Origin of the sequence: Gellertiella hungarica (assembly GCF_014197145.1) — a bacterium.
Lineage (GTDB): Bacteria > Pseudomonadota > Alphaproteobacteria > Rhizobiales > Rhizobiaceae > Gellertiella > Gellertiella hungarica.
This window is the reverse complement of sequence record NZ_JACIEZ010000013.1, coordinates 1-56,017: the sequence shown is the minus strand read 5'-3', so window position 1 is coordinate 56,017 and position 56,017 is coordinate 1. Positions and strand designations below refer to the sequence as shown.

The 56,017-nt window shown below is 63.8% G+C and carries 53 protein-coding genes and 1 riboswitch (1 of these 54 cut by a window edge); of the genes, 24 read left to right on the top strand and 29 right to left on the bottom strand.

Going from position 1 to position 56,017, the window contains the following annotated elements; translation table 11 throughout:
- From GGR23_RS20625 to hemN, 6 genes are all read right to left on the bottom strand, one after another.
- On the bottom strand, window positions 1-959 hold the 5' portion of the coding sequence (locus GGR23_RS20625; RefSeq protein WP_183368239.1) for a zinc-binding dehydrogenase. 70 nt of this gene lie to the left of the window's left edge; only the first 959 of its 1,029 coding nucleotides appear in the window; its start codon is at window positions 957-959; its stop codon lies off the left edge, out of view.
- Window positions 960-1,018: 59 nt separating this feature from the next.
- Window positions 1,019-2,305 carry a beta-ketoacyl-ACP synthase gene (locus tag GGR23_RS20620; RefSeq protein WP_183368238.1) on the bottom strand — a complete coding sequence of 429 codons (1,287 nt, stop codon included), beginning with the start codon at window positions 2,303-2,305 and terminating at the stop codon, window positions 1,019-1,021.
- A gap of 11 nt (window positions 2,306-2,316) precedes the next feature.
- On the bottom strand, window positions 2,317-3,522 hold the full coding sequence (locus tag GGR23_RS20615; protein WP_183368237.1) for a beta-ketoacyl-ACP synthase: 1,206 nt from the start codon (window positions 3,520-3,522) through the stop codon (window positions 2,317-2,319).
- Between the two features lie 9 nt (window positions 3,523-3,531).
- Window positions 3,532-4,020, bottom strand: coding sequence for a 3-hydroxyacyl-ACP dehydratase FabZ family protein (locus tag GGR23_RS20610; RefSeq protein WP_183368236.1), 489 nt, complete (start codon window positions 4,018-4,020; stop codon window positions 3,532-3,534).
- A 24-nt stretch (window positions 4,021-4,044) separates the two neighbouring features.
- On the bottom strand, window positions 4,045-4,323 hold the full coding sequence (locus GGR23_RS20605; protein ID WP_046797252.1) for an acyl carrier protein: 279 nt from the start codon (window positions 4,321-4,323) through the stop codon (window positions 4,045-4,047).
- A 127-nt stretch (window positions 4,324-4,450) separates the two neighbouring features.
- Window positions 4,451-5,800, bottom strand: a complete 1,350-nt coding sequence (gene hemN / locus GGR23_RS20600) for an oxygen-independent coproporphyrinogen III oxidase (protein ID WP_183368235.1) — start codon at window positions 5,798-5,800, stop codon at window positions 4,451-4,453.
- Between the two features lie 255 nt (window positions 5,801-6,055).
- Here hemN and GGR23_RS20595 point away from each other — a divergent pair, with 255 nt between their 5' ends.
- Entirely contained in the window at window positions 6,056-6,781 is a 726-nt protein-coding gene (locus tag GGR23_RS20595; RefSeq protein ID WP_183368234.1) for a Crp/Fnr family transcriptional regulator, read from the top strand.
- Between the two features lie 24 nt (window positions 6,782-6,805).
- Here GGR23_RS20595 and GGR23_RS20590 read toward each other — a convergent pair whose 3' ends face one another.
- The 6 genes from GGR23_RS20590 to GGR23_RS20565 form a co-directional block, all read right to left on the bottom strand.
- Window positions 6,806-7,234, bottom strand: coding sequence for a L,D-transpeptidase (locus GGR23_RS20590; RefSeq protein WP_183368233.1), 429 nt, complete (start codon window positions 7,232-7,234; stop codon window positions 6,806-6,808).
- A 215-nt stretch (window positions 7,235-7,449) separates the two neighbouring features.
- Window positions 7,450-8,430 carry an adenosylcobinamide-phosphate synthase CbiB gene (cbiB, locus tag GGR23_RS20585; RefSeq protein ID WP_183368232.1) on the bottom strand — a complete coding sequence of 327 codons (981 nt, stop codon included), beginning with the start codon at window positions 8,428-8,430 and terminating at the stop codon, window positions 7,450-7,452.
- Window positions 8,427-9,464, bottom strand: a complete 1,038-nt coding sequence (cobD, locus tag GGR23_RS20580; protein WP_343066710.1) for a threonine-phosphate decarboxylase CobD — start codon at window positions 9,462-9,464, stop codon at window positions 8,427-8,429. Before cobD ends, cbiB begins: the two co-directional genes overlap by 4 nt.
- A complete protein-coding gene (locus tag GGR23_RS20575) occupies window positions 9,449-10,771 on the bottom strand; it encodes a cobyrinic acid a,c-diamide synthase CobB (protein ID WP_183368231.1) in 1,323 nt (440 codons plus the stop codon). Before GGR23_RS20575 ends, cobD begins: the two co-directional genes overlap by 16 nt.
- On the bottom strand, window positions 10,768-11,610 hold the full coding sequence (gene cobA / locus GGR23_RS20570) for a uroporphyrinogen-III C-methyltransferase (RefSeq protein ID WP_183368230.1): 843 nt from the start codon (window positions 11,608-11,610) through the stop codon (window positions 10,768-10,770). The genes GGR23_RS20575 and cobA overlap by 4 nt, the downstream gene beginning before the upstream one ends.
- A gap of 78 nt (window positions 11,611-11,688) precedes the next feature.
- Window positions 11,689-12,135, bottom strand: coding sequence for a GNAT family N-acetyltransferase (locus tag GGR23_RS20565; RefSeq protein WP_183368284.1), 447 nt, complete (start codon window positions 12,133-12,135; stop codon window positions 11,689-11,691).
- 321 nt (window positions 12,136-12,456) lie between these two features.
- On the opposite strand from GGR23_RS20565, the gene GGR23_RS20560 reads away from it, so the two are divergent.
- The 4 genes from GGR23_RS20560 to GGR23_RS20545 are packed head-to-tail and all read left to right on the top strand — an operon-like array spanning window position 12,457 to window position 17,705.
- On the top strand, window positions 12,457-14,409 hold the full coding sequence (locus tag GGR23_RS20560; protein ID WP_210297039.1) for an O-linked N-acetylglucosamine transferase, SPINDLY family protein: 1,953 nt from the start codon (window positions 12,457-12,459) through the stop codon (window positions 14,407-14,409).
- Complete coding sequence (gene gmd / locus GGR23_RS20555; RefSeq protein WP_210297038.1) at window positions 14,409-15,611, top strand: GDP-mannose 4,6-dehydratase; 1,203 nt, start codon at window positions 14,409-14,411, stop codon at window positions 15,609-15,611. Before GGR23_RS20560 ends, gmd begins: the two co-directional genes overlap by 1 nt.
- Window positions 15,608-16,552, top strand: coding sequence for an NAD-dependent epimerase/dehydratase family protein (locus tag GGR23_RS20550; RefSeq protein WP_210297037.1), 945 nt, complete (start codon window positions 15,608-15,610; stop codon window positions 16,550-16,552). Before gmd ends, GGR23_RS20550 begins: the two co-directional genes overlap by 4 nt.
- Window positions 16,533-17,705: a DegT/DnrJ/EryC1/StrS family aminotransferase gene (locus tag GGR23_RS20545; protein WP_183368228.1), complete on the top strand. Its 1,173-nt coding sequence runs from the start codon at window positions 16,533-16,535 to the stop codon at window positions 17,703-17,705. Before GGR23_RS20550 ends, GGR23_RS20545 begins: the two co-directional genes overlap by 20 nt.
- On the opposite strand, the gene GGR23_RS20540 is transcribed toward GGR23_RS20545, so the two are convergent.
- Window positions 17,695-18,645, bottom strand: coding sequence for a nucleoside hydrolase (locus GGR23_RS20540; protein WP_183368227.1), 951 nt, complete (start codon window positions 18,643-18,645; stop codon window positions 17,695-17,697). The genes GGR23_RS20545 and GGR23_RS20540 overlap by 11 nt on opposite strands.
- Before the next feature lie 54 nt (window positions 18,646-18,699).
- Between GGR23_RS20540 and GGR23_RS20535 the strand changes: the two genes are divergently transcribed.
- Window positions 18,700-19,011 carry a hypothetical protein gene (locus GGR23_RS20535; RefSeq protein WP_183368226.1) on the top strand — a complete coding sequence of 104 codons (312 nt, stop codon included), beginning with the start codon at window positions 18,700-18,702 and terminating at the stop codon, window positions 19,009-19,011.
- Window positions 19,012-19,160: 149 nt separating this feature from the next.
- Here GGR23_RS20535 and GGR23_RS20530 read toward each other — a convergent pair whose 3' ends face one another.
- Window positions 19,161-19,562: a cobalamin biosynthesis protein gene (locus tag GGR23_RS20530; RefSeq protein WP_183368225.1), complete on the bottom strand. Its 402-nt coding sequence runs from the start codon at window positions 19,560-19,562 to the stop codon at window positions 19,161-19,163.
- A 143-nt stretch (window positions 19,563-19,705) separates the two neighbouring features.
- Here GGR23_RS20530 and GGR23_RS20525 point away from each other — a divergent pair, with 143 nt between their 5' ends.
- From GGR23_RS20525 to GGR23_RS20515, 3 genes are read left to right on the top strand one after another with little or no spacing between them, the layout of a single operon-like run.
- Window positions 19,706-20,491: a TSUP family transporter gene (locus tag GGR23_RS20525; RefSeq protein WP_183368224.1), complete on the top strand. Its 786-nt coding sequence runs from the start codon at window positions 19,706-19,708 to the stop codon at window positions 20,489-20,491.
- 58 nt (window positions 20,492-20,549) lie between these two features.
- Entirely contained in the window at window positions 20,550-20,714 is a 165-nt protein-coding gene (locus GGR23_RS20520; protein WP_183368223.1) for a hypothetical protein, read from the top strand.
- Window positions 20,711-21,016 (top strand): type II toxin-antitoxin system RelE/ParE family toxin, encoded by a 306-nt coding sequence (locus GGR23_RS20515; protein WP_183368222.1) that lies wholly within the window; start codon window positions 20,711-20,713, stop codon window positions 21,014-21,016. The genes GGR23_RS20520 and GGR23_RS20515 overlap by 4 nt, the downstream gene beginning before the upstream one ends.
- 3 nt (window positions 21,017-21,019) lie before the next feature.
- On the opposite strand, the gene cobO is transcribed toward GGR23_RS20515, so the two are convergent.
- The 7 genes from cobO to GGR23_RS20480 all read right to left on the bottom strand — a co-directional run bounded on the left by cobO (window position 21,020) and on the right by GGR23_RS20480 (window position 30,413).
- On the bottom strand, window positions 21,020-21,661 hold the full coding sequence (gene cobO, locus GGR23_RS20510) for a cob(I)yrinic acid a,c-diamide adenosyltransferase (protein ID WP_183368221.1): 642 nt from the start codon (window positions 21,659-21,661) through the stop codon (window positions 21,020-21,022).
- Between the two features lie 90 nt (window positions 21,662-21,751).
- Window positions 21,752-25,903 (bottom strand): cobaltochelatase subunit CobN, encoded by a 4,152-nt coding sequence (gene cobN, locus GGR23_RS20505; protein ID WP_183368220.1) that lies wholly within the window; start codon window positions 25,901-25,903, stop codon window positions 21,752-21,754.
- A 4-nt stretch (window positions 25,904-25,907) separates the two neighbouring features.
- Window positions 25,908-26,981 (bottom strand): cobalamin biosynthesis protein CobW, encoded by a 1,074-nt coding sequence (gene cobW, locus GGR23_RS20500; RefSeq protein ID WP_183368219.1) that lies wholly within the window; start codon window positions 26,979-26,981, stop codon window positions 25,908-25,910.
- Window positions 26,982-26,985: 4 nt separating this feature from the next.
- On the bottom strand, window positions 26,986-27,513 hold the full coding sequence (gene cobU / locus GGR23_RS20495; RefSeq protein WP_183368218.1) for a bifunctional adenosylcobinamide kinase/adenosylcobinamide-phosphate guanylyltransferase: 528 nt from the start codon (window positions 27,511-27,513) through the stop codon (window positions 26,986-26,988).
- Window positions 27,513-28,268 carry a CbtA family protein gene (locus GGR23_RS20490; protein WP_183368217.1) on the bottom strand — a complete coding sequence of 252 codons (756 nt, stop codon included), beginning with the start codon at window positions 28,266-28,268 and terminating at the stop codon, window positions 27,513-27,515. The genes cobU and GGR23_RS20490 overlap by 1 nt, the downstream gene beginning before the upstream one ends.
- 19 nt (window positions 28,269-28,287) lie before the next feature.
- Window positions 28,288-28,464: a CbtB domain-containing protein gene (locus tag GGR23_RS20485; RefSeq protein ID WP_183368216.1), complete on the bottom strand. Its 177-nt coding sequence runs from the start codon at window positions 28,462-28,464 to the stop codon at window positions 28,288-28,290.
- A 49-nt stretch (window positions 28,465-28,513) separates the two neighbouring features.
- A riboswitch (cobalamin riboswitch) is annotated at window positions 28,514-28,878 on the bottom strand.
- 77 nt (window positions 28,879-28,955) lie between these two features.
- Complete coding sequence (locus GGR23_RS20480) at window positions 28,956-30,413, bottom strand: cobyric acid synthase (protein ID WP_183368215.1); 1,458 nt, start codon at window positions 30,411-30,413, stop codon at window positions 28,956-28,958.
- A gap of 1,010 nt (window positions 30,414-31,423) precedes the next feature.
- On the opposite strand from GGR23_RS20480, the gene GGR23_RS20475 reads away from it, so the two are divergent.
- From GGR23_RS20475 to bmt, 5 genes are all read left to right on the top strand, one after another.
- Complete coding sequence (locus GGR23_RS20475; protein ID WP_183368214.1) at window positions 31,424-33,019, top strand: ABC transporter substrate-binding protein; 1,596 nt, start codon at window positions 31,424-31,426, stop codon at window positions 33,017-33,019.
- 148 nt (window positions 33,020-33,167) lie between these two features.
- Window positions 33,168-34,124 carry an ABC transporter permease gene (locus GGR23_RS20470; protein WP_183368213.1) on the top strand — a complete coding sequence of 319 codons (957 nt, stop codon included), beginning with the start codon at window positions 33,168-33,170 and terminating at the stop codon, window positions 34,122-34,124.
- Window positions 34,125-34,126: 2 nt separating this feature from the next.
- Window positions 34,127-34,960: an ABC transporter permease gene (locus tag GGR23_RS20465; RefSeq protein WP_183368212.1), complete on the top strand. Its 834-nt coding sequence runs from the start codon at window positions 34,127-34,129 to the stop codon at window positions 34,958-34,960.
- 3 nt (window positions 34,961-34,963) lie between these two features.
- Window positions 34,964-36,577, top strand: coding sequence for an ABC transporter ATP-binding protein (locus GGR23_RS20460; RefSeq protein ID WP_183368211.1), 1,614 nt, complete (start codon window positions 34,964-34,966; stop codon window positions 36,575-36,577).
- A gap of 146 nt (window positions 36,578-36,723) precedes the next feature.
- A complete protein-coding gene (gene bmt, locus GGR23_RS20455; RefSeq protein WP_183368210.1) occupies window positions 36,724-37,743 on the top strand; it encodes a betaine--homocysteine S-methyltransferase in 1,020 nt (339 codons plus the stop codon).
- Window positions 37,744-37,811: 68 nt separating this feature from the next.
- Here bmt and GGR23_RS20450 read toward each other — a convergent pair whose 3' ends face one another.
- Window positions 37,812-38,834: a glycosyltransferase family protein gene (locus tag GGR23_RS20450; RefSeq protein WP_183368209.1), complete on the bottom strand. Its 1,023-nt coding sequence runs from the start codon at window positions 38,832-38,834 to the stop codon at window positions 37,812-37,814.
- Window positions 38,835-39,111: 277 nt separating this feature from the next.
- On the opposite strand from GGR23_RS20450, the gene GGR23_RS20445 reads away from it, so the two are divergent.
- Both GGR23_RS20445 and GGR23_RS20440 read left to right on the top strand, forming a co-directional pair.
- A complete protein-coding gene (locus GGR23_RS20445) occupies window positions 39,112-40,833 on the top strand; it encodes an O-linked N-acetylglucosamine transferase, SPINDLY family protein (protein WP_183368208.1) in 1,722 nt (573 codons plus the stop codon).
- Between the two features lie 59 nt (window positions 40,834-40,892).
- Window positions 40,893-41,240 carry a hypothetical protein gene (locus GGR23_RS20440; protein WP_183368281.1) on the top strand — a complete coding sequence of 116 codons (348 nt, stop codon included), beginning with the start codon at window positions 40,893-40,895 and terminating at the stop codon, window positions 41,238-41,240.
- A 12-nt stretch (window positions 41,241-41,252) separates the two neighbouring features.
- On the opposite strand, the gene GGR23_RS20435 is transcribed toward GGR23_RS20440, so the two are convergent.
- The 4 genes from GGR23_RS20435 to GGR23_RS20420 all read right to left on the bottom strand — a co-directional run bounded on the left by GGR23_RS20435 (window position 41,253) and on the right by GGR23_RS20420 (window position 45,968).
- The gene (locus tag GGR23_RS20435) at window positions 41,253-42,554 is read right to left on the bottom strand and encodes a TadE/TadG family type IV pilus assembly protein (protein WP_183368207.1); all 1,302 of its coding nucleotides are present in this window, start codon (window positions 42,552-42,554) and stop codon (window positions 41,253-41,255) included.
- A gap of 264 nt (window positions 42,555-42,818) precedes the next feature.
- On the bottom strand, window positions 42,819-43,586 hold the full coding sequence (locus GGR23_RS20430; protein ID WP_183368206.1) for a phosphodiester glycosidase family protein: 768 nt from the start codon (window positions 43,584-43,586) through the stop codon (window positions 42,819-42,821).
- 10 nt (window positions 43,587-43,596) lie between these two features.
- Complete coding sequence (locus GGR23_RS20425; protein ID WP_183368205.1) at window positions 43,597-44,286, bottom strand: ferredoxin; 690 nt, start codon at window positions 44,284-44,286, stop codon at window positions 43,597-43,599.
- Between the two features lie 101 nt (window positions 44,287-44,387).
- Window positions 44,388-45,968, bottom strand: a complete 1,581-nt coding sequence (locus tag GGR23_RS20420; protein ID WP_183368204.1) for a trimethylamine methyltransferase family protein — start codon at window positions 45,966-45,968, stop codon at window positions 44,388-44,390.
- A 465-nt stretch (window positions 45,969-46,433) separates the two neighbouring features.
- Here GGR23_RS20420 and GGR23_RS20415 point away from each other — a divergent pair, with 465 nt between their 5' ends.
- Window positions 46,434-47,129: a corrinoid protein gene (locus GGR23_RS20415; RefSeq protein ID WP_183368203.1), complete on the top strand. Its 696-nt coding sequence runs from the start codon at window positions 46,434-46,436 to the stop codon at window positions 47,127-47,129.
- Window positions 47,130-47,216: 87 nt separating this feature from the next.
- Here the strand turns inward: GGR23_RS20415 and GGR23_RS20410 are convergent, their stop codons facing one another.
- Entirely contained in the window at window positions 47,217-47,357 is a 141-nt protein-coding gene (locus GGR23_RS20410) for an entericidin domain-containing protein (RefSeq protein WP_246365955.1), read from the bottom strand.
- A 65-nt stretch (window positions 47,358-47,422) separates the two neighbouring features.
- On the opposite strand from GGR23_RS20410, the gene GGR23_RS20405 reads away from it, so the two are divergent.
- The 7 genes from GGR23_RS20405 to GGR23_RS20375 all read left to right on the top strand — a co-directional run bounded on the left by GGR23_RS20405 (window position 47,423) and on the right by GGR23_RS20375 (window position 54,300).
- Window positions 47,423-48,046, top strand: coding sequence for a DUF1638 domain-containing protein (locus GGR23_RS20405; RefSeq protein WP_183368280.1), 624 nt, complete (start codon window positions 47,423-47,425; stop codon window positions 48,044-48,046).
- 132 nt (window positions 48,047-48,178) lie between these two features.
- On the top strand, window positions 48,179-48,829 hold the full coding sequence (locus GGR23_RS20400; protein WP_183368201.1) for an exopolysaccharide biosynthesis protein: 651 nt from the start codon (window positions 48,179-48,181) through the stop codon (window positions 48,827-48,829).
- A 9-nt stretch (window positions 48,830-48,838) separates the two neighbouring features.
- The gene (locus tag GGR23_RS20395) at window positions 48,839-49,621 is read left to right on the top strand and encodes a formyl transferase (protein WP_183368200.1); all 783 of its coding nucleotides are present in this window, start codon (window positions 48,839-48,841) and stop codon (window positions 49,619-49,621) included.
- Between the two features lie 153 nt (window positions 49,622-49,774).
- Complete coding sequence (locus GGR23_RS20390) at window positions 49,775-50,077, top strand: virulence factor (RefSeq protein ID WP_183368199.1); 303 nt, start codon at window positions 49,775-49,777, stop codon at window positions 50,075-50,077.
- 20 nt (window positions 50,078-50,097) lie between these two features.
- Window positions 50,098-50,967, top strand: coding sequence for a methylenetetrahydrofolate reductase (locus GGR23_RS20385; protein ID WP_183368198.1), 870 nt, complete (start codon window positions 50,098-50,100; stop codon window positions 50,965-50,967).
- Window positions 50,968-50,981: 14 nt separating this feature from the next.
- Window positions 50,982-51,947, top strand: a complete 966-nt coding sequence (locus tag GGR23_RS20380; RefSeq protein ID WP_183368197.1) for a methyltetrahydrofolate cobalamin methyltransferase — start codon at window positions 50,982-50,984, stop codon at window positions 51,945-51,947.
- A 313-nt stretch (window positions 51,948-52,260) separates the two neighbouring features.
- Window positions 52,261-54,300 (top strand): ASKHA domain-containing protein, encoded by a 2,040-nt coding sequence (locus GGR23_RS20375; protein ID WP_183368196.1) that lies wholly within the window; start codon window positions 52,261-52,263, stop codon window positions 54,298-54,300.
- Between the two features lie 54 nt (window positions 54,301-54,354).
- Here GGR23_RS20375 and GGR23_RS20370 read toward each other — a convergent pair whose 3' ends face one another.
- Entirely contained in the window at window positions 54,355-55,251 is an 897-nt protein-coding gene (locus GGR23_RS20370) for a LysR family transcriptional regulator (RefSeq protein WP_183368195.1), read from the bottom strand.
- Between the two features lie 128 nt (window positions 55,252-55,379).
- Window positions 55,380-55,997, bottom strand: coding sequence for a hypothetical protein (locus GGR23_RS20365; protein ID WP_183368194.1), 618 nt, complete (start codon window positions 55,995-55,997; stop codon window positions 55,380-55,382).
- Window positions 55,998-56,017 lie beyond the last annotated feature (20 nt).

Genomic DNA, 56,017 nt, shown 5'->3' with positions numbered 1-56,017 from the left:
TCGTCGAAGCTGACCTGGGTGTCGATGACGGGATGCACGAGCCCGCGCGCCATCTTCTGCATGGCATTGGCCATGTTTTCCATGCGGCAGCCGAAGGAGCCGATCAGGCGCAGCTGCTGCTGGAAGAGCATCATCAGGTTCACTTCGGTGGAGACGCCCGAGGTCGAGCCGCAGGTGACGAGACGCCCGCCGCGCTTCAGCGAGAACATGGAGCCGGCCCAGGTGTCCTTGCCCACATGTTCGAAGACCACGTCGACGCCCTTCTTCTTCGTGATCTTGCGCACGGCGCCCTCGAAGCGGTCGGTGCGGTAGTTGATCACGTGATCGGCGCCGAGCGCCTTCGCCTTCTCGATCTTGTCGTCGGAGCCGACTGTCGTGATGACGGTGCAGCCGATCTTCTTCGCGAGCTGGATCGCGGCGGTGCCGATGCCGGAACCGCCGGCATGGACGAGGATGGTCTCGCCCGGCTCGAGCTTCGCATTGTCGAAGAGCATGTGCTCGACGGTGCCGAAGGTGACCGGTGCCAGCGCCGCGCCGATGGCATCGACGCCGGGCGGTGCCGGAACCAGCTGACGGGCGGGAATGTTGATCTTTTCCTGCGCGAAGCCATCCAGGTGGAAGCCGTGCACGCCGGCGACGTTTTCGCACAGGTTGTCGCGGCCTTCCCGGCAGGGGCGGCACAGCCCGCAGGTGCGGGCCCCGTAGACCGAGACCAGCTGGCCGGGCAGCACGTTCGACACGCCGGGGCCGATGGCATCGACCACGCCGGAGGCTTCCGCCCCGATGACAAGCGGCATCTTGCGCTTGGCGAAGGCCATGCCGCGCCAGCCCCAGACGTCGATATGGTTGAGCGCGACCGCCTTTACCCGGAGCGTGACCTCGCCCGGGCCGGGCGCTTCCGGTTCCGGCAGGTCGACGGCTTCGAGACGGCGGTCTTCGATGAGTTGCAGCGCGCGCATGAGATGATCCCTCGCCCGCGAAGGGCGTGCTTATGGTTCGAACTTGTTTCGGGCCTGAATTATGCCGGTTCCGCCGTCATGACAAGGCTTGCGTTCTGCCCGCCGAAGCCGAAGGAATTCGACAGCACGGCGGAGACCTGCGCATCCCGCTTGACGTTGGGCACCACATCGAGATCGATGGCCGGGTCCGGGTTCACGTAGTTGATGGTCGGCGGCAGCGTGCCGGTCAGCATGGTCTGCAGGGAGAACACCGCCTCCACCGCCCCGGCCGCCGTCAGCGTGTGCCCGATCATCGACTTGTTGGACGACACCGGAATGCTCGACAGCGCCTCGCCGAAGACCGCGCGCATGGAGTTGTACTCCATCTTGTCGTTCTCGGGCGTCGAGGTGCCATGGGCATTGATGTAGCCGATGCCGGCTTCCGAAAGACCCGCATCCTCCAGCGCCGCGCGGATGGTGGCGATGGCCGGACCGCCGTCGGGCGAGGAGCGGGTGCGGTGGAAATGATCGGCCTTTTCGCCGCAGCCCTTGATGATGCCGAGAACGGTTGCGCCGCGGGCGACGGCGGCTTCCAGCGATTCCAGCACCAGCGTGGCGGCACCTTCGGCGATGACAAAGCCGTCGCGATCCTTGCTGAAGGGCTTGGATGCCTTCTCCGGCGGATCGTTCTGGGTGGAAAGCGCCGAGAGCAGCGAGAAGCGGATGAGCGCCTCGGCACTCACCGAGCCATCGGTCGCCACCGTGAGCGCGCGCGTCGCGCGGCCCTGGCGGATCGCCTCGACGCCGAGCTGGATCGCGGTCGCGCCCGACGCGCAGGCGGTCGACAGCGTCACCGGCAGGCCACGGGTGCCGAAACGGTCGGCCAGCCGCTCGGAGATCGCGCCGAAGAGGGCGGCCTCGTGGAAGACCGGATCGGCCCGCTCGCGGAGAACGGCCAGAAAGCGGTCATAGGCATCGTTCGGCTTTTCGGAGGGTCCTGCCCGGTCGGCCAGATCGAAGCGGGCGCTCCATTCCGGCTCGATGGGGGGAGCGGCGAGGAACAGCGGGCCGCCGAACTCGCCGGAAAGACCGGCCTGCGCCAGGGCCTCCTCGGTGGTCTCGCGGGCAAAGGCATAGGAGCGCTCGACCGCATTGGGCGCGGGAATGTCGATGAAGTCGATCATGCCGGAAATCCGCGTCGACAGCCCGTCCGTCGGAAAGCGGGTGATCCTGCGGATGCCGGAGGTGCCGGAAGTCAGGGCGGCCCAGTTGTCCTTGAGCCCCTGGCCGAGCGAGGTGACCACGCCCATGCCGGTGACGGCGACGATGGGACGGCCGAGATGATCGGTGAAAGCGGAAGACGTCATGGTGCTTCTCCTCACGCGTCGGCGGAGAGAAGGGCTACCCCCTCCCCGCGCACATGACCGACAGTGGTGACGATGGCATGGCGGGCCGGCTTGGCGGCGGGAGCCTCATGCGCCGGGTCGAAAGGCGGAACCTTGGCCTGCTCGCCGAGCGCGAGCGCCGCAAAGGCGAGCCCCAGCGGGAACTGCGCTTCCACCCCATGGCCCGAAAGACCGCCATAGGCGCGCACCGGCACGCCGGGAACTGCCGTGTCCAGCGTCGCCTTCTCGCGCGCCGCCAGATCGTGGAAGCCGGTCGAGCCGGAAAAGACCACGGTTTCGTCAGCAGGAAGCGCCTTCGCCCCCTCCAGCAGACGGCCGAGACGGGCTTCGAGGCGGCCCTCGTCGCGGCTGCCGCGATCGCCCTCGATGGCGTCGATGACCGCATAGATCTTCGCACCGCGCGCTTGCGCATGGGCGCGGCTTTCCAGCATCAGGAATGCGCCGACGGAGCCGAGCATCATGCCGCCGCCATCGGCGGGATCGCGCGACCAGAAGGGTTTCCAGCCGCCACGGGAATGGCCCTGGATCGCCTCGATGAGCAGGAGGATGTCGATACGTTCGGCCGAAAAGGCGCCGCCCACCAGCGTATGCGTGGACTGGCCGGCCTTGATGCGGGCAAAGGCGGTCTCGACGGCGGAAATGCCGGCACCTTCCTCGCCCATGAAGGTGCGGGACGACCCGGTGACCTTGTGCACGATGGAGATGTTGCCGGCCATCAGGTTGGAAAGCTGGGCGAGAAACAGCGTCGGGCGCAGCTCCGTCGTCAGCTTCTCGTTGAGGAGCTGCTCGCGGTCATTGCGCTTGAGGCCCTCGTCGACGATGAGGGAATCCACCGCAACGTCGCGCTCGCCACCGCCGGCGGCGACGATCATGTCCATGGAGCCGACCGCCTCGGCATTGTCCTTGAAGCCGGAATCGTCAAGCGCCAGTCCGGCGGCGAAGACGCCCAGCCGCTGCCAGTTTTCCATCTGGCGCTGGTCGCCCTTCTTGGCGATCTGCTGCGACCAGTCGATCTCGGGAAGCGGGTGCACCGGATAGGGCGCGAATTTTTCCGCCTCGATGCGGGGCTGCGGCGCTTCGGCGCCCGTCAGGGCCGCCACATGTGCCTCTTTGCCGACGCCGAGGCAGGTAACGATGCCGACGCCGGTGATGACCACGTCCTGATCGGATCTCTTCATGATCTTTCCTCAATTGCCAGTCGGCGGATCTCCCGCACGGATGGCATCCATGAGGCCCACTTCGCGGGCCCGGTTCTTGACGATGTCGGCGAGCGGCACCTGGTCGAAAGGCATGGTTCGCAGCTTCAGCTGCGCATCGCACACCTTCTTGCCGCCCGCGGTGATGCGCGCCCTGGTAACGGCGAAGCCCGATCCGTCATGCTCCAGCTCCGCCTCGATGTCGAGCACGGCCGACGGCTCCACGAAGGTGCGCATCTTGGCGCCGTCGACGCTCATCAGGAAGGGCATGGCCGCGAAATCCGTGACCGCCAGCACCAGAAAGCCGCTGGCCTGCGCCATGGTTTCAATGAGCAAAACCCCGGGCACCAGCGGCATCCCGGGGAAATGTCCTTCGAAGACGGGGCTTTTTTCGGGCACGACCGAGCGCGCCTTCAGGACGCGCTTCCGGAGGTCGACGGCCTCCACATGATCGATCATCTGGAAATATTCCAGGAGCATGGAGGCCTCCGTTCCGTCGGGCTGTCAGGCCTTGGCGGCGCGCAGTTCGTCGATCTTGGCGCAGAGGTTCTTCAGCACGAAGTATTCTTCGGTGGAAACCTTGCCTTCGTTGACTTCCTGAGTCCACTGCTCCAGCGGAATCTTGATGCCGAATTCCTTGTCGATCGCGAATACGATGTCGAGGAAGTCGAGGCTGTCGATGCCGAGATCGTCGATCGTGTGGCTTTCGGGCGTAATCGTCTCGCGATCGATTTCGCTCGTTTCCGCGATGATGTCGGCAACCTTGTCGAATGTAGCAGTCACGCCATTACCTCATGTCATGTCAATTTGAGGTATCGTCATAGGGAAAGATCACCCAAAAGCCAATGCTTTCGTCCCGCATTGCGGAAATTTTGACCCTTCCCTGTGACAGAAACAGCATGCCAAACGCCTAGACGGCGACCGAATGGCGGCCCTTCCCGTTGCCGAGATAGGTATCGAAGCGGGCTGCTGCAACCCGGGCAAAGGGCTTGCCCGTTTCGGTCAGCCAGAAGCCGTCCGATTCGATCCGGCAGAGGCCGTCGCGGCCGGCGGCGGCGAAGGCCTTCGCCTCGGCGATGACCGCTTCCGCAAGCGCGCCGTGGCGGTTGCGGATATCGGAAAAGCGGAAGCCGAAACTGCACATGATCCGCTCGATCACATCCGCGCGCAGCCGGTCGTCATCCGAAAGCGCAATCCCGCGCACCGCGGCAAGCCCGCCCTCATCGACCATCCGCTCGTATTCGCCGGTGGCCGGAATGTTCTGCACGTAACCCTGCGGCAGCTGGCCGATGGAGGATGCCCCCATGCCGATCAGCGCATCGGCGGCATCATCCGTATAGCCCTGGAAGTTGCGCCTGAGCGTGCCTTCCCGCGCGGCGATCGCCAGCGTATCGGCAGGCTTGGCGAAATGATCGATGCCGATGGGTTCGTAGCCCGCGGCGATCAGCATGTCGGCAGCGCGGCTCATCTGGCGGAAGCGCTCCATGGCGTCCGGAAGAGCCGCCTCGGGGATCATGGTCTGGTGCTTCTTCATCCACGGCACATGGGCGTAGCCGAACAGCGCGACGCGGTCGGGATCGAGCGAAAGGATCTGCGCCACGGTGGCCTCGACCGATTCGATGGTCTGGTAGGGCAGCCCGTAGAGAATGTCGCAATTGACCGAATGGACACCCCGTGCCCGCACCGCATCCACCACGGATTTGGTGTGTTCGAAGGTCTGGATGCGGTTGATCGCCTTCTGCACGACGGGATTGAAATCCTGCACGCCGAGGCTCGCGCGCGTCATGCCGATGTCGGCCAGCGCGTCGTAGCGGGCGTCGTCGAGATCGTTCGGATCCATCTCCACGGAAATCTCCGCCTTCGGATCGAGCGTGAAATGGGTGCGGATATGCGCCATCAGGTCGCGCAGGTCGTCGGGCTTGACCATGGTGGGCGAGCCGCCGCCGAAGTGGATCGCGGTGACGCGCGCACCGCGGGTGACCTTGCCGCCGATGGTTTCGATCTCGCGGCGCAGGGATGCCAGATACTTGGCAATCGGCTCGTAGCGCAGCGTGTGCTTGGTGTGGCAGGCACAGAACCAGCACAGCCGGTCGCAATAGGGAATGTGGAAATAGAGCGAGAGCGTCTGCCCGTCGCTGAGCGCGGAAAGCCAGTCGCCATAGGTTCCGGCATCGATCTGCGTGCCGAAATGCGGCGCGGTCGGATAACTCGTGTAGCGGGGAACGGCGGCGGAATATTTCGTCAAAAGCTCTTCGGTCACGGCAAGGTGCCTTTCTGTCCAGCTGCCCGATGCGGCATAAGGACGTCACTACCTTGGTCGGACGCCATGCTCTTTGACTTCAATCAAATTGCATCGTACCACCTTTATGCAGCAATGCTCGATATGCGGCGAATTGCCGGGGGCGCAAATCCCGCGTGACGATTGAATTGCCTCGGTTAATTGACTAGGCAACCGGTGGTAAGCGTGGGGACGTGGCCGGCTCGCGAAGCTGGCTTGACGACGCAGGGGACTGACATGGACATGATGCGCAAGGACATACACAACTCGGAGGTTCCGGTGGTATGCCGCTCCTGCGAAGCCCGCCACGGCGGGGTCTGCGGTGTCCTGACGCCCCAGCAGCTGGTGGAGCTTTCCAAGCATTCGACCCGCAAGGTGGTTCATGCCGGCAACGAGGTCGTCGGCCAGGGCGAGCGCGTCGCCTCCTACTCCAACATCCTCAAGGGTGTGATCAAGCTTTCCAAGATGATGGCCGATGGCCGCCAGCAGATCGTCGGGCTGCAGTTCGCGCCCGATTTCATCGGCCGGCCCTTCCATCACGAAAGCACGCTGACGGCAGAAGCCGCGACCGATACCGAGGTCTGCGTCTTCCCCAAGCCGATCATCGAGCGGCTCGTTTCCGAATCGTCCAACCTGGAGCACCAGCTGCACAACCAGGCGCTGAAGGAGCTGGACGAGGCGCGCGACTGGATGCTGACCCTCGGCCGCAAGACCGCGCAGGAAAAGGTGGCAAGCTTCCTCTACCTCATCGCCACCCATCTCGACCCCGAGAAGGGCGAGAGCATGACCTACGAACTGCCGCTTTCGCGCGCCGACATCGCGGATTTCCTCGGCCTGACCATCGAGACCGTCAGCCGCCAGATGACCAAGCTGCGCAAGGATGGCGTCATCCAGATCGAGAACAACCGTCTGGTCACGGTGCCGGACATGGACCGGCTTTCGCGCGCTGCCGGCAACGACTGACCGGACCCGGTCCTTCGCCCCGCCTTACTGGGTGATGATGATCTTCGTGTTGCCGAGCCCCTCTTCCAGCGCCATCGAGAAGAAGGTCGCGGCATTGTCGGGGTGAAGCCGCACGCAGCCATGCGAGGCAGGGCGCCCGAGACGCTTCAGGTCGAAGGTCGCGTGAACCGCATAGCCGCCATTGAAGAAGATGGCATAGGGCATGGGGGCGTTGTCGTATTTCTTCGAGCGGTGATTCTTCGAAGCCCACTTCGCCGTGTAATTTCCCGTCGGTGTATAGTATCCGCGCCGCGCGGTGGAGACCGGCCAACTATATTTTTCAAAACCGTTCTTGTAGACGACCATCTTCTGTTCGGCGATGCTCACCTTGGCGACCAGCGTCGCCGCCTCGGCAACGCCCGAGAGCCCGCAGGACAAGGCGATTGCGGCCATGGCGGTGAAGAGCTTCTTCATGTTGGATACCCCGTTCCCCGTGAGGTTGTTTCTTCCTGGGAACAAGGGAAGCGCGAATTTATTGAAAATCGCTGAAAATCTGCCCCAAACGGGCACAAAATGCCGCGCTTCGATTGCACAGCGCTAAGAAAGTGTTGTTTCAATACTTTGCGGCAGCGTCATGGAGCGATGAAAGGGGTGCGCGGCATTCCTGCCGAGGTTGCACGCTCCCGGCGTCAGAGAATAGCGGCAAGCACCGCCCCGGCAGCGACGAGGGCGAGCAGCACCGAGCAGGCGGTGAGGAAGAGATCGACCGCGGCGCCGATTTCGGCAGCGCCGATCGCCGCGCGGCCGGACCCGTTCATCATCGGCTCGCTCACCATGACGCCGCCATAGATGCGCGGCCCGGCAAGCTGGATGCCGAGCGCGCCGGCCATGGCGCATTCCGGCCAGCCGGAATTGGGGGAACGATGGAGCCCCGCATCCCGCAGCGCCGTGCCGACGGAAAGACGCGCGGCAGCAGCCCCGAGCCGCACCCATGCGGCAGCGGCAATCAGCAGCACGGAAAGGCGCGCGGGAATGAGGTTCGCCCAGTCATCCGTGCGGGCCGAGGCCCAGCCGAAGGCCAGGTACCGGTCGGACTTGTGGCCGATCATGCTGTCGGCGGTGTTCAGCATCTTGTAGGCCATGAGCCCCGGCAGGCCGAGGATCGCGAACCAGAAGGCCGGCGCGACGACGCCATCGGAAAAGTTCTCCGACAGGCTTTCGATGGCCGCCCGGCACACCGCCGGCTCGTCGAGCGTCTCGGGATCCCGGCCGACGATCATGGAAACCGCCCGGCGCCCGCCGGCAAGGCCATCGTCCAGAAGCCCGTTCCGCACCGCCATCACATGATCCGCGAGGCTCTTCTGCGCCAGGAGCACCGAGGCGATCACCGCCTCGAGGAGGAGACCCGGCCAGCCGAAATGGGCGAGCAGGCGATGGATGACGTGGCCGAGGAGCAGGCTTCCGGCAAGCAGCAGGACAAGCGCCAGAACGCCGTTGCGCCGCCGCGCCTCGAAGGAAAGGGCCGGGTCGTTCCAGCGCCGGTCGAAGAAGGAAATCGCGTGGCCGAAGAACACCACGGGATGCGGATATTTCCGCCACAGCCAGTCCGGGTCGCCGAAGATGCGATCGATCAGGAGCGCGAGCGCAAGCACGACAAACCGGCAACTCATGCGGCAAATTCCTCCAGCGCCTTCAGCAGTCTCGTGTCGGCGGCAGCATCGGGTGCGAGGCCGAAGCGCAGCCAGCGTCCGTTGTAATCGAACTTGCGGACGAGGATATGATTCCGGCAGAGGTGATCGTGAAGCCGGTCGGCCTGCGGGTGATCCACGAGGACGAAGAGCCGCGAACCGCCGACGACGGCGAGCCCCGCCCGCTCCAGCACCCGCAACAGCGCCTCATGCCGCTCGGCGATCCGGGCGCGGACGCCCGAAAGGTCGCTCCGCATCAGCCGCTCGGCAATCACCAGGGCCGGTCCCGATACGGGCCAGGGCCCGAGCCAGTCCGCAAAGCGCGACAGATCCGCCTCCGAGCCCAGAACGAAGCCGAGGCGAAGTCCGGCAAGGCCGAAGAACTTTCCGAAGGAGCGGAAGACGGTGAGCCCCTGCGCCCTGCCCGCTTCCGGGGCCATGCTTTCGGCAGCACCGCCATCGGCAAAGGCTTCGTCCACATGCAGCCTTGCGCCGTTGGCGGCAAGCCGGCCGGCAAGCGCCGCAAGCTCCGCCTTCTGCCAGACCCGTCCCGTCGGATTGTTGGGATTGACGACCACCACGAGGCCGTGATCGGCGGTGACGGCATCGAGCGTCTCGATGCGGTCGACGGCGAGCCCCGCGGCGGAGAGAACCCGGACATATTCTCCATAGGTCGGCGAAAGCACGGCAACCCGCCTGCCCTGCGGGGCAAGCTTCGGCAGGTGCTGGATCACCGACTGGGTGCCCGGCGCCGGCAGCGGCAGGCAGTTCACGGCGCCATAATAGGCGCTGGCAGCCAGCCGCGCGGCATCGGCGAGATGCCGGTCCGGCAAGCGGTGCCACGCATCCATCGGAATGGCGGGAAGCGCAACCGGGTTGGGATTGATGCCCGTCGACAGGTCGAGCCAGTCGGCAACCGTGCCGCCATAGGCACGCGCGGCTTCCGTCACGCCGCCGCCGTGGAGGATGGGCGCGGGAACGGGCGCGGCGGCATCGGCCTTCAGCGACGCTTCCACCTGACGTCCCCCTCGATATCGATCAGGTGCATGAAGGAGCCGGCCACCGAGCCCTTTACGAGACCGACATGGCCGAGATCGTTGCCCGCGGCATCCTTTGCGGCAAAGAGCCGGCCCGCGTCTTCTCCTTCGGAAACGATGCTCGCATAATGGAACTCGTGCCCGCGCATCGGCGTCTGGAAGGGCGTGCCTTCCAGCGGCGTCAGGTAGCGGTAGCCGAGATGCCGCTTGCGGTTCTGGAAACTGGTGACGAGCGGCAGGAGCCCCAGCATCGCGTGGCGCTCGCCGCCGGCATCGATGATGCCGTCGCCGAGCGTCATGTAGCCGCCGCATTCGCCGAACACGCGCACGCCCCGCTCCGCCGCATGGCGAACACCGTCGAGGAAGCGGCGGTTGGAGGCGAGCTTGCCCGCATGGAGTTCGGGATAGCCGCCCGGAAGGTAGATCGCATCGGCGGCGCTGTCCGGGGCTTCATCGGCAAGGGGCGAGAAGAAGGTGATGTCGGCCCCGCGCCGGCGCCAGCCGAGCAGCATGTGCTCGTAGACGAAGGCGAAGGCCGTATCGCGGGCAATGGCGATGCGCTGCCCGAGCGGCGCCAGACGCGGAATGTTGCCTTCCGAGGGCCGCTGCGGCACCTGGCGCGCCGCCATCAGGATGCGGTCGAAATCGGCCTTGGCGGAGACGGCGGATGCCGCCTTCTCGATGAAGGCGTCGAGCCCGCCCAGTTCGCCCGCCTGGACGAGACCGAGATGGCGCTCCGGCACGACCAGTTCCCTGGATGAACGGATGACCGCGAGCACGGGCATGCGGATCTGCTCCAGCGCGTCGCGCAGCATCCGCTCGTGGCGGTCGGAATTCACCCGGTTGAGGATCACGCCGGCAATCCGCGTATCGACCCGGTGGTTGGCGAAGCCCCCGACCAGGGCCGCCACCGAATGGGACATGCCGCGGCAATCGACGACGAGGATGACGCTGAGGCCGAGAATGGCGGCAAGATCGGCCGGAGAGCCGTTGCCGTCGACCGCGCTGTCGTAGAGCCCCATCATCGCCTCGATGACAAGCGTTCGGCCACCGCCGGAATGCAGGGTCGCATTGGCAAGAAGCAGCTCGGGGCGCATGCCCCAGGGATCGAAATTGAGGCAGGCGGTACCGCTCGCCTCGGCATGGAAGGCAGGATCGATATAGTCGGGGCCGGCCTTGCCGGGTGCGAGCGCAACGCCCCGGTTTCTCAGCGCCCGCAGCAATCCCAGCGTTACCGTCGTCTTGCCGGAACCGGAAGACGGTGCGGCAATCAGCAGACCGCTCATGCCGGCACCTTCTCCGCCGGGGGATCGAAGGGATCGGACACGAGCCGGCGACCGGAAAGAGCGCCCAGCCAGTCGAGCGAGGGCCGCAGCCGCACCACCTCGCCGATGACCACGATGGCCGGCGGCTCGATGCCCGAACGCCGGACCGCATCCTCGGCGTCGCCGAGCGTGGTCTCGAGCACCGACTGGTTGCCCGTCGCGGCATTGCAGACGAAGGCAACGGGTTCGTCCGGCGAACGGCCGGCGGCAATCAGGTTGGCGCTGATCTGCCCGATGTGCTTCATCGCCATGTACATGACGATGACCGGGGAGCCGCGGCCGATGGCCTGCCAGTCGATCCGGTCCGGGATCACCCCGGAGGAATCGTGCCCGGTCAGGAAGGTCACGGCATGATTGACCTCGCGATGCGTGACCGGGATGCCGGCATAGGCAAGACCGCCGATGCCGGCGGTGATGCCGGGAACCACGCGGAAGCCGATATTGTGCTCGACAAGCGTCAGGGCCTCTTCGCCGCCACGGCCGAAGACGAAGGGGTCGCCACCCTTCAGGCGCAGCACGCGGTGCCCCTGGCGGGCAAGCTCGACCAGCCGGAGCGAGATGTCGCGCTGCTTGGCAGAGGGCTTGCCCCCGCGCTTGCCGGCAAATTCAAGCTTTGCGCCCGGCCGGGCAAATTTCAGGCAGTCGTCGTTGACGAGCGCGTCGTGCACGATGACATCGGCTTCGCCAAGCGCCTTCACGGCCAGCATCGTCAGCAGGCCGGGATCTCCCGGACCTGCGCCGACCAGCCAGACGGTGCCCGGCTGAAACTCCGGCAGATGTGAAAAGAGGCTCTGGTTCATCAGTTTTTCCTAGGCCGGTCACGGCGCGAATGCAACATCGCCAATCCGCTTGCGGCAATCCGCGTCATCCCACTGCTTCTACAGGTTCTTTCGATAGACGATGAAGGACGAACGCGGCACGATCGTGTCGTAAAGCGAACGGGCCGGCGCATTATACTCCTGCGTCTGCCAGTAGAGGCGGAATGCCCCCTTCTTCTTCGCCTCTTCCTCGCAGGCGAGGATCAGCTGCCTGGCAAGCCCGCCGCCCCGCGAACGCGGATCCACGAAAAGGTCCTGCAGGTAGCAGATCGGCTGCGTGCTCCAGGTGCTGTCGTGGAACACGTAATTGCACAGCCCGTCCACCTGCCCGTCCCTTTCGGCGACGAGGCAGTCGATGTTGCTTGCCGGATCGAGAATGCGCGCCCAGGTGAGCTGCGTCGCCTCCTCCGGCACGGATCCGCGATAGAAATCCACGTAACCGGCCCAGAGTTCGCGCCACCGCGCCTCGTCCGTTTCCACTGCCTTCCGGATCACGATTTCTGCCATCGTCACGCGCCCTTCCGATGCCGCTGATGTCGCACGCACACTGCCTGCGTCTGCCAGTGTAACGCGCCGGGACTATCCTGTCTGCGTCTTCGAACGCCCCGCGCTTTCTTGAAGGCGACCCCGCACATGAATCACTTCGTGAAGCCGTTGAATCGGATTGCGAGCGGCGGGGCAGAACATTCTGAAAAGGCGGGGCTTTTTCCGCACCCGCGTCAACACCCGAAATTTCCGGAATCCAGCTTCGCAAATGGTTCGGCCCCTAAGCCTGCTCACTGGAGGGATGTAGCCCTTCTCTGATTCTCATTCCCGGGGTCGAAAAGCATGAACGCTGCCTTCCTGAACACCACCTTCGCCGATGCGCTGAATGCCTATAACGAGGGCAATTTCGCCGGCGCTCTGGAGCACATGGACGCGCTGCTGACCCTGCAGCCCGAGGGCGGGCCCAACTGGTTTGCCCTGCTCGGCAACATCCGCTTCAAGCTCGGCCACAAGGAGGAAGCGGGAGACGCCTTCCTGCGCGAATCGTCCACCTCGCCCGACAAGGCAGGACAGTACCTGAAGCTGGCAATCACGCTGTTTGCCTCCTGCGGCGCAAGCGCCAAGGTGCGGCTGCTCTCCGACAAGGCCCTGATGCACCTGGCCGGCGATGCGGCCGTCATGCACCAGATCGGCGAAGCCTGCCTGGCAGAAAACGATCTGCCCGGCGTCGAGCGGGTGCTGGATCTCGTCGATCCTGCAAATCCGCAGCATGTGGTGATGAAATGCGCCTATCACCGCCAGAAGGGCGATCTCGAGGCGCTGTGGCGGACGCTGAGCCAGGGGGTCGTCGACTGCCCGAACGACGTCTACCTGAAGGCTGCCCGTTACGCGGAGGCCCGCGTGGTTCTCGACTTCGACGCGATGCGCGAATACGAGCGGATCATGGAAGCGCCCGATGCACCGCTGGCCAACGCGCTCCTGGGCGGCGAGGTCGCGCTCAACCGGCTCTTCTGGTGCCGGAAGGAAGCCATCATCGCCCGGCCTTCCTACGATTCCAACGTGCTTCTGGCGGCAACCGACGCGCTCTCGCTGCTCCGGCACCCGCGCCGCCCGATTTCGCCCGCAGGCAGGCGGCTGAAGATCGCCTATCTCTCCGACGATTTCCGCCAGCACGCGGTGATGGCGGTCTTCAGCGAGGTGCTGAAGCTGCATGATGCCGCCCGCATCGACCTGACCCTTCTTTGCCACAGCCCGCCGGAGGCCCGCGGCTGGCAAAGGCTGAACTTTCCCCAGAGACTTCTCGATTGCATCGTTCCGATCGACGGCAAGCCGACGGTGGAAGTGCTCGACATCATCCGCCGCCGCGAAATCGACATCCTCGTCGATCTCAAGGGCCATACGGCCGGCGCGCGCCTGGACATCGTCAATCTCGCCGATGTGCCGCTGAAGGTCAGCTATCTCGGCTACCCCGCCGCCGTGACCGGTGCCGAACTCGACTACGCCATCACCGATGCCTTCATCACCCCGGAAAGCAGCCGGCCCTTTTACAACGAGAAGCTCTGCCTGCTTCCCGACACGTCGATGCCCAATGCGGCACTCGAGACCTGCATTCCACAGCCGGCCAAGCGCGCCGACTACGGCTTGCCGGAAGAGAAATTCGTCTTTTCCTCCTTCAATGCCGTCTTCAAGATCTCGCCGCAGACCATCGACCTGTGGGGCGAAATCCTCGCATCGGCACCGGATTCGGTGCTGTGGATCCGCTGCGACGAGGCCATCGCGCGGGCCAATCTGATATCGGCCCTCGCGGCCCGGGGCATCGGCGCCGACCGGGTGATCTATGCCGCGGCGACGCGCAGCTATCAGGAACACATCAATCGGGTGGCGCTGGCGGACCTCTCGCTCGATACCCTGCCCTACAACGGTCACGCCACCACCACGGACATGCTGCGCGCCGGCGTTCCGGTCGTCACCATGCGCGGCACGACCGCGCCTTCGCGCATGTCGGAGGGGCTGCTGCATGCGGTCGGCCTGCCGGACATGATAGCCGCCAACGAGACGGGCTATGTCACCATCGCCCGCACGCTTGCCACCGACAAGGCTCTTTACCGCGGGGTGCGGGAGCGCCTGGCGCGAAGCCGCCTGACATCCCCGCTCTTCGATCCCGCCCGCTTCGCCCGCAATCTGGAAACGGCCTTCGAGCTGATGGCGGACCGCGCCCGCTCGGGTCTTCCGCCCGAACACATCGACGTCGCGGCGCTGGCCTGCGCGCTGCCGGTCACGGAGGTCGCCGCCTGATGAAGCGCGCATTGATTACCGGCGTTACGGGACAGGACGGGGCCTATCTGGCAGAACTGCTGCTTGCCAAGGGCTACGAGGTGCACGGCCTCAAGCGCCGCACCTCGCTGTTCAACACGGACCGCATCGATCACCTCTTTCACGATCCACATGTGGCGGGCCTGCCCTTCTACCTGCATCACGGCGACATGATCGATTCGAGCAGCCTTATCCGGGTGATAGCCGAGGTCAGGCCGGACGAGATCTACAATCTCGCGGCCCAGAGCCACGTGGGCGTGTCCTTCGAGCAGCCCGAATACACGGCCAATTCCGACGCACTCGGCACGCTCCGGCTGCTGGAAGCGATCCGCATTCTCGGACTGGAGAAGCAGACCCGCTTCTATCAGGCCTCGACATCCGAGCTTTACGGGCTGGTGAAGGAGACGCCGCAGACGGAGGAGACCCCCTTTCATCCCCGCAGTCCCTACGCGGTTGCCAAGCTCTATGCCTACTGGATCACGGTCAATTACCGGGAAGCCTATGGCCTCCATGCCTGCAACGGCATCCTCTTCAACCACGAAAGCCCCTTGCGCGGCGAGACTTTCGTGACCCGGAAGATCACCCGGGCGCTGGCGGCGATGGCAGCCGGTGGGCAGGATTGCCTCTATCTCGGCAATCTCGACGCGCGCCGGGACTGGGGTCATGCCCGCGACTATGTCGAGATGCAGTGGATGATGCTGCAGCAGGAGAAGCCCGAGGATTTCGTCATCGCAACGGGTGTCCAGCATTCCGTGCGCGATTTCGTCGATCTGGCGGTCTCGCATCTGGGGCTGCGGCTCGAATGGCAGGGCCAAGGCACCGACGAGAAAGGCATCATCGCCGAAACGGACGGCCGCTTCCCCGAGCTGGTTCCGGGCATGGTGATCGTCCGGGTCGATCCGGCCTACTATCGCCCGGCGGAAGTGGAGACACTTCTCGGCGATGCCACCAAAGCACGCGTGAAGCTCGGCTGGACACCCCGGACCACCTTTGCCGAAGTGGTCGAGGAAATGATGGCCGCCGATCTCGACCTCGCCTTCCGCAATGCGGCCCTGGCGGGACTGTCGACCAAGGTGTCGCTCGCCCCAGCAGGTACCGCAGCGCTCATGCAGCGGCTGGACGCCCTGCGCCGGGCGCTCGACGGCGAAGCGCCGGCTGGCATCCGCCACGGAGGACTGTCTTGACGGTTCTGATGCTCACCGGCGGCACCGGAATGGTGGGCCGGAACCTCCGCGATCTCTGCGCCCGCCGCGGCATCGCCCTTCTCGCGCCGACCCGGGCGGAATGCGATCTTCTCGACGCGCGGGCGGTCGGCGCCTACCTCGCGCGGCACCGTCCGTGCACGATCATCCATGCCGCCGGGCGTGTTGGCGGCATCCAGGCCAACATGCGCGCGCCAGTCGCCTTTCTCACCGAAAACTGGGACATGGGCCGAAACCTGCTGCTCGCCGCGCGGGAAGCCGGCATCCGCCGCATCATCAATCTCGGCAGCTCCTGCATGTATCCCGCCAACAGCCCGCATGCGCTGACGGAAGACCGCATTCTCTCCGGCCCGCTGGAGCCGACCAACGAAGGCTATGCTCTGGCGAAGATCGCGATCCAGCGGCTCGGAGCCTATCTCGGGCAGGAGGAGCCGGGCTTTGCCTGCAAGACGCTGATCCCCTCCAACCTCTATGGACCGCACGACAATTTCGATCCGGCCCGCTCTCATCTGGTGCCGGCGATCATCCGCAAGCTGGTCGAGGCGCGGGAAAGCGGCAGGAGCGAGGTCGAGATCTGGGGCGACGGCCTTGCAAGACGCGAATTCCTCTATGCCGGCGACCTGGCGGAGGCGATCCTCATGGCGGTGGAGCGTTTCGACAGTCTGCCAGACATCCTGAACATCGGCACGGGAGAGGATTTCAGCATCAACGAGCATTACGAAATCGCCGCCGGCATCATCGGCTATGGCGGCGGCTTCCGGCACGACCTCTCGAAACCATCCGGCATGCGGCGCAAGCTGCTCGATGTCTCCCGCGCGGCCCGATGGGGCTGGACCGCCCGCACCTCGCTTGCCGATGGCATCGCCCTCACCTACCAGCACTTCCTCAGGACGGACCACGCCCATGCGCTATCCGCTCGCTAATTCCGCCTGGGACGAGGCGGAAATTGCCGCCATCCACCGCGTGATCGACAGCGGCATGTACAGCATGAACGGCCGCGTCGCCGAGTTCGAACGCGCCTTTGCCGATTACACCGGCAGCCGCTACTGCGTGATGGTGAATTCCGGTTCGTCCGCCAACCTGCTGATGGTCGCGGCACTTCGATACCGCAAGGAAAACCCGCTGCTGCCAGGGGCGGAGGTGATCGTGCCGGCCGTTTCCTGGAGCACGACCTATTCTCCCCTGTACCAGTATGGCCTGAAGCTCCGTTTCGTCGACATCGATCCGGACACGCTGAACTACGACCTTGCCGCCCTGGAGGCTGCCCTGACGCCGGAGACGCGGGCAATCATGGCCGTGAACCTTCTCGGCAACCCCAACGATTTCTCCCGCATCCGCAGCATCGTTGGCGGACGCCCGATCACGCTGATCGAGGACAATTGCGAATCCATGGGCGCGGTTTTCGCTGGACGGCAGGCCGGTACGTTCGGCGCGATGGGCAGCTTCAGCGCCTTCTTCAGCCATCACATCTCCACCATGGAAGGCGGGATGATCGTGACGGATGACGAGGAGCTCCATCACATCCTCCTGTGCCTGCGCGCCCATGGCTGGACACGGAACCTGCCGAAGGAAAACCGCGTCACCTCGCCGAAGAGCGACGACAGTTTCACGGAATCCTTCCGCTTCGTGCTGCCGGGCTACAATGTCCGGCCACTGGAAATGAGCGGTGCCATCGGCCTGGAGCAGATCGGCAAGCTCCCGATGATCATCCGGGAGCGCCGCGCCAATGCCGCCCGTTTTCTCGATCTCGTATCGGATTATCCCTTCATCCGCCCGCAGACGGAGATCGGCCAGAGCAGCTGGTTCGGCTTCAGCATGGTGATCGAGCGGGAAAGCGGCCTGACGCGGCCCGCGCTTCTTGCCTCGCTGGCACAGAGCGGCGTCGAGGTGCGCCCGATCGTTGCCGGCAACTTCGCGAAGAACGAGGTTGTCCGCTATTTCGATCACACGATCCATGGATCGCTGGCGGTTGCCGACGAAATCGACCGCAACGGGCTCTTCATCGGCAACCATCATTATCCGCTGGGCGACGAACTGGCCGCCCTGCGCGAGGCGCTCGATCGCGTCAGGCGGTGAGCGTCCGGGCAAGCAGCGCGAGCACCTTGTCGGCATCGACGCCCACCATGACCTGCTGCGAGACCTTGCCGTCCCACTCGCTGGGGCCAAAGCTCATCCCGTCGGGCTTCTGGATCGTCTGGCCGTCGGCCAGACCGCCGCACACAACCCGGACCGCACCGCTTCTGACCGTGAACAGCCCCGGCGCCACGACATAGACGCAGGCACAGCTGTCATGGACGAGCATGCCGTCATCGACCGCGTGGGAATAGAACTTGATGTAGAAATCGGACACGCGGCGCAGAAGCTCCACGTCCGCGCCGCCCTTTTCCGCCATCGCGTCCAGAAAGCCCCGGCTCATCGTGGTTTTCGTCGTGACGTCCAGGCCGGCGGCGACCACCTTCCACGGAGCGGCAAAGACGATGTCCGCCGCCTCCGGGTCGCCATGGATATTGGCTTCGGCTGCCGGCGTCACGTTGCCGGGCACGTCGAAGGCGCCGCCCATGATGACCACCTGCTTCACGAGATGGGCGATATCCGGCGCATGCCGAAGCGCCAGCGCGAGGTTGGTCATACGGCCGACGGCAACGAGCGTGATCTCGTGGGGATTGGCGCGAACCGTATCGATGATGAACTGATAGGCAGGGCGCGGATCGAGCGGTACATCGACGGTATCGGGGACGCCGATATTGCCGAGCCCGTCATCGCCATGGATGAAGGTCGGCCAGCCGGCATGCGGCCGGGAGGGGTCGATGGTTTCGTCGGCCCCTTTCGCAACCGGTGCGTCGAAACCCCATTCGCGCTTGAGGAACAACGCATTGCGCGTCGTGGTCTCGATCGATGCATTGCCGAAAACGGTCGTGACACCGACGAGATCGATATCCGGGTGACGATGCAGGAAAAGCAGCGCCATTGCATCGTCCACGCCCGGATCGGTGTCGAAAATAACCTTGTGAGCCATGTTTATCCTTCTTCTTGTTCTGGCCCGGCCTGCCCCTTGGGAGCGCCCGCCGGAATGGTTGCAGAGGATAACCACGGCGGCCCACGAGGCAAGCGGAAGATCGCAATGCCTCACCTCTTTCATTTGCGTATTTTCGGATTTTATGAATTATCCTGTTTCCGGCATCGCCGGTATCGCCTCGAAAGGGGTGTGGCTGGCTCGGAAGCCGCACCTTGCGGTTTCGGCAAGAGGTTTGCATGGCGGCTAGCAACGGTCACGCGAAAATCCATCCTCGGATGCCGGAAAGGAGGGAGCATGATCAACGCGGATACGGTCATCATCGTTCTGATGATCTGCCAGATCACGCGGATGGCCCTGAAGGCCTGAGCGAAACGATGAAAGGGACGGCCTGCCGCACCGAGACGGCAGGCCGGTTCCCTGAATAGATGCGGGCCCCTAGCTAGCAACATCGAGGCCCGCGGAGGTCGCATGACCATACGGATACATTGCTAAAATACGCCGGAGGACTGCGCCTGTCAACGCGCTGGCCCCGGAGGGAGCTCCGCAATCGCGAGAGTGCAACCGTTCAGCACCCGCTTCGGGACGATCAGCCGGCCGTTTGCGCCGGCAAGCGCGAGCGCCGCGGCTTCCGCCACGCCATGGCAACCGGTTTCGCGAAACACCACGTCGGACGGGTTCAGAAGCCTCGGCGTTTCCTCTTCCAGGCTCGCGGCGGAGAAGACGGAAACGGCCAGTTCCAGCCCATCGGCGAGGCTGCGGATCGCGGGCTCCTCTTCCTTGCCGGCAAGGGTTCCAAGGGCGGAAATCTGCGCGCGTGAGATGCCCGCCTCCGCGAGCGTGCTTTCGAAATGGGTCTGCATGTCCGTCGGCGAGGCGCCCCGCCGGCATCCGAGACCGATGACTATGGAATTCGGCACGTCCTTCTCCACCCGATTTATTCCTGCATACCACCGGCTATGGACCTGCGAAACCGGCAAGAGGAGAGCTTCGCGATTGATAAAGGCGAGCAACGGAGGCATGGTCCGGAACCTCATCCGCATCTGCCAGCCGAGTGTCCTTCTTGATCGATCTTGCCCCTCACATCCTCGCATTCCTCTTTGCCGCAGCCTTCGTTGCCGGCTTCATCGATTCCATTGCGGGAGGCGGCGGGTTGATCACCGTACCGGCCATGCTGCTCGCCGGCGTTCCGCCGCTGCAGACGCTCGGCACCAACAAGCTGCAATCGCTCTTCGGCTCTTCCTCGGCAACGATCGCCTATGCCCGGAAGGGGCTCGTGAACGTACACGCCCAGCTGCCCATGTTCGTGATGGCGGTGCTTGGCGGAGGGCTGGGGGCGGTGCTCGCGACGGTGGTGCCCGGAGAGGTTCTGAAGGCCATCATGCCCTTCCTTTTGATTGCCATCGGCCTCTATTTCGGCTTCAAGCCGAGAATATCGGACGAGGACCGGCACGCCCGCTTCACCCCCCTTCTCTTCGGCCTGACGGCCGTGCCGCTGATCGCCTTCTATGACGGCGTCTTCGGGCCCGGCACGGGCTCCTTCTTCATGCTGGCCTTCGTGGCGCTTGCCGGCTACGGCGTGCTGAAGGCCACCGCCCACACGAAGATGCTGAATTTCGGCTCCAACGTCGGCGCCTTCCTGGTCTTCACCCTGAACGGGGTCATTCTCTGGAAGGCGGGGCTCATCATGGGTCTCGGCCAGTTTCTCGGCGCGCAGGCGGGCTCGCGCCTTGCCGTGCGCTCCGGCGCGAAGCTCATCAAGCCGCTGCTGCTTGTAACCTGTTTCGGCCTTGCCATCCGCCTGATGCTGGACCCGGCAAACCCGGTGCGGATCTGGCTGGGCATATAGGGGTTGCAATTCGCACGCACCAGCCTATGATTTAGAAAACCCTGAAACGAGGTGTCCTATGGCGGAACCCCGAAAGAAGACGATGGATCTTGTCGACGATGTGGAAACGCTACGCCGCCTCTGGGACGAGGGCGTTGCCAGTGGTCCGCCCAAGGAGCTGGATTTCGACGAATTCCTTCGAAAGGCAGAAGAGAATTTGGCGAAGGAAAAGCGCGACAGGTGACAAAGGTTGTCCTGTCACCCGCCGAACGCCAAGATCTGTTCCATATTCACCGCTGGTTGGGCAGAAAAAACGATCTGGCCGCGCGCCAGACGGTTCTCCGTATACGAGACCGGATAGATCTCTTGCGTCGTCACCCTCTTTTGGGGGTGGCTCGCCCTGATATCGGTGCAACAGCCCGGATGCTCACAGAACCGCCTTACATCATTCTGTATGAGGTACAGTCGGGTACCGTGGCACCGGACAAGGAAGTGATCGTCATCCGTATCATCGACGCACGCCGCGACCTGCCCGAGCTTCTCTGAACCTCAAAACTCCACGCCCAGCTGACCCTTGATGCCCGAGCGGAACGGGTGCTTGATAAGCTCCATTTCGGTCACGAGATCGGCGATTTCGATCAGTTCGTCCTTGGCGTTGCGGCCGGTCAGCACCACGTGGGTCATGAAGGGCTTCTCCTCCTGAAGGAAACGCACCACCTCGTTCACGTCGAGATAATCATAGCGCAGCGCGATGTTGATCTCGTCGAGCAGGACCATGGAATTTTCAGGGTTGCGGATCAGCTCCTTGGCCTTTTCCCAGGCGGCTTCGGCGGTCGCGACGTCTCGGGCGCGATCCTGGGTTTCCCAGGTAAAGCCCTCGCCCATCGTGTAGAATTCGCAGAGATCGGCGAAATGTTCCTGGATGAGGTCGCGCTCGCCGGTCGCCCAGGCGCCCTTGATGAACTGCACGACGGCCGATTTCTTCTTCGCCGCGATGTGGCGGAAGATCATGCCGAAAGCGGCAGAAGACTTGCCCTTGCCCTTGCCCGTGTGGACGATGATCAGGCCCTTCTCGCCGGTCTTGGTGGCCATGATCTTTTCGCGGGCGGCCTTCTTCTTGGCCATCTTTTCCGCGTGGCGGGCAAGCTCGGCCTCGGTCATGCCGGACGTATCTTCGATCTCTTCGGTCATCGTCAGTCTCCTCCGCCGCATGGTGCGGCACTCGATGCCTCTCCTTAGGAAGCGCCGCCACGGCGCTCTTTGCGGAAAGGCAAGCAATCGTCATTCGGCGGCGGGACGAACCCGGCGCGAGAGCGTTTCCAGTTCGAAGCGGGCGGAATTGGAACGGGGGTTCCAGAAGCCGCGATCCATGGCCTCTGTGAATTTCTCCGCCATTTCCTTCAGCGCCTCCGGGTTCTTCTCAGCCATGAAATCCCGAACCACCTCGTCCATCAGATAGGCCTGGTAGAGGCTTTCGAAATGATGCGGCTCGACGGCACCCGTCGTCGCGGCATAGGCGAAGAGGAAGTCCACCGTCGCGGCGATTTCGAACGCGCCCTTGTAGCCGTGGCGCATGGCACCGGCGATCCATTTGGGGTTGGCGGCGCGCCCGCGCACCACCCGGCCGATCTCTTCCTCCAGCGAGCGGATCACCGGCTTTTCCGGGCGCGAATGGTCGTTGTGGTAGAGCGTCGGGCGTGCGCCTGTCAGCTGCTCCACGGCAGCGGAAAGGCCGCCCTGGAACTGGTAGTAATCGTCGCTGTCGAGAATATCGTGCTCGCGGTTGTCCTGGTTCTGGATCACCGCCTGCACGGATTTCAGCCGTTCCTCGAAGAGGCCGCGCTCCGCCTGCCCTTCTTCATCGGCGCCGTAGGCATAGGAGCCCCAGACCAGATAGGCTTCGGCAAGATCGGCCCGGCTTTCCCAGCCCTTCTCGTCGATCAGCGCCTGAAGGCCCGCGCCGTAGGCTCCGGGCTTGGAACCGAACACGCGGTAGCCCGCCCGGCGGCCGGCCGATTTCACGTCCAGCCCTTCGGCGACGAGACGCGCGGTTTCCTTGCGCATCCGCGCGGCGATGGGGTTGTCCTGATCGTCCTCATCCAGCAGGCCGACGGCCCGGATCGCCTTGTCGAACAGCGCGATCTGCTCCGGGAAGGCATCGCGGAAAAAGCCGGAGATACGCAACGTCACGTCCACGCGCGGACGCCGCAGCATGGCGGGCGGGATGATCTCGTAGCCGGTCACGCGCCGGGAGGTCATGTCCCAGAGCGGCTTGACGCCGATCAGCGCGAGTGCTTGGGCAATGTCGTCGCCGCCGGTGCGCATGTTCGAGGTGCCCCAGGCGGTCAGCCCAAAACTGACCGGCCATTCTCCGTGATCCTGCACGTAGCGGGTGATCAGCAGTTCCGCGCTCTTCTTGCCGAGTTCGTAGGCAGCGGGCGTGGGCACCGCGCGGCTGTCGACGGAATAGAAGTTGCGGCCTGTCGGCAGCACGTCGGGGCGGCCACGGGTCGGCGCGCCGGAGGCTCCCGGGGGCACGAAGCGCCCGTCGAGACCCGCCATCAGTCCCTCGATCTCGGCAGGGCCGGAGGCGACGACGGCCGGCCGCAGCCGTTCGTCGATTTCCTGCATCACAAGACGGGTGGCGTCCCAGTTCGCCGGGCAGGCAATCTCGCCGGAAACGAGGGCGGACGCCAGAAGCTCGATCCGCTCCACCGTATCTCCGGCGGTGCGCCAGGGGGCGTCCGCAACGTTTTGCAGGATTTCGGGGCGCGGACCGTGCCAGGGGTCGGACATGGTGCAGTCGAGGGGGTCGAATGCGGCACCCACGGCGGGCATACCCCCCTCTGCCCTGCCGGGCATCTCCCCCGCAAGGGGGGAGATCGGATGTGGATGGGCGTCTTGCTCCCTCTTCTCCCCACCGGGGAGAAGGTGGCCCGAAGGGCCGGATGAGGGGGCGGCACGGGCAAGATCAAGATCCATGGCAATTGCCCGCTGCAGGCTCTGGTCCCGGCCCTCGCCGAGCCCGCGCGGCACGCGGGCGAGTGCAACGGTCAGGTCTGTCAGCATGCGCCCGGAGGGCGAGACGCCGAAGATGTGCAGGCCGTCGCGGATCTGCATTTCCTTGAGATCGCAGAGATAGGCATCGAGCTTCTGGAGCGCGCTGTCTTCCGCCTCGCCCTTTTCGATGCCGGCGTCCTTGTCGAGGCCGATGTCGCTGACGAGATCGAGGATCTGCTTGCGCAGCAGCCGGATTCGGCGCGGATCGCCGCCGGACGCCTCGTAATATTCGTCGACCAGGGCTTCGAGGTCCTTCAGCGGACCATAGCTTTCGGCGCGCGTCAGCGGCGGGGTGAGATGGCCGATGATGACGGCCGCCGCCCGGCGCTTGGCCTGCGTGCCCTCGCCGGGGTCGTTGACGATGAAGGGATAGAGATGCGGCGTCGGCCCGAAAACGGCTTCCGGATAGCAGGTCTCGGAGAGCGCCAGCGATTTGCCCGGCAGCCATTCCATGTTGCCATGCTTGCCCATGTGGATGATCGCATCCGCACCGAATTCGCGGCGGAGAAAGGCATAGAAAGCGAGATAGCCATGCGGCGGCACGAGGTCCGGCGAATGGTAGCTTTCCTTGGGATCGATATTGTAGCCACGCGCCGGCTGGATGCCGATCGCGACCTTGCCGAACCGCGCGAGCGGCAGGGCGAAGACGCCGTCGATGAAGAAGGGATCCTTCTCCGGCGCACCCCAGCGGGCCGTCACTTCATCCTGAATCTGAACGGGAAGAGTGGCGAGGAAGTCCTTGTAGTGACTCAGGGAAAGGGTTTCGCGGATGATGCGTGAGGGGGCGGCGATCGTGGCCGGCATACCCCCCTCTGCCCTGCCGGGCATCTCCCCCTCAAGGGGGGAGATCGAATTGCCGCGGGCACCTTCGTCCCCTTCACCCTTACCCAGGGATGGGACTGTAGAGGGCGAGTGAACGGACCGCTGCGGGTCGATCTCCCCCCACACGGGCAGCGACGCTGCTCCGGATGAGGGGGAGATGTCCGGCAGGACAGAGGGGGGTGCATCCTGGGAGAGGAACAGCGCTTCCCGCCCCGGCGCTCCGTTGGTCGGCCCCTGCATCAGATACGCGATCAGCGCATCCCCATTGTCCGGATAGGCGGACACATCATAGCCCGCCTCCCGCATGGCGTTCAGCACTTCCACCGTTCCGGCGGGCGTATCGAGACCGACACCGTTGCCGAGGCGACCGTCGCGGTTCGGATAATTGGCCATGACAATCGCCACGTGGCGCTTGCCTGCCGGAAGACGTCGGAGCCGCGCCCAGTTGGCGGCGAGCTTCGCCACCCAGCCCATGCGGTTGGCATCCGGTTCGGAGGTCACGATATTGGCCTCGACCAGATCGTCATAGCGCTTGGCGGCCTTGAAGGAGACGGCGCGGGAAAGCACGCGCCCGTCCACTTCCGGCAGCGAGACATTCATGCCGAGATCGCGGGCGGAGAGCCCCTGCGCCGAGGCATCCCATGCCTCCCGGGACGAGGCGGAAAAGATCGCCTGCAATACGACGGACCCCTGCGATTCCAGCACCGTCGGCTTGCGGTTCGCGCCGGGCGCGGAAACCGCAAAGGCGGTGGCATTGATCACCACCTCCGGCACGGCCTTGGCGAAGAGCGATTTCAGCGTGCCGATGCAATCGGCATCCTTGAGGCTGTAGGCGAAGACGGGAAGCGCGCGGAGCCCCTCGGCCGCCAGCGCCTCGATCATCGCCTCGACGGGCTTCGTCTCGCCGCTCTGAACGAGGGCGCGGTAGAAGGAGATCGCAACCGTGCCCTTCGCCTCCTGGCTGGGGCCGACCTTTTCGAGCCAGCGGGACACCTTGATGACGCCCTCGCCCGGCCACCAGATGCCGGCCTTTGCGAGCGGAACGGCAGGCCCCGGCTTTTCCCCGCCCGTCAGCATCGCCGACGCATAGCTGAGGAAGGCGCGCGTGTTCTCGTCACCGCCCTCGATCAGGTAGGACCAGAGGGCGTTCAGATCATCGACGCCGATGTTGGAATAGGGAACGAGACCCGGATCGGGCTTCGAATCGCCCGGAATGACGGCGATCTTCGCGCCATGCCGGTTGGCGGCGGCATGAAGCGCCTCCAGCGCATACTGGAAATAGCTTGCCCCGCCGAGCGGCCGCACGACGATCAGTTTCGCGTGCCGCGCCGTGCGCTCCACATAGGTATCGACCGACATGGGGTGTTTGAGCGAGATCAGGCTCGCCACACGCAGCGTCAACCCATTGTCGAGCTGGCGCTTGGCGGAAGCGACGGCGGCAAGCTCCGTATCCGCTGCCGACAGGAACAGGATATCCGCCGGCGACTGGCCGAGGTCGATGGCCTCGTCGCCGTCGGAAATGGTGCCTTTCTGTGCGAGCAGCAGATGCATGGGATCAGAGCGCCTTGAGCGCCGCGCGGATCGCGTCGTCGTCCATCTCGTCATGCAGGCCGATGACGACGAGGCGCGTGGCGCGGGTTTCGCCGGGCGCCCAGGCACGGTCGAAGTAATGGTCGATGCGGCTGCCCACCGCCTGGATGACGAGGCGCATCGGCTTGCCGGGCACATCGGCAAAGCCCTTGAGGCGCAGGATGTCATGCTCGGCGATGATGCCCTTCAGCTTCTCGACGAAGCTCGCCGGATCGGCAACCGGGCCCAGTTCGGCCACGAAGCTTTCGAATTCGTCGTGGTCGTGATCGTGGTGATGCTCGACGCCCTCCTCGTGCAGGGCCTCGTGCTCCAGCTCGTGATGGGACTTGCGGTTCTCGATGTCCGCTTCGGTGCCGATGCCGAGGCCGAGGAGCACGGAGGCCGGAACCGAGCCGTTCCGTGCCTCGATCATCGCGGGCTTGCGGGCAATACGGGACGTCACTTCGCTGCGCACCGTGGCAAGGCCGTCCGCGTCGAGAAGATCGGTCTTGTTCAGCACGATCAGGTCGGCGCAGGTCAGCTGATCCTCGAAAAGCTCTTCCAGCGGGCTTTCGTGGTCGAGGCCCTCGTCCTCGGCGCGCATAGCGTCCACCTTGTCGTGATCGTCGGCAAAGCGGCCGGCGGCAACGGCGGCGCTGTCCACCACGGTCACGACGCCATCGACCGTCACCTGGGTGCGGATCTCAGGCCAGTTGAAGGCGGCGACCAGCGGCTGCGGCAGCGCAAGGCCCGAGGTTTCAATGACGATATGATCCGGGCGGCTCTCGCGTTCCAGAAGCTTCATCATGGTCGGCACGAAATCGTCCGCCACGGTGCAGCAGATGCAGCCATTGGTGAGCTCGATGATGTCGTCCTCGGTGCAGTTTTCCGCACCGCAGCCCTTCAGCACCTCGCCGTCCACGCCGAGATCACCGAATTCGTTGATGATCAGCGCGATCTTCTTGCCGCCGGTGTCGGTCAGCAGGTTGCGGATCATCGTGGTCTTGCCCGCACCGAGAAAACCGGTGATCACGGTTGCGGGGATCTTTTCCTTGAACATCGGTTCAACCCTTCATCTTCAGCGGCAGGCCTGCCGCGACAAAATAGACTTCGTTCGCCACTTCGGCGATCATCTGATGCAGCCGCCCGGCATGGTCGCGGAATTCGCGCGCCATGCGGTTTTCCGGCACGATCCCGAGGCCGACCTCGTTGGAAACGAAGACGATCCGCGCCCGCGCCGTGGCCGCATGGGCCTTCAGGCGTTCGAATTCGGCCCGCAGGTCGCGGCCCTCGTCCATCATCAGGTTGGTCACCCAGAGCGTCAGGCAATCGACCAGAACGACATTGGCGGGCCCGTCGATCACCTCCAGCGTCGATACGATGTCCAGCGGCTCCTCGATCGTGTTCCACAGCGGACCGCGATCCTCGCGGTGCTTGTCGATGCGGGCCTGCATCTCGTCATCCCAGGCGCGGCCCGTGGCGAGATAATGGCGGGAAAGCCCCGTGCCGAGCACGAGGCCTTCCGCGAAGCGCGATTTTCCGGAACGCGCGCCGCCCAGCACCAGGACGGCACCGGTGGACATTGTCGTCATCAGGCAGCCTTTTCAAACCGGTCGTTCAGATAGCCGAGAATGACCCCGAGCGATAGCCACATAACGAGCGCCGAGCCCAGCGCCGCAACGGCAAACTCGGATGCGATCACCGCCGGAACCGCCGTTTCGATGGACGGAGCCGGTGGCGCGCCCCACACGTGCGGCGCAAGGATGACCAGCAGGCCGAGAAGCCGGAACGGCAACTCCCGCCTGAAGGCGATCAGCCCGAGGCCGATGGCGGAGGCAAGCACCGTCGCCATCCACCAGCCCTGCCGGGCCGCCAGATCGGCGGCGGGAAAGCCCGGAAGCTCGGGCGGGAGCCCCATGGCCGGCAGGAACTGGACGGCAAGCCAGCCGCACGCGCCCCAGATCCAGCCATTGGCCGCCGTCACGGGGGCACCGAGCAGGAGGCTCAGCGCCGCCACCAGGAGCGCGAAACCGCCGCCGGCAACGATGTTCGCACCGAGGGTGGAGGTTAGGCGATCGAGACCGAAGAGGACATTGCTTTCCTCCTCGCCCTCATGTTCATGCGCCATTGCGGGCGAGATGGGCGAAAACTGGGCCACCAGGGAGCCGATGGACGAGGAAGGAAGCGATGCGCCATGCTGATGCGCATCGCCCGGGGACGCAGGCGCCCCCTCGTATTCCTCCGCCTGCAGGATGAGCGGGACAACCCGCGCCTGCTGAACGACCGTCATGATGATACCAGCCATCAGCCCGGCCACCATGGCGGCCAGCAGATGCCTGACAATCATTGTGCCTGTCCCCCGGTCCTCAGTGGCAGGGGAAACCCAGCGAATGACGGGTGTCATGCGCGGTGTCGTGCAGGGCAGCCGAATGCGCCAGGCCCACGCCGAAGATCAGGAACGATCCGAGGACAAGGGCGAGAACGCCTGCGACGAGGCGGTCGTTGAGGGAAAGGGTTTTCGTCGTCGTTACAGTCTGTGCCATGACAACCTCCGTGCTGGCAGTCGGGGGCATCCTCCCCCAGGGTCAGGACCATCGGTCCACACGGTTGGCAGGTCTCCTGGCTCGTGGGTGCGGTGCCATGGCACCAGCGGGTCTTCCTCGCCTTCCCGGGTGTTGCGGCATGGAATGAGGTGGACGATTCGTAGACGTGAGGCGTCCGGCCCCTGTTGTATCCCATGCCACCCAGTGGCTTTTCCGTCAGGGGCTTTCGGACCGCCGTTCGCACCACGCGAAACAGTCACGGCTTCAGTTCCCTGCCGGACGGAACACCCTCGCCACTCTACAGTCGCGGGGTCGGCTGCGATACGAGTGCCCTCATTGGGTCCACTCTGCGCATTCCCTATTTCTTTCCGGCAAGACCTTGGCTCACCGGAAACCATCCGTATCTGACGATTTTTAAGTTTTTGACGCCCCTGAGTCAATCGCGGCCGCGGCGGCAGATGTCGCAACAGGGCCAAACCGACCCGGCACACTCACGCTGCGAGCAGGCTTTCGAGCCAGCGACGGTCGAGGAGCGCTTCCAGTTCCGCGGCCAGCTCGTCCAGCGCCCTGTCCACGCTTTCCCGATAAGACTGCCGGTCGCCCTCGATGCCCAGGGTCCGCAGGAGCCCGCGCCGATAGGCATCGTTGCCGAAAATGCCGTGCAGATAGGTTCCCATGACCCGCCCATCCGCGGAGAGCGCGCCATCCGGACGGTTGCCGATCCGCACCGGCGGGCGGGCACAGTCGCCACCCGTCGTCACGCCGAGATGGATCTCGTAGCCCTCCAGTGGTACGTCGTGCTCCAGCGACCAGGCCAGGCTGTTGCGGACGGTCTTTTCCGGCGCCATTTCTGTTTCCACATCGAGGAGGCCGAGCCCTTCGGCCTCGGTCACGCCACCCTCGATGGCAAGCGGATCGCGAACGACACGCCCGAGCATCTGGAAGCCGCCGCAAATGCCGATCACCCGTCCGCCCCGCTTCACGTGCCGGGCGAGATCGCAGTCCCAGCCCTGCGCCCTCAGGTCCATCAGGTCGCCGATCGTGGACTTGGAGCCCGGCAGCACCACCAGCCCCGCATCCGCGGGCAGCGGTTCGCCGGGGCGCACGAAGACGAGATCCACTTCCGGCTCGTTGCGCAGCGGATCGAGATCGTCGAAGTTGGCGATGCGGGAGAGGACCGGAACGGCCACCTTGAGCGCCCTGCCCTCCGGACGGGCGAGCCGCTCCAGCACGACCGAATCTTCCGCCGGCAGCCGCGCGGCCGCCTTCAGCCAGGGCACGACGCCGAAGCAGGGCCAGCCCGTGAAGCCCTTGATGGCCTTCAGTCCGTCATCGAAGAGCGTGACGTCGCCGCGGAACTTGTTGATGAGGTATCCGGTGATCATGCCCCGGTCTTCGGGCGGCAGAATCGCATGGGTCCCGACCAGCGAAGCAATCACTCCGCCCCGGTCGATGTCGCCGACCAGCACCACCGGCACACCCGCGCGCGTCGCAAAGCCCATGTTGGCGATGTCGCCGGCACGGAGATTGATTTCCGCCGGAGAGCCCGCGCCCTCCACGATCACCAGGTCGGAGTCCGCTCCGATCAGCGAAAAACTGTCGAGAACCGCCTCCATCAGCTGCGGCTTGAGACGCTGGTAGTCCCGTCCCTTCGCCTGCCCCCAGACCTTGCCCTGGACGATGATCTGGCTGCCGGTCTCCGACTGCGGCTTGAGAAGGACCGGATTCATGTGAACCGACGACGGTACCCGCGAGGCCCAGGCCTGCAGCCATTGCGCCCGCCCGATCTCGCCTCCATCGTCGGAGACGGCGGCATTGTTGGACATGTTCTGCGGCTTGAAGGGCCGCACCCTGAGGCCCCGGTTGGCAGCGATGCGGCACAGCCCCGCGACGAGCACCGTCTTTCCGACATCAGAGCCGGTTCCCTGCAGCATGATGCTCTTTGCCATCGTCCTCGCCTCGTTTCCTGTCCGTGCGCCAGTAGAGGAAAAGGCTATCACGAATCAAGACGGCGGCCTGTCGCGCCCGCGCCATCGGGCCGGGTCCGGAAACGCGAAAACCGTGCCCGGACGAACGGTCCGCAGCACGGTTTGCCTGAAAACGCCGGCGTTCCGCCATTACGCAGCAGAACCCGCAACCACCCGGTACGCAGTACCTGATCCGGGAGGGCAGCGTATTGCTCGCTGCAGGGGAAGATGTAGCGGCACATTGTTACCGGATGGTTAGCGCAGGCTTGCCGACGAAAAATTTTGAAAAAAACATGGCGGAAGGCGGAATTTTTTCTGAGCCCCCGGAGGTGACGCGATCAGAATACAAAAGGTCTTATACTCATTTGAATTTTTCTCACGGAATTGTCCGCGGCGCGGAGCCGGCATCTTCTTGTGGAAAATTGTTGTTAACCACACGCAATGCGAGAGTCGCATTTTGCCGTTTGCGCCGCGTTTGTGGGCATGATGAAGCCCATGTGAATATATGCTCACGTTAAACAGTTGATTTCTGCGTGGGAAGCCTTACGCTAGGCCTCATGCGATCGATAAGAGGCGGCAGCTGACAGGGTTCCACTGCTACCGATAAACAAGAATGTCGCAAGGGAGTGATAAGTTTCCATTTGGAAACAGATCGTTCCGCTCTCGTGTCAAGACCCGGTCGAGCCCGCACCAAGACGGGAAACCAGTCCGGACACGGTGTCGATATGTCAGACTGGGGGGTCTTTCTGGTATGAATGCGATAACCTCGAACCCGTTCGTTGCAGCGTGCCCGCTTTGGCGCGCCGGTGCGTGGCTTCGCCCATTCTCCAACTCCACCGACGAAATGACCCGGCCGGGGCTTGCCTCCCGGCGCGGCCGCATCGCTGCGGACGCACCCCTGACGAAGGACTCGAATTTCCGGACTGACCGTACCGGTATTCGCCTGGACGATGTCCCGGTGAAAAATTAACCACCAGAAGGAGAACTTTTTAATGACCGAATTTGAACACAAGCTGAAGATGGCCGAGGCGCTCGCCGCCACTGGCAAGATGTCCCGCCGCGAATTCGTGCAGTTCGCAGCCGCGCTCGGCATCGCCATCCCGGCCGCCGGCACCCTGTTCAGCAAGGTAGCCAAGGCCGAAGACGCCAAGAAGGGCGGCGCCCTCGTCATCGGCATGGAAGGCGGCTCCGCCTCCGACAGCTACGATCCGCGCACCTATGCTGACTCCATCATGATCGCCGCCTCGCTGGCCGTCATGAACTGCCTCGTCGAGTTCGACGATGCCGGCAACCCGACCCCGGAACTCTTCGAAAGCTGGGAAGCAAAGCCCGGCGCCGCCGAGTGGGTCTTCAACGTTCGCAAGGGCATCAAGTTCTCGAACGGCAAGGAACTCGACGCGGAAGACATCATCTACTCGATCGGCCTGCACCGCGGCGAAGACACCAAGTCTCCGGCCAAGGGCATCCTCGAGCCGATCACCGAGATCAAGGCCCTGTCCCCGACCCAGATTTCCATGACCCTGAAGGAAGGCAACGCCGACTTCCCGGTCATCCTGGGCGACTACCACCTCGTCGTCGTTCCGAAGGACTTCAACGACTGGTCCAAGCCGATCGGCACCGGTGCCTACACGCTGGAAAGCTTCGAGCCGGGCGTGCGCATCGTGTTCAAGAACCGCGGCGACTACTGGAAGGCCAACCGCGGCAACTTCGACACCGTCGAAATCCGCTACATCCAGGATGCAGCTGCCCGTACGGCCGCCCTTCAGTCGGGTGAAGTCCATGCGATCAACCGCCTCGACGCCCGCACCGTCGACCTGCTGATGCAGGACGAGAACGTCAAGGTCGTCCGCACCAAGGGCACCGGCAACCGCTACTGCTTCGTGTCGCGCGTGACCATGGACCCCTTCACCAACAAGGACCTGCGCACCGCCCTGAAGTACGGCATCGACCGCGACCAGATCATCCAGTCGGTGTTCAGCGGCTACGCCGTTCCGGGCAACGACCACACGCTCGACGCCCTCAACCCCTTCTACAACACCAACCTGCCGCAGCGTCCGTACGATCCGGACAAGGCCGCCTTCCACTTCAAGAAGGCCGGCATCTCCGGCAAGGTCGAACTCCAGACCTCGGAAGGTGCATGGAGCTCGGCGGTTGACTGCGCCTCCATCTACCAGGAGTCGCTGAAGAAGGCCGGCATCGACCTGACCGTGACCAAGGTATCCGGTGACGGCTACTGGGATAACGTCTGGCTGAAGGTTCCCTTCTGCGCCGTGTACTGGGGCCGCCGCATGTCGGCAGACGCCACGCTCTCGCAGGTCTACGGTTCGGCTTCGGACTGGAACGACAGCGACTGGCGCAAGCCCGAATTCGACAAGATCATCTCGGAAGCCCGCATCGAGCTCGACAACGCGAAGCGCAAGGAGCTCTATTTCAAGGCCCAGGAAATGATCTCGGACGACGGCGGCATGATCTGCTTCGCCATCTCCGACTACCTCGACGGCTACTCGCCGAAGATCGCCGGCGTCACGCCGCATGCCCGCTACGACCTGGCCGACCAGCGCCTCGCAGAAAAGGCATGGTTCGCCTGATAGCGGCCTGAAACGAGATGGAATCAGGCCGGAAGCGGCCTGGTTCCTTTCCTTGAGTGGTAATGACAGTGCCTCTGCGTGACAGTGTCGGGCCATTATGCCCTGCAGCAGCGGCCACGATCATCGCAAATTGACTGGGGACGACTGCATGTTCCGTTTGCTCATAACCAGGGTCGTCCTTGGTTTATTGACCCTGTTTGCCATCAGCATCCTGATCTTCGCCGCGACCGAAATGCTCCCGGGCGACGTGGCCAGTGCCGTTCTCGGCCAGGGCGCGACGCCGGAAACGCTTGCGGCCTTCCGCCTCGAACTCGGCCTCGACCGGCCCGCCTACATCCGCTACCTCGAGTGGTTCACGGGCGTGCTTCAGGGCGACCTCGGGGTTTCGCTGACCAACAAGCGTGACATTCTCGAATCGATTGCGCCGCGCTTCGGCAACACCATGTTCCTCGCGGGCTTTGCCGCGCTGATCGCCGTGCCCGTCTCCGTCGGCCTCGGCATCCTGGCCGCCATCAACGAAGGCAAGTGGATCGATCGCGTCGCCAACATCGTCTCGCTCGCCACGATTTCCGTGCCGGAATTCTTCATCGCCTATGTGCTGATCCTCTACTTCGCGGTGAAGCATCGCTGGTTCCCGTCGCTGGCCACCGTCTTCCCCGACATGGCCTTCTCGACGAAGCTCTACGTCACCGCCCTCCCCGCGATCACGCTCACCCTGCTGGTCACGGCGCACATGCTGCGCATGACCCGCTCGTCGGTGCTCGCGATCATGTCCCAGCCCTATATCGAGATGGCCTTCCTCAAGGGACTGCCGCGGGCGCGCGTGATCATGCGCCATGCGCTGCCGAATGCCGCCGCTCCGATCATCGCCGTCATCGCGCTCAACCTCGCCTACCTGATCGTCGGCGTGGTCGTGATCGAGGTGGTCTTCGTCTATCCGGGCATGGGGCAATACATGGTTGACGGCGTGACGAAGCGCGACCTTCCGGTCGTCCAGGCCTGCGGCCTCGTCTTCGCCAGCGCCTTCATCATCCTGAACACGATCGCCGACATCCTCGGCATTCTGGTCAATCCGCGCCTGCGCAAGCGGAACACGGGACATTGATAATGAAAATCTTTGGCTACAAACCCACTCTGTCGGCCTGGGTCGGCATCTTCATCGTCACCTTCTTCCTGGTCCTGGCGATCTTCGCCCCCTGGATCGCGCCCTATGGCGAGGCGGAAACGGTCGGCCGGACCTTCGGCCGCAGCTCGGCGGAATTCTGGCTCGGCAACGACAACATCGGCCGCGACATCCTCAGCCGCATCATCTACGGCGCACGCACCACCATCGGCGTGGCCCTGGTGACGACGATCCTGTCCTTCACCATCGGCACCATCGCCGGTCTCATGGCTGTGGTCGGGGGACCTGTGATCGACCAGATCCTGTCGCGCTTCGTCGACATCATGCTGTCGATCCCGCTGCTGGTCTTCGCGCTGATCGTTCTTTCGATGTTTGGCTCCTCCATTCCGACGCTGATCATGACCATCGCCATCCTCGACTCGACCCGCGTCTTCCGTCTGGCCCGCGCGGTCTCGATGAACATCGCGGTCCTGGAATATGTCGAAGTGGCGAAGCTGCGCGGCGAAGGCCTGTGGTGGGTGATGCGCAAGGAGATCCTGCCGAACGCGCTTCCGCCGATGATCTCGGAATTCGGCCTGCGTTTCTGCTTCAACTTCCTGTTCGTCGCCGGCCTCTCCTTCCTCGGCCTCGGCATCCAGCCGCCGCTGGCAGACTGGGGCGGCATGGTGCGCGACAGCGGCAAGGCCATCTCCTTCGGCCTGCCCGCACCGCTCTGGCCGGCCATGGCGATCGCCCTCATGACCATCGGCGTCAACCTGATCGTCGACTGGATCCTGTCCATCAATGCGCGTCCGTCCGGCGCCTCGGCGGAGATGTAAGCCATGACCGAACACGTCCTGAAGATAAACAATCTCCGCGTGGAGTCCGTCAGTGGCCTGGTTCTGGTGGACAATGTCTCGCTGGAACTGAAGAAGGGCGAGGTGCTTGGCCTGATCGGTGAATCCGGGGCCGGCAAGTCCACCATCGGCCTTTCCGCCATGTCCTATGCCCGCGCCGGCTGCCGCATCACCGGCGGCGAGGTGCTGATCAACGGCACCGACATCCGCAAGCAGGACGCGGAAGGCCGCCGCGACATGCGCGGCAAGCGCATCGCCTACATCGCCCAGAGCGCGGCCGCCTCCTTCAACCCGTCGCACACCATCATGGATCAGGTCTGCGAAATGCCGATCCAGCACGGGCTGATGAGCAAGGACGAAGCCCGCAAGTGGGCGATCGAGCTGTTCACCTCGCTCGGCCTGCCCAATCCGCAGACCTTCGGCGACCGCTATCCGCACCAGGTCTCGGGCGGTCAGCTTCAGCGCGCCATGGCGGCCATGGCCATCTCCTGCCGCCCCGACATCCTGGTCTTCGACGAGCCGACCACCGCGCTCGACGTGACGACGCAGATCGAGGTGCTCGCGCTCTTCAAGAAGGTGGTGAAGGAATACAACACCGCCGCGCTCTACATCACCCACGATCTCGCCGTGGTGGCGCAGATTTCCGACCGGATCATGGTGCTGCGTCACGGCAAGATGGTCGAGCTCGGCACCACCGAGCAGATCCTCCAGCAGCCGAAGGAGGCCTACACGGCCGCCCTCGTCTCCGAGCGCAAGGCCGCCGACCATATCGCCGAAGACGTCAAGGTCGAGCACAACGAGCCCCTCCTCGAAGTGAAGGATGTCCGCGCCTCCTACGGCAGCTTCGAGGTGATCAAGGGCGTCTCCATCGCCGTTGCGAAAGGTGAAACGGTTGCCGTGGTCGGCGAATCGGGCTCCGGCAAGAGCTCCATGGCGCGCATGATCACCGGTCTTCTCGCCCGCACCTCGGGCACGGTCACCTTCAAGGGCAAGGAGCTTGCGCCGAACTACAAGCACCGGTCCCGCGAGGATCTGCAGCGCATCCAGCTGATCTACCAGCTGCCGGACGTGGCGCTCAATCCGCGCCAGACGATCGGCGAGATCATCGGCCGTCCTGCCCAGTTCTATTTCGGCATGTCGCCGGCCAAGACGAAGGAACGAGTCGCCGAGCTTCTCACCCAGGTGGGCCTGCCGGTCGATTATGCCGGTCGCCTGTCGACCGCCCTTTCCGGCGGCCAGAAGCAGCGCATCGCGATTGCCCGTGCGCTGGCGGCCAACCCGGAGCTGATCATCTGCGACGAGCCGACCTCGGCCCTCGACCAGCTGGTGGCGGACGAAATCCTGAAGCTGCTGAAGAAGCTGCAGGACGAGCTCGGCCTCTCCTACCTCTTCATCACCCACGATCTCGGCATCGTCCGCCGCATCGCCCACCGCACGGCGGTGATGCTGCGCGGCGAGATCATCGCACAGGGGCCGACGGCGCAGATCTTCAATCCGCCCTTCCACCCCTACACAGAGAACCTGCTGGCCTCCGTTCCGGAAATGCGTACCGACTGGCTCACCGACGTTCTGGCAAAGCGCCAGCAGAAAACGGCCTGATCCCCCGGTACTCCGCAAACTAGGAAACCCCGCCCGAAAGGCGGGGTTTTTGCTTGCCCGGCAGAAATCGCTTGTCAAAATCCGTATTCGGGTTCATATAAAGATATCTTTATATCATTCTATGTGTTGCAACGAGGAACGCGCCCATGACCACCGCACAGAACGCCCTGACAGACCTGCTGGCCAAGAAGGGAGTGCTGCTCGCCGATGGCGCGACGGGCACCAATCTCTTTGCCATGGGCCTCGAAGCGGGCGAAGCCCCCGAATTGTGGCTCGAGAGCCATCCGGAGCGGATCGCCAAGCTGCATCAGGACTTCGTGGATGCGGGCGCAGACATCATCCTCACGAATTCCTTCGGCGGCACCCGCCATCGGCTCAAGCTGCACCACGCTGCGGACCGTGTCTTTGCGCTGAACAAGCGGGCGGCCGAAATTGCTCGCGAAGTCGCCGACAAGGCTGGTCGCCCGGTGATCGTCGGCGGCTCGGTGGGCCCGACCGGCGAACTCCTCATTCCGCTTGGCGCGCTGAGCTACGAAGATGCGGTCGATGCCTTTGTCGAGCAGATCGAAGGCCTCAAGGCCGGCGGTGCCGATGTTGCCTGGATCGAGACGATGTCCTCGGCGGATGAAATCCGCGCAGCCGCCGAAGCCGCGACGAAGGTGGGCATGCCCTACGTCTACACGGGGTCCTTCGACACCGCCGGCAAGACCATGATGGGCCTGCATCCCCGCGATATCCTGAAGCCGGCCGGCGATGTGGGCGAAGGCCCCGTTGCCGTCGGCGCCAATTGTGGCGTCGGGGCATCCGACATCCTCTCCACCCTCCTCGACATGACCGCCGCCAACCCCGAAGCCATCATCGTGGTGAAGGGCAATTGCGGCATCCCGGAATTCCGCGGATCGGAGATCCACTATTCCGGCACCCCGGAGCTGATGGCCGAATATGTGCGCCTCGCCCGCGATGGCGGCGCGCGCATCATCGGCGGCTGCTGCGGCACGAGCTGCGAGCACCTGAAAGCGATGCGCGCCGCGCTGGACAGCCACACCCCCGGTCCCCGGCCGACGCTCGAGACCATCGTGGAAAAGATCGGTCCCTTCCGCAACAAGACCGCTGGCGAGGAAGCCGCCGGCGGAGGCCGCGAACGCGGCCGGCGCGGCCGAGGCTGAAACGACAAAGGGCGGCCACGGGCCGCCCTTCTTGTTCCTGCACACAGGCCCGCCTTCTGCCGATGCCGTCACCCGGCCGTGTTTGCCATCTGGTAGAAGCGCACATAGGCATCCTTCAATCCGGGCTTCAGATCGTCCACCATGATCAGGGCGAGCTGGAACCGCGCGAAGGCATCCGTCTCCGCCCGCGCGAGTTCGGCGAGGTAGCCGATCTTCTCCGAATAATCCTTCGGCTGTCTGACGACCTGGTTCAGGAACCCGTTCAGCATTTCGCCACCGATGACGCTCATCGCATCCAGGGCTTCCTCGCGCGAGAGCGGCGTTCCCGGGCGCGCAACGAAGGTAAAGACGTCCAGCGTCATCAGGAGAGGCTGGAAAAGGGTGGTATGCGGCGGCATGCCCACGTCCTGGAAAAGCTGCAGGTTTCTCGCTGCCGTCTTCTCGGGCGTCGACCACTGGTCGGCGTTGTACTGGTATATGATGCTTGGATCGTAGGCCATTCGCCCATAGGCAAAGAGCGCAAGCGCCATGGCCCAGTCCGCGAAGCCTCCCTTGATCGGGTGATGATTGCCGAACAGCCGCATCAGCCCCAGATACGGCTCCCTGCGGAAGATGCTGTAGAAAGCGCTGTTGTCGCCCTTCGCCTTCTCGCTGTATTCGCGAATCCGCCCGGAAGGGGTCGGCGAATCGATCGAGAAGGTCTTGCTGCGGACCACACCCTGCCCGGTGACCGTCAGCTCGGTTCTGGGCCTTACGCCCATGAAGTCATCCGGCAGCGTCGCGAGATCGAAGGATGGGACGGAAGCATCGATACCGATCATGTCGTCATCGCCCAGTTGGAGGATGAACGGCGTCTGCGCAGCCATGATGGTGGCGAGGTAATTGTCGAAAACGGCCTTCCCCCTGGTATCCAGCATGTGCAGCCGGTCCGACCGGCCCTGCCACCAGGCCGCCTTTTCCGCATCCTCCGAATTGTCGGCCACGATCAGTTGCGCATCGCGGGCCTCGGCGAAGGCGAGCGCGGCTTCGATGGATTTGCGCGACGCGGCCAGGTTTCGGTTGCTGGGCATGCAGATTGAAAGCAGCGACATCGGTCTACTCCGTTCGACGGCTTCCGTGTCGCCGTCCCTTGTCAGGCGGGCTGGGCCGGTTCTAGGCCGAAAGCGCCTGCCTGCCCATTGTTATGGGCAGATGCGAATCGCCCGCCCCGTTTATTAGCCATCACGCGAGAAAGCGGGACTGTCAATGTAAGGGCCGCCGGCGAAGCAAGCCTCGCTCCCGCCCCGATAGCTAAATTAACACTTGAGGCGGGGCTGGAATCGCCTGCCGTCTCTGACAACACTTTCATCACGAAGGTCATTTCAAACCATGTCTGCTACCATTCAGGAAGCTCTCGACTACTATCGTGCCGGCAACTACCCGATGGTGATGAGCCATCTCCTGCCGCTGCTTCGCGACCAGAAAAAGGTGGAACCCACCCTGGCGCTGGTTCTCGCCCAGTCATGCCTCAAGCTGGACCAGATCAGCGAGGCCGCCCACTGGTATGACCGTGCGTCGTCGCCCACGCTGCCCAATGTGAAACCCGTTCAGCTGCTTGCGGCAAACCTCTACATCCGCCTGAAGAATCATGTGCGCGCCTACGAGATCACCAAGGCGATGCTGAAGGCCGACCCGGGCGAGCTCGAGGCGCTGCGCGTCCATCGCAACTGCCTGCGGACGCTCCTGCTTCTGGATGAGATCGAGGCATCCGACAGGCAGGTGGAGGCCATGATGGCATCCGGCCATCCGGGCATCTTCGACATGGAAAAGCCGCTGGAACACGTCTTCTGGAGCGAGAACGAGGCCTATGCCGCCAGGCTGACGAAAATCGACAATGGCGCGGCCTGCACCTCCCTGACCAAAATGCTGCGCCGCGCCCGGCCCCATGCCTTCGCGGACCGGATCCGCGTGGCCTATGTTTCGAACGACCTCAGCGACCGTCATGCCACGATGCGCCTGCTGCAGGGCGTTCTCCTCCAGCACGACCGCAGCGCCTTCGACATCCATATCCTGTGCCACACGGACGCCGGCCTGAAGGCAGTCGACGAGGGAATGCGCTGGAAGCTGAAGGGACTGCACGACATTTCCCGCAAGAGCGATGACGACGTCGTCGCCATGTTGCGGGAAGCGGAGATCGACATTCTCGTGGACCTCAAGGGGCACACGAAGGATGCCCGGCCGGGCATCGTCAATCTGGGTGCCGCCCCCATCCAGGTGGCCTGGCTGGGCTTCCCCGGCATCAACACCGGCCTGGATTGCGACTACATGATCGGCGATGCGGTCGTAACGCCCGAAGAAAGCCAGCCGTTGTGGGAGGCCAAATTCTGCCGCCTGCCGGAGACATACCAGCCAAACGATGACCGTTACCGGGCGCTTCCGCCGCCGGCGGAGCGCGCGGCTCTCGGCCTGCCCGAAGACAGGATCGTGCTCGCCTCCTTCAACTCGCAACTGAAGATCACGCCCAGAACCTTCCGCCTGTGGATGGAGATCCTGCGTCAGGCGCCGGATACGGTGCTGTGGGCCATGGTGATCGGCGACGAGGCGCGGGACAATGCGCGTCGTGCCGCGAAAAAGGCCGGCATCGATCCGGCGCGGCTGATCTTCGCCGATGTGGCCGATTATCCGTCCCATGTCGCCCGGCTTCAGGCGGCGGATGCGGCGCTCGACACCTTCCCCTGCAATGGCCATACGACCACCTCGGACAAGCTCTGGGCAGGCCTGCCGCTCGTCACCCGGAAGGGAGCCAGCTTCGCCTCCCGCGTTTCGGAAAGCCTGCTGAAGGCACTCGGCTTCCCGGAACTGGTCGCGGAGACCGATGCGGAATACATCGCCCTCAATCTGCGCCTCGCAACCGATCATGCCTGGCGCGCGAGCCTGAAGTCCCGGATTGCCGAGGCGCGGTTCCGTGCCCCGCTGTTCGATACCGAACGCTTCACCCGGCATCTGGAGGAAGCGTACCGGATGATGGTCGAGCGCGCCCGAAACGGTCTGCCTCCCGGGCCGATCGATGTCCCGCCACTTCCGCCCCGCACGGGCCCTTTCCGAACCTGAACCAGGAGTATCTCATGCACGCTGTCACCGGATCGTCCACCCAAGGCGCGGAGCAGTCCATGGCCAATGCCACCGCATTTCCCGACCGCGACACCATTGCCGACAAAATGGCGAACCTTGGCGAGGGCGAGCAGGCCTATCTGCGGCTCGTGATGGAAAACGTCAAACAGGACGAGAATCTCTTCGCCGGCCTCGAACTCTACCTGAACCGCGCGGCGGCAGGACGCTTCCTGCACACGCTGAAGCTGGAAAAGGCAGGTGAATGGCTGGGCAACGCCGCCCCGCCGAGGCTGCAGATCCGGCTGATGGAGATCGCGAAATCGAGCCATCATCCGGCCTATCAGGCCTTCCGGGCGGGCGTCGTGCGGTCCGGCGGTCTGGAGCGGGCCTATCCGCCGGCACGCTGAACCGGCACGGGATCAGAAGGTCAGGCGCGGCATGTTGGTGGCGCGCTTGAACAGCTGGTTCAGGCCGACGGACATGTCGGAATTCATGTCCACCGCTTCGTAGAGATTGGGCGAGGCACAGCTCTCCAGAGCCGGCCCGATCTTCGGCGCGAATGCGCGCACCCAGTTGATGTAGTTGTCGTTCGTGGTGATCGGCAGATAGATCGTGTGCAGCACGGCTATCAGCACGCCGCGGTTCTTCAGCTTCTGGCACTCCGAGACGTTGATATACTGCGTGCAGCGTCCGTACTGGAAGATGCCGAAACAGCCCGAGGCGGTGGTCAACCTGTCCTCAACCCCGTCGGTGATGAGCAGCAGCACCTGGCGCGGGCTGTTGACACCGAGGCCATCGCCGGAGACGGGGATCTCCTTGTTGATCATCTGGATGGACTGGTTGATGTAGCCGACGGCATAGTTGTTGTAGTTGTACTTTGGCATGATCATCAGCTTCACGCCCTGCGCCGACGTCTTGAAGGCCGCCATGTCGTGGGTGAGGCTCTGGACCAGGCTGAGGGGCCGGGCAACCGCATCCTCCGCCTTCGCCCCCAGGCTGTAGAGGGCAAGCTGATACAGGCCCTTCTGCCCCACATTGGTGGAGATCATGTCCGCCAGCTTGCGCAGGGACATGCTTACGACATCGATCCGCAGCTTGACGCCGAGCGACGTGGCCTTGGGCAGGTTGTTCATGGATCCCGACAGGTCATGACAGGCAAAGGCACAGCCCATCTTCGCCTGCATGACATCCACATCCGACTGGGAAGCGCCGATGCCCATGGAAGGTGAATTGTCGACGAGCACGTGCACATTGTAATATTCGCCGACATTGAACTCCGCCGTCGCCGTGCCGCTGATGTCCATGTGCTCGACACCCACAAGGCCCATGAACATCGTGGGCATGCTTGTCTGGTAGTGGACGAGGGAGGTCAGGGTCAGGCCGTTTCGCTGGACGTCGGCGGTCACGCTGACGCTGAGGCGGGGGTCGATGGCGGCCTTGTTGCCGGTGAAGAAGGCCTGCGCCTCGCTGTCCCAGCTTGCCTTTCCCTGCCCGCTCGAGCTGTTGGCAAAGGCTTTCGACGAGGTGTTGATGGCGGCCAGCGCGGCCGAATCCGCCACCTGATCGAGTTTCGTCTTCGTCTCGTAGGCATTCCAGAGATCGACGGACAATCCGGCAAGGGCGATCAGCGGAAAGCAGAGCATCGCGGTGGTCATGGCGAAATTGCCGCCCCGCGCCTTCAGCAACCCGTGAACTGCATTGCGAACATGATTAACGGCCATGGCTCCCTCCGCCTGAATCCCACTCTGCGGCGTGCCATGTTGATATATTTCAGTGGTTCTTATTGATAATTAATGTATATGCTTAAATTGCTTCATTTCCAATAATAGTACCAAATAAATCGGCTCATCCCGATTTGAACCGAAGCGTAACCGACACCTCTGCGCGATCGGCTCCAGTTCACTACAATCGGAATGCGAGTTGGGCGCCGGCCCTGCAAAGACAAAGAAGCTGCCTTTGCTTGGGGTTGTATTTCCGCGTGGAAACTACCGGAAAGAAAAGGGCCAGCGAACCGTCACGGCGATGATCGGCCCCATGGGAAAGAACCTGTCGAAGCGCCCCAGTTCGGGTGCGTAGAGACTTGAGATGCTGCCATCGAGAAACAGGGCATCCGGACATTTCAGGATATCGCGAAACAGCGTCGCCAGGTCGTGAAAGCGGACGGCATCCTCCGAAATGACGAAATGCACACGCCCCTGCCCGTCAATGCCGACGCCGTTGCGGATCTTGAAGCTGTCGCTGTCCGGCAGAAGTGCGGGATGGAGGCGGTTGCGCCAGACGAGGAGCGGCCCGGACTGGGTGGCGTAATCGACGGGCTTTCGCCGCTTCAGAAAGGCCCTCGTTTCCGTCACGCCCGCCTTTCCGGCGGAAAGCCAGAACACGCCGTTCGGCTTCAGGTGAAAGTTGCCATATCCACCCCGCAAGTTCGCCGCCTTCTGCTCCATCCCTTTCTCCACATACAGCCCCACGGGAGAGAGATCCTCTTCGTACATCCCGCCATTCATGGCGAAAACAGGCAGCTCGCCGCGGGAAAGCAGAGCCTGGAACAGGGGATCGAAGCGCCCGTAGGGCTTGCCGTCCGTTCCACGGTTGAAAAGAGCGATGGAGGCGCGGCCAGGGTCGAAGGTGCAGACGATGTAGCGTCCCGCCTTGTGCTCCAGCCGGCGGCAGCCGTCTTCCGCCGCCTGCGCGGGAGCGAAGAGCCACAGTGACCAGAGCACCAGGAGCGACGGGAAGAAAAGGAATCGTGTCATGCACCGATCACTATAGGCGCTTCAAGGCAGCCATATGGAAGCGGATCTGTTCCGCCGGATAGCGGAATGCCCCGCCCACCGGGCAGGCATTGCGCGCCACGCAGCCGGCCTCGAGGCATGTCCTGCCTTCAGCGCCGCCGAGGAAGGTGCGGCAGGCCACATAGTCGAAGCCCTCGCGGCGGATCGCTGCGGCGGGACAGCTGGACAGGCACGGCCTGTCGGGACAGGCCTCGCAGGGGTGATCCCCTGCCCGCCCGGTCGGCGCAAAATCGTCGGGAACGTCCGGGAAGGCGAAGGCGCCCCGATAGCCGTGCCACAGGCCATAGACGGGATGGATGAGGATGCCGAGCGGCGACGGCTTCAGGCCTTCGGCGCGCATCGCCCATTGCTGGAAGGGCTGCCAGGGTGGATCGGAGGGAAAGAAGGCCGTCGCGCCCGCGCCCTGCGCCACCGGGCGGAGCATGGCCTTGGACCACTCATCCAGAGGGTCGGTTCCGCCATTGTCGGGGCGGCTTGCACGCCAGGCCGAGAAGGATGGCCAGAGGGAACCACCGGCATTGCCGATCAGCACCACCGCGCGGGCCGCGCGGCCATCGGGAAGAAGCGGACCATCTCCTTCGAAGGAGATGGAGCCGCTCAGATGTAGCCCGTGCGGCTCGAGAGCCGCACGGATTGTCCGGAGTGTCCCGGGGCCGCTCACCGCGGCCCCTTATATTCGTAATGCGGACGCCAGACTTCTTTCTGGATGAGATCGGCGACCCGCTTGGATCCGCCTTGCTCCCTGGCGGGATCGGGCTCTCTTCAGGAGAAGGCGTCCGGCATGGAGTTCTTGCGCTTGGCGATGAACTCGAGCAGGGCTTCGTCGATGGCCGGATCGAGATGGGGTGCCTCGTAGCTTTCCAGCCACGAACGGCAGAGCGCGTTGGCGCGTTCTTCGATCCGCTTTGCGCCTTCCACTTCCCACTGTTCGAAGGAGTTGTTGTCGGCGAGCGGCGAGCGGTAGAAGGCCGACTGGAAGTTTGCCTGGGTGTGAGCGCAGCCGAGATAATGGCTGCCCGGGCCGACTTCGCGGATGGCATCCATGGCCTGTGCCTCGACCGAGGTATCCACGCCCTGCGCCATCTTCTGCATCATGCCGAGTTGGTCCTGGTCGATCATGAACTTCTCGTAGGACGAGACGAGACCGCCCTCGAGCCAGCCTGCGGAATGCAGGGCGAAGTTCGTGCCGGCCAGCAGCGTCATGTTCAGCGTGTTGGCGGATTCATGGGCTGCCTGCGCATCCGGCACCTTGGAGCCGCAGAGCGAACCGCCCGTACGGAACGGCAGGCCGAGACGGCGTGCGAGCTGGGCCGCGCCGTAGGAAACGAGCGACGGTTCCGGCGTGCCGAAGGTCGGGGCGCCCGACTGCATGGAGATCGAGGCGGCGAAGGTGCCGAACAGCACCGGTGCGCCCTTGCGGATCAGCTGGGTGAAGGAGGCGCCTGCCAGCACTTCGGCAAGGATCTGCGTCAGCGTGCCGACAACCGTCACCGGGCTCATCGCGCCGGACAGGATGAAGGGCGAGAGAACGCAGGCCTGGTTGTGGCGGGCATAGACCTTGGCCGCACCGAGCATGGTCTCGTCGAAGACCATCGGGGAGTTGGCGTTGATCAGGTTCACCGTCACTGTGTTGTTCTCGACAAAATCGTCGCCGAACAGGATCTTGCACATGGCGATCGTGTCTTCGGCGCGCTCGGGCGCGGTCACCGAGCCCATGAACGGCTTGTCGCTGTACTTGATGTGGCTGTAGACCATGTCCAGGTGACGCTTGTTCACCGGAATGTCGACCGGCTCGCAGACCGTGCCGCCCGAATGGTGCAGCGAGGGCGCCATGTAGGTGAGCTTCACGAAGTTGCGGAAGTCCTCGATGGTCGCGTAGCGGCGGTTGCCTTCGAGGTCGCGGACGAAGGGCGGGCCGTAGACCGGTGCGAAGACGGTCGCATTGCCGCCGATCTGCACGTTGCGCATCGGGTTGCGGGCGTGCTGGGTGAAGACCGACGGAGCCGTCTTCAGAAGTTCGCGGCAGAGGCCCTTCGGGAAGTGCACGCGCTCGCCCTTGACATCCGCACCGGCTTCCTTCCAGAGCGCCAGCGCTTCGGCGTCGTCACGGAACTCGATGCCGATTTCTTCGAGGACGGTATCGGCGTTGCGCTCGATGAGCTGAAGGGCTTCCTCGTCCAGAACCTCGTAAACGGGGATCTTGCGCTGGATGTAGGGCATGGACGGACCCGGACCGCCACCTGCACGCGATGCACGGCGTGCTGCGGCACCGCGGCCTTCGTTGCGTCCGCGGCGGGGAGCAGCATCGGCTGCGGCGCCCGTATTCTCAATCGTATCGCTCATACTGATTCCTCAAAGCTTGCGCGGATGCGCGAAATCACAAGGCGCCTGCGGCACCCAGTTGATGACGCACATGCTATCGGAATTCGCATTTGGAACATTCCTTAATGCGCCACCGATTTCTCTAGTCCAGACATTGCGCTTCACGAACGACATTTGCGTCATGGACCGAAAAACGCAAGCGCGATCGGCCGTGGTCGTTTTTGCCTTCTGCAACGTCGCTAACGAAAAGGGTTTTACGCCATGCCGGACTTAGGGTGAAGTTCAAGGAACGCGGGATGGAATCGCTCGGACCAGCGCTTTGGATCCGAACTCTTCGTGCCGCTTATCCCGAAAGGACCGGACGGCCGCAGCGCACCGGAACAATCCCGGGAAAGCAGGACGAAAGCGGTTTTTCCTTAACTCTTCTTTGCTGTTACCGGTCTATCTGGTATGGCTATCGCATCGCTCTTAACTGGGAACCAAAACATGTCCGACGACGAAATCATTCTGGCAGACCTCTCCGACGACGAACTCGTGCAGCAGATGCACGACGACCTTTATGATGGTCTGAAGGAAGAAATCGAAGAAGCAACCCGCATCCTGCTCGATCGCGGCTGGGCTCCCTACGACATCCTCACCCAGGCCCTCGTCGAAGGCATGCGCATCGTCGGCATCGACTTCCGCGACGGCATCCTGTTCGTGCCGGAAGTTCTGCTTTCCGCCAATGCCATGAAGGCCGGCATGGCCATCCTGCGCCCGCTGCTCGCCGCCACCGGCGCGCCGAAGCTCGGCAAGATGGTCATCGGCACCGTCAAGGGCGACATCCACGACATCGGCAAGAACCTCGTCGGCATGATGATGGAAGGCGCCGGTTTCGACGTGATCGACCTCGGCATCAACAACCCGGTCGAGAACTACCTCGATGCGCTGGAGCGTGAGAAGCCCGATATCCTCGGCATGTCCGCCCTGCTCACCACCACCATGCCCTACATGAAGGTCGTCATCGACACCATGAAGGAAAAGGGCCTGCGCGACGACTACATCGTGCTTGTCGGCGGCGCTCCGCTCAACGAAGAATTCGGCAAGGCCATCGGCGCCGACGCCTACTGCCGCGATGCGGCCGTGGCCGTGGAAACCGCCAAGGACTTCATCAAGCGCAAGCACAACCAGATGAGCGCCTGATCGTCCGCTTTTGGACCGGAAACGATAAAAAGCGGCCGTACATCACTGTACGGCCGCTTTTTTCTTGGAAGATGGGCTTGGGAGGCCTTACTCGGCGGCATTCGCCACGTTGTTGCCGGCGGACTGGGCTGCATTCACCGTATTCGCCGCATCCTTGCCTGCGCCACGGATCGTGTTTGCGCAGGAGGACAGGAGGACAAGCGCGACGAGTACGGAGCCGAATTTCATCATGTTGCTATTGATCATCTGAGGGAGTCCTTCGCGTCGTGGAAACCAATTCTAAGAAGCCGGAAATGTCCGCTTCCCCTGACGAACGCGCGACCGCTGAAAAGGTTCACGTCATCGCCTGCGGAGCGATTGCGCGGGAAATCCTTGCGGTGGTCCGGATGAACGGGCTCGGCCATGTGGAACTTTCCTGTCTTCCCGCGATCTGGCATGCCCATCCCGAAAAGATTGCCCCCGGCGTCAGGACCGCGATTGCCGAAGCCCGGCAGGCGGGCGCCGGCCGGATCTTCATCGCCTATGCCGATTGCGGCACCGGTGGCGCACTGGACCGGGTCATCGCGGAAGAAGGCGTGGAGCGCCTCTCGGGACCCCACTGCTATTCGTTCTTCGCCGGCAACGAGCAGTTCGCCGCCACCTGGGAGCAGGACATCACCGCCTTCTTCCTGACGGACTTCCTGGCACGCCAGTTCGAAGCCTTCGTGATCGAGCCGCTGGGTCTCGACCGGCATCCCGAACTCAAGGACATGTACTTCTCGCACTACACGAAGCTCGTCTATCTCTCGCAGCTCGAAGATCCCGCACTCCAGGAAAAGGCGAAGGCAGCAGCGGCTTATCTCGGCGTGGAATACGAATACCGCTTCACCGGCTATGGCGATCTCGCGACGGAGCTGCTTTCCGCCGCCCGCGCCTGAGCGGGCTTTTCCCCTGCTTAACCCTTCCTTGACCAGAACCTTAAAAAGCATCTTGCCAGGCGGCAGATTTAAAGGCTTTCCAAGGCTCTTGCGCCATCATCGGCATCAAAGGGAATTGTGAGGGTTGGTGTCATGGGTACAGCCGATACGCCACAGACCGGTAACGACAAGGACCTGCCGCAAGCGGCCTGCGCGCCCGCAAGCCTGTCGGACATTCTCGGCGGACTATCCGAAACGGAAAAGTCGCACCTGAGCGTCCGCGACATGACGGAGGCTCTCGGCGAACGCTCCTTCGGCGCCTCGCTTGCCGTCTTCGCGCTGCCAAACCTCATGCCTCTGCCACCCGGTTCGACCATCGTCTTCGGAATTCCACTGCTTTTCGTCACCTGGCAGATGACGGTGAACACCGGCGGCGGGCTCCGGCTGCCCGAACGTTTCGCCAATTACCGCATCGAGCGGGAAACCTTTGCGGCCTTCGCGGGCCGGGCGATCCCCTATCTCCGCTTCTTCGAGCGCTGGGTCAGGCCGCGTTTCGGCTTTCCGCAGCGCCGACTGGCGGAGCGGATGCTCGGCGCCTTCGCGCTGATGCTCGCCACCGTGGTCTTCCTCCCCATTCCGCTCGGCAACTGGCTGCCCGCCCTGGCCCTCGCCATCATCGGGCTCACCCTTTCGGCCCGCGACGGGCTTGGTCTCATCGCCGGCGTCTTTGTCGGCATTCTCTCCATGTTCGTCGTCGCCGGGACGGTTCTCGCCACCGGCGCCGCCATCGCCTATATCCTGTGAGCCTTCTGCATGTCGTCAGGCAGTGTCCCGTCCCCCACCGTGCTCGTCCTCACATCGGGCGGGTTCAACCCCAACATGCTGATAAACGGGCTCTTCCGCAGCTTCCCTGGCCTGCGGGTCGTGGAGGAGCAGCCCGAATCCAAGAGCGTCCTGCTGAAACGGCGCATCCGGCGCTTCGGCTACGTCAATGCTGCCGGGCAACTGGCGACCATGGTTCTCTCGCGGTTCGGCAAGCGCTTCGCCGAAGACCGCATCCAGGCGATAGCCCGCGAGCATGGCCTGTCCGGCGAACGGGATCCAAGGGTTCCAGTGGACCACGTCGAAAGCCTCAATGACGCCGCCGCACATGCGCTGGTCGCCCGTCTGAAACCTGCCGTGGTGGTGACGGTCAGCTGCCGCATTCTCTCGAAAGCGACACTGGCGGCCATCCCCTGCCCCGTGATCAACCTGCACAGCGCGATCAACCCGGCCTATCGCGGACAGATGGGCGGCTATTGGGCGCTCGTCAGCGGCGACAGGGACAACTTCGGATCGACGATCCATCTCGTGGACGAGGGCGTGGACACGGGGGCGGTGCTGCATCAGGTGCGAACAACGCCCGCCCGCGGTGACAGCATGTGGACCTATCCCGCTCTGTTGACTGCCATTTCAGTGGATCCAATGCGGCAGGCGGTCGAGGATGCCATTCACGGCACGCTGAAACCGACGCAGGCGACGGGTCCGTCGCATTTGTGGTTCAACGTGCCCATCTGGACCTGGTTGTACCACGGCTTGACAAAAGGCATCTGGTAAGGCGGATGCATCCCCTTGCGACCGAAACGTCGCAATAAGGGTAATGCGACAATTATTTCAGCAAGCGTCGTTTTTCATGTGGGCCGCGTCGTCGGAAGCGAAGTCCGGCGAAGGCGAGCTGTGCATTGTGTGCGCCAGACGAGGAGATCAGACATGGCCGACCGCATCATAGTTTACTGGCGTGACATCCCCGCTCAGGTGATCGTCAAGCGTGGCCGCACCTCGGCCAAGCGTGAACTGTCCCTGCGCTTCACGGAAGCCATCGACATGTGCGCCATGCGGACGGGGGCTGCGGAAACCGACGACTATCTCGCCGAATGGCGGAAGGCCGATCCCGTACCCGTATCGGACGATCTGGAGGCGGAAGCCGACAAGGCCGCCGCCGAGCTCGAAGCCGCCTATGACCGGGAGCGCCTCGTCGCTCTGGTCAAGGCCGGCGGACGCGAACAGCAATAACAGCCAAGGACCTTCTAGCAATGGCAAAGATTCCAGCATCCATCGAAGTCGCCCCGAAGCAGGCGATCGAGTCCGCCGACCTTCCGGGTCTCTTCCCGGCCGGCAGCCGCGTCTACATCACCGACATCGGCACCGATCCGACCGACGTGCTGGTTCAGGCAGCGGTGCGCGTGGCCAAGCTCGGCTACAAGCCGGTGCCGCATTTTGCCTCGCGCCGCCTCACCACCAAGGCTGCACTTGAGGAGCGCATCAAGCGTACCGTCGGCGAAGCCGGCGTGACCGACGTTCTCGTGATCGGCGGCGGCCTGGAAAAGCCTGCGGGCGAGTTCGGCTCCACCATGGAAGTGCTCGAAACCGGCTTCTTCGAAGGCAACGGCATCACCTATATCGGCGTCGCCGGCCATCCCGAAGGAAGCCCGGATTTCTCCGATGCAGCCGCCGTCGAGGCACTGAAGCAGAAGCAGGCCTGGGCAGCGAAGACCGGCGTCAACGTCCGCGTCGTCACCCAGTTCGGCTTCGATGCGAAGAAGTTCATCACCTGGGCCGAAGGCCTGAAGGCCCACGGCATCGACCTTCCGGTCCACCTCGGCGTGTCGGGCCCGGCCAAGATCACCACGCTCATCAAGTTTGCCGCCATGTGCGGCGTCGGCAACTCGATCTCGTTCCTCAAGAAGAACGCGCTCTCGGTCACCGCCATGGCGCTGGGCCACAACCCGGAAGAGATCGTCAGCCCGATCGAAAAGCATTTCCAGGCCAATCCGGCCGGTCCCATCCAGCAAATTCACATCTTCCCCTTCGGCGGGCTCAAAAAATCCTCCGAATGGCTTGTGGATCGCGGCTCTTGGAGTAAGAACTCCGTGCAGTCTTCCGCAATGGCAGCCTCTCACTAAGGACAAGACTTAAAATGACGCGCACTATCGTTGCATCCGCCACTCGCGACATCGTCATCGGCTTCGACCAGCCTTTCTGCGTGATCGGCGAGCGTATCAACCCGACCGGCCGCAAGAAGCTCGCTGCCGAGATGATCGAAGGCAACTTCGAGACCGTCAAGAAGGACGCGCTCGAGCAGGTCGCCGCCGGCGCCACCATGCTGGACGTCAATGCGGGCGTGACCTCCGTCAACCCGAACGAGACCGAGCCGGGCCTGCTGGTCAAGACGCTCGAGATCGTCCAGGGCCTCGTCGACGTGCCGCTCGCCATCGACAGCTCGGTCACCGCGGCCATCGAGGCAGCCCTCAAGGTCGCCAAGGGCCGTCCGCTGGTCAACTCGGTCACCGGTGAGGAAGAGAAGCTCGAAGCCATCCTGCCGCTCTGCGCCAAGTACAACGTGCCCGTCGTCGCGATCTCCAACGACGAAACCGGCATCTCCATGGATCCGGACGTCCGCTTCGCCGTTGCCAAGAAGATCGTCGAGCGCGCTGCCGACTACGGCATCAAGTCGCACGACATCGTCGTCGACCCGCTCGTCATGCCGATCGGCGCTCTCGGCGATGCCGGCCGCCAGGTCTTCGCACTGCTGCGCCGTCTGCGCGAGGAGCTGAAGGTGAACACCACCTGCGGTCTCTCCAACATCTCCTTCGGCCTGCCGCACCGTCACGGCATCAATGCCGGCTTCATCCCGATGGTCATCGGCGCCGGCATGACCTCGGCGATCATGAACCCCTGCCGCCCGCAGGAAATGGAAGCCGTCCGCGCTGCCAACGTGCTGAACGGCACCGATCCGAACTGCACCAACTGGATCATGACCTACCGCGACCACGCTCCGGCTGCTGCCGGTGCCGCTCCCGCTGCCGCTGCTGCAGCCCCTGCCGCCGGCGGTCGCCGCGGTGGACGCGCAGCCCGCGCCGGTGCCGGTGCTCGCACGGAGTAAGGATTGCTCGATCTGAGTGCCCTGCGGCCCCCTCATCCGGTCCTTCGGACCACCTTCTCCCCGATGGGGAGAAGAGGGAGCAAGGCCGAACGGCATCGCCTCCTCTCCTCTCGGGGAGAGGATGCCGGCAGGCAGGTGAGGGGGCGGCTGCTTCCTCCGGAAGAGTGTTGAACGAACAACGGACCACCCTTTTCACCGAGGGTGGTCTTCGCATGTCGGAATTGAACAATTGTCAAATCCGGCAAGGCTGCAATATCGCTTCCGGGCCGCTGCATCTCAGTGGCCGGAATGACGAGAAGGACGGAAAAGCGAAATGACCGATACCGCAGACAAGGACGCCCTCGTGCTCTTCATGCCGTCTGGCAAGCGTGGCCGTTTCCCGGTGGGAACGCCCGTGCTGGACGCCGCCCGACAATTGGGCGTCTATGTGGAGAGCGTCTGCGGTGGGCGTGCGACCTGCGGCCGGTGCCAGATCACCGTGCAGGAAGGCAATTTCGCCAAGCACCAGATCGTTTCGTCCAACGACCACATCTCCCCCATCGGCCCGAAGGAGGAGCGTTATGACCGCGTCCGCGGCCTGCCGGAAGGCCGGCGCCTGTCCTGTTCGGCGCAGATCCTCGGCGATCTCGTGGTCGACGTGCCGCAGGATACGGTGGTCAACGCCCAGGTGGTGCGCAAGGCCGCAACCGACCGGGTGATCGAGCGCAAGGCCGCCGTCCAGCTCTGCTTCGTCGAGGTGGAGGAGCCGGACATGCACAAGCCGCTCGGCGATCTCGACCGGCTGAAGGCGGCGCTGGAAAAGGAGTGGGGCTGGAAGGACCTGCTGATTGCCCCTCACCTCATTCCGCAGGTGCAGTCGATCCTGCGCAAGGGCGAATGGGGCGTTACCGCCGCCATCCACCGCGACATGGATTCATCCCGTCCCTTCATCGTCGGCCTGTGGCCGGGCCTGAAGAACGAAGCCTATGGCATTGCCTGCGATATCGGCTCCACCACCATCGCCATGCATCTTGTGTCGCTGCTGTCGGGCCGGATCGTCGGCTCCTCCGGCACGTCCAACCCGCAGATCCGCTTCGGCGAAGACCTGATGAGCCGCGTGTCCTATGTCATGATGAACCCGGATGGCCGGGAAGCCATGACCAAGGCCGTGCGCGAGGCGGTGAACGATCTCATCGGCAAGGTCTGCGAGGAAGGCGGCGTCAACCGCGACGACATCCTCGATTCCGTCTTCGTCGCCAACCCGATCATGCACCACCTGTTCCTCGGCATCGATCCGACGGAACTCGGGCAGGCGCCCTTCGCGCTCGCCGCCTCCGGTGCGCTGCAATACTGGGCGCATGACATCGAGATCAACGTGAACCGCGGCGCGCGTGTTTACATGCTTCCCTGCATCGCGGGTCACGTGGGTGCGGATGCCGCCGGTGCGACGCTTTCCGAAGGCCCCTACCGTCAGGACGAGATGATGCTGCTCGTCGATGTCGGCACCAATGCGGAAATCATCCTCGGCAACTCCAGCCGTGTGGTTGCCGCCTCCTCGCCGACCGGTCCGGCCTTCGAGGGCGCGGAAATATCCGCCGGCCAGCGCGCAGCGCCGGGCGCCATCGAGCGCGTCCGCATCGATCCGGTCACGCTGGAGCCGCGCTTCCGGGTGATCGGCGTCGACAAGTGGTCCGACGAAGAGGGCTTCGAGGAGGCCGCCGGCAGCGTCGGCGTCACCGGCATCTGCGGCTCGGCGATCATCGAGGTGGTGGCCGAGATGTATCTCTCCGGCATCATTTCCGAAGACGGCATGATCGATGGCGCGATGGCGGCCAAGAGCCACCGCATCATTCCGAACGGCCGCACCTTCTCCTACCTTCTCCGCGACGGTGAACCGCGCATCACGGTGACACAGAACGACGTGCGTGCGATCCAGCTTGCCAAGGCCGCGCTTTATGCCGGCATCAAGCTGCTGATGGAAAAGCAGGGTGTGGAAACGGTCGACACGATCCGCTTTGCCGGGGCCTTCGGCTCCTTCATCGATCCCAAATACGCCATGGTGCTGGGCCTCATTCCCGATTGCGACCTTGCCAAGGTGAAGGCCGTCGGAAATGCCGCGGGTACCGGCGCCCTCATGGCGCTGCTGAACCGCGACCATCGCCGCGAGATCGAGGAGACCGTCACCCGCATCGAGAAGATCGAGACGGCGCTGGAATCCAATTTCCAGCAGCTCTTCGTCAACGCCATGGCCATGCCGAACAAGGTCGATCCCTTCCCGAATCTGGCGAAGGTCGTCACCCTGCCGGAGCGCAAGGTTCTCGCCGACGATGGCGGCGAAGGCGGCGGCCGCCGCCGTCGCAGAAGCAGGGATTGAATGCAAAAAGGCCGCCCAACGGGCGGCCTTTTCGTTAGCGGGACAACGTCCTGTTCACGCCGCCTTCGGCAGGTCGTCGAAGAAGTGGCGGATGCTTTCGGCAACGGCCGTGACCGGGCCGGAGGCGCGGGTGTTTGACGTGATCAGCCGGATATCGAAGAGGCCGAGTTCGGGTAGCCCGTCCTTCTCCCCCAGCGCCTTCATGTCCTCCGTGAGGTTGGCGCGGGGAAGCGGGGCAATGGCGAGATCCGACATGACCGCTGCGCGCTGCGCCATGGTGTGGCTGCTGAGATAGGCGATCCGGTAGGCGCGCTTCTGCTTTTCGAGGGCCTGAAGGGCTTCCGCCCGCCAGATGCAGCCATCTTCCCAGATGGAGATCGGCAGCGGATCGCGCAGATGGGCGGTGCCGCATTTCGCGCCTGCCCAGACGAGGCGGTCCCGCAGGACGAGCTCCCCCCTCTCCTGATGCGCCGCCTTCGAACAGTTGATCAGGGCGAGATCGAGGCGCTGCTCGTCCACCCGGGCAACCAGCTTCGAGCTCATGTCGATGGTGACGTCCACCATGATGCCGGGATGGGTATCGGCAAAGCGCTTCAGGACCGCCGGCAGCAGGCGTTCGCCGATGTCCTCCGGCGCCCCGAGCCTCACCACGCCCCGCATGTCGGGCATGATGAAGCGGGAGACCGCCTCGTTGGAAAGGGCAATCATGCGCCGGGCATAGCCGAGCAGCGTTTCCCCGCCCTCGGTGAGGCTGACGGAACGCGCATCCCGCAGGAAGAGCACGGTGCCAAGCTGTTCCTCGAGCTTCTTCACCTGCATGGAAACGGCGGACGGCGTGCGGAACACCACTTCGGCGGCGGTGGAGAAATTCCCGGTCTCCGCGATGGCGACAAAGGTACGCAGAACGTCGAGGTCCAGGAGCGGCAGGGGCTGACGGAAGGATACGGTCATGGCGTTCTCATTCAGATTTTTTGAATGTACAGGGCCTATCTATGGAATATCCTGAATATGGAATCGCGCGTCGGTCAAGAAGGATGTCAAAAAAAATATCTTTCGATTCTGATAAGTAGCTGAAAATCCTACAGCGATAGAAAATTTGGCGATTCTTCGCGACCTTTAGCCAGCCTTCGCCCGTAAAATTCCTCGACTTCGGCGCGGTGGCGCACGAATACGTCCGGAGCGACCGTCTTGAGTGAGGAGCGGTTCATCTCGGCTCCTACGAGATTAGCCTTTGCGCTTTCCCCGTTCAAAACAAGTCGCGACGCAACCTCCTTCGGCGTGATAAATTTGCGGCGGAACTCCCAGACTTTGTAGGCTGGAATCTTTCCTTGCGGCAACAAATTTGCCTTCACCAGACTTGATATTTGCGTGATGCTGGCATTCAGAAGAAAAGCGGCGTCTTGACCTGTAAGAAAAAAACCATCCATCGCATGGAATTTGCCCGCTGAGATCGCAAAGTCATTCCACAGGCGGAAATCGCGGACATAGAGAGTGTCAAGCAAAGCTCCCTTTCGCCCCTTCTTCACAATTGGCAGAATCCCCTTCGCTATGTGGCTCAGGACCAATGGCCAAGGGTTTCCTTCCGCACCGCCTAGTGCGCTGACGACATCCTTCAAAGACAATGAGAGCGGCGGTGCAAAATTAGTCCACGGTAGCGGCGGGATAGTCCCGCCTCGGGCGGCGTAAAAGTCGGCCACCTATTTTCCTTCTGCGACGC

What these genes read in the sequence shown, in the direction of transcription:
- GGR23_RS20620 (WP_183368238.1), bottom strand. Translation starts at nt 2,305, where the DNA reads ATGACGTCTTCCGCTTTCACCGATCATCTCGGCCGTCCCATCGTCGCC.
- GGR23_RS20615 (WP_183368237.1), bottom strand. Translation starts at nt 3,522, where the DNA reads ATGAAGAGATCCGATCAGGACGTGGTCATCACCGGCGTCGGCATCGTT.
- GGR23_RS20610 (WP_183368236.1), bottom strand. Translation starts at nt 4,020, where the DNA reads ATGCTCCTGGAATATTTCCAGATGATCGATCATGTGGAGGCCGTCGAC.
- GGR23_RS20595 (WP_183368234.1), top strand. Translation starts at nt 6,056, where the DNA reads ATGGACATGATGCGCAAGGACATACACAACTCGGAGGTTCCGGTGGTA.
- GGR23_RS20590 (WP_183368233.1), bottom strand. Translation starts at nt 7,234, where the DNA reads ATGAAGAAGCTCTTCACCGCCATGGCCGCAATCGCCTTGTCCTGCGGG.
- cbiB (WP_183368232.1), bottom strand. Translation starts at nt 8,430, where the DNA reads ATGAGTTGCCGGTTTGTCGTGCTTGCGCTCGCGCTCCTGATCGATCGC.
- GGR23_RS20575 (WP_183368231.1), bottom strand. Translation starts at nt 10,771, where the DNA reads ATGAGCGGTCTGCTGATTGCCGCACCGTCTTCCGGTTCCGGCAAGACG.
- cobA (WP_183368230.1), bottom strand. Translation starts at nt 11,610, where the DNA reads ATGAACCAGAGCCTCTTTTCACATCTGCCGGAGTTTCAGCCGGGCACC.
- GGR23_RS20565 (WP_183368284.1), bottom strand. Translation starts at nt 12,135, where the DNA reads ATGGCAGAAATCGTGATCCGGAAGGCAGTGGAAACGGACGAGGCGCGG.
- GGR23_RS20560 (WP_210297039.1), top strand. Translation starts at nt 12,457, where the DNA reads ATGAACGCTGCCTTCCTGAACACCACCTTCGCCGATGCGCTGAATGCC.
- gmd (WP_210297038.1), top strand. Translation starts at nt 14,409, where the DNA reads ATGAAGCGCGCATTGATTACCGGCGTTACGGGACAGGACGGGGCCTAT.
- GGR23_RS20545 (WP_183368228.1), top strand. Translation starts at nt 16,533, where the DNA reads ATGCGCTATCCGCTCGCTAATTCCGCCTGGGACGAGGCGGAAATTGCC.
- GGR23_RS20540 (WP_183368227.1), bottom strand. Translation starts at nt 18,645, where the DNA reads ATGGCTCACAAGGTTATTTTCGACACCGATCCGGGCGTGGACGATGCA.
- GGR23_RS20535 (WP_183368226.1), top strand. Translation starts at nt 18,700, where the DNA reads ATGGTTGCAGAGGATAACCACGGCGGCCCACGAGGCAAGCGGAAGATC.
- GGR23_RS20520 (WP_183368223.1), top strand. Translation starts at nt 20,550, where the DNA reads ATGGCGGAACCCCGAAAGAAGACGATGGATCTTGTCGACGATGTGGAA.
- cobO (WP_183368221.1), bottom strand. Translation starts at nt 21,661, where the DNA reads ATGACCGAAGAGATCGAAGATACGTCCGGCATGACCGAGGCCGAGCTT.
- cobN (WP_183368220.1), bottom strand. Translation starts at nt 25,903, where the DNA reads ATGCATCTGCTGCTCGCACAGAAAGGCACCATTTCCGACGGCGACGAG.
- cobW (WP_183368219.1), bottom strand. Translation starts at nt 26,981, where the DNA reads ATGTTCAAGGAAAAGATCCCCGCAACCGTGATCACCGGTTTTCTCGGT.
- cobU (WP_183368218.1), bottom strand. Translation starts at nt 27,513, where the DNA reads ATGACGACAATGTCCACCGGTGCCGTCCTGGTGCTGGGCGGCGCGCGT.
- GGR23_RS20490 (WP_183368217.1), bottom strand. Translation starts at nt 28,268, where the DNA reads ATGATTGTCAGGCATCTGCTGGCCGCCATGGTGGCCGGGCTGATGGCT.
- GGR23_RS20485 (WP_183368216.1), bottom strand. Translation starts at nt 28,464, where the DNA reads ATGGCACAGACTGTAACGACGACGAAAACCCTTTCCCTCAACGACCGC.
- GGR23_RS20480 (WP_183368215.1), bottom strand. Translation starts at nt 30,413, where the DNA reads ATGGCAAAGAGCATCATGCTGCAGGGAACCGGCTCTGATGTCGGAAAG.
- GGR23_RS20475 (WP_183368214.1), top strand. Translation starts at nt 31,424, where the DNA reads ATGACCGAATTTGAACACAAGCTGAAGATGGCCGAGGCGCTCGCCGCC.
- GGR23_RS20470 (WP_183368213.1), top strand. Translation starts at nt 33,168, where the DNA reads ATGTTCCGTTTGCTCATAACCAGGGTCGTCCTTGGTTTATTGACCCTG.
- GGR23_RS20465 (WP_183368212.1), top strand. Translation starts at nt 34,127, where the DNA reads ATGAAAATCTTTGGCTACAAACCCACTCTGTCGGCCTGGGTCGGCATC.
- GGR23_RS20460 (WP_183368211.1), top strand. Translation starts at nt 34,964, where the DNA reads ATGACCGAACACGTCCTGAAGATAAACAATCTCCGCGTGGAGTCCGTC.
- bmt (WP_183368210.1), top strand. Translation starts at nt 36,724, where the DNA reads ATGACCACCGCACAGAACGCCCTGACAGACCTGCTGGCCAAGAAGGGA.
- GGR23_RS20450 (WP_183368209.1), bottom strand. Translation starts at nt 38,834, where the DNA reads ATGTCGCTGCTTTCAATCTGCATGCCCAGCAACCGAAACCTGGCCGCG.
- GGR23_RS20445 (WP_183368208.1), top strand. Translation starts at nt 39,112, where the DNA reads ATGTCTGCTACCATTCAGGAAGCTCTCGACTACTATCGTGCCGGCAAC.
- GGR23_RS20440 (WP_183368281.1), top strand. Translation starts at nt 40,893, where the DNA reads ATGGCCAATGCCACCGCATTTCCCGACCGCGACACCATTGCCGACAAA.
- GGR23_RS20435 (WP_183368207.1), bottom strand. Translation starts at nt 42,554, where the DNA reads ATGGCCGTTAATCATGTTCGCAATGCAGTTCACGGGTTGCTGAAGGCG.
- GGR23_RS20430 (WP_183368206.1), bottom strand. Translation starts at nt 43,586, where the DNA reads ATGACACGATTCCTTTTCTTCCCGTCGCTCCTGGTGCTCTGGTCACTG.
- GGR23_RS20420 (WP_183368204.1), bottom strand. Translation starts at nt 45,968, where the DNA reads ATGAGCGATACGATTGAGAATACGGGCGCCGCAGCCGATGCTGCTCCC.
- GGR23_RS20415 (WP_183368203.1), top strand. Translation starts at nt 46,434, where the DNA reads ATGTCCGACGACGAAATCATTCTGGCAGACCTCTCCGACGACGAACTC.
- GGR23_RS20410 (WP_246365955.1), bottom strand. Translation starts at nt 47,357, where the DNA reads ATGAAATTCGGCTCCGTACTCGTCGCGCTTGTCCTCCTGTCCTCCTGC.
- GGR23_RS20405 (WP_183368280.1), top strand. Translation starts at nt 47,423, where the DNA reads ATGTCCGCTTCCCCTGACGAACGCGCGACCGCTGAAAAGGTTCACGTC.
- GGR23_RS20400 (WP_183368201.1), top strand. Translation starts at nt 48,179, where the DNA reads ATGGGTACAGCCGATACGCCACAGACCGGTAACGACAAGGACCTGCCG.
- GGR23_RS20395 (WP_183368200.1), top strand. Translation starts at nt 48,839, where the DNA reads ATGTCGTCAGGCAGTGTCCCGTCCCCCACCGTGCTCGTCCTCACATCG.
- GGR23_RS20390 (WP_183368199.1), top strand. Translation starts at nt 49,775, where the DNA reads ATGGCCGACCGCATCATAGTTTACTGGCGTGACATCCCCGCTCAGGTG.
- GGR23_RS20385 (WP_183368198.1), top strand. Translation starts at nt 50,098, where the DNA reads ATGGCAAAGATTCCAGCATCCATCGAAGTCGCCCCGAAGCAGGCGATC.
- GGR23_RS20380 (WP_183368197.1), top strand. Translation starts at nt 50,982, where the DNA reads ATGACGCGCACTATCGTTGCATCCGCCACTCGCGACATCGTCATCGGC.
- GGR23_RS20375 (WP_183368196.1), top strand. Translation starts at nt 52,261, where the DNA reads ATGACCGATACCGCAGACAAGGACGCCCTCGTGCTCTTCATGCCGTCT.
- GGR23_RS20370 (WP_183368195.1), bottom strand. Translation starts at nt 55,251, where the DNA reads ATGACCGTATCCTTCCGTCAGCCCCTGCCGCTCCTGGACCTCGACGTT.